This window comes from uncultured Alsobacter sp. (assembly GCF_945952055.1).
GTDB lineage: Bacteria > Pseudomonadota > Alphaproteobacteria > Rhizobiales > Beijerinckiaceae > Alsobacter.
Window position 1 is genome coordinate 1 of record NZ_CAMFHB010000030.1, and the last position, 56,129, is coordinate 56,129.

Genomic DNA, 56,129 nt, shown 5'->3' on the forward strand with positions numbered 1-56,129 from the left:
GGGCGGAACCGGCGGATCCTTCCGGCGTGCGGGGACGCGGGGTCGGGGCGGCCGTCGGTTCGGGCGCGGGACGCGCCGGCTCTGGCTGACGCTGGGCGGGAGCCGGGGGCGCCTGAGGCTCGGGCGCACGCGGCGCCGGGTCCGCCGGGCGGGGCGCGGGTTCACGCGCGGCCGGGGGAGGGGGCACGTTCACCCGCGGCAACGCGGGCTCGGAGCGCCGCTCCGGTCCGGCATTGGCGACGCGCGCCACCGGCTGCTCCATCTCCGCGCGGGACACGTCGAGGCCACCGTCCGACCGACGGACGAGCGAGGAGAGCTCGTTGAGTGCCTTGATCTGGTCGGCGACGACACGACGCATGGCCGCGGTCGACTCCTGCGTCTCCCGCGGGATGTCGAGGACGCCACGGCGCAGCTCGTTGCGGGTGGCGTCCAGTTCGGCCTGGACCTGCGCGGTCAGGGTGCGCATCTCGTCGGCCGTCTGCCGGAAGCGCTCGGTGGCGCTGCCCATCGCGCCGCCCATGTCGGCCATGAGCTGCTCGAAGGCGGCGCGCAGGGTGTAGGCGGTGCGTTCGCGCTCCTTGCCCGTCGAGGTCCGCATGGCCTCGAACTGCTCGGCGAGCGTGGCGACGCTCGCCCGGGTCGTCTCGGCGATCGCATCGCTGACGGTCCGTGCCCGGCCTTCGGCGGCCTGCAGCGAATCCTCGACGAGGGCGGTGAAGGACCGCGTGATCGTCTCGACGTCGTCCGTCCGCGACTGGATGTCGTTGAGCATCTCCTCCAGGCTGGTCCGACGCGCCGAGATCGCCGTGCTGACGCGCTCCTCGACGGTCTCGAGCGCCTGCGTGGCCTCGGCCATGACACGGGCGTGCTCCTGGCTCGATCCCGCCACCGAGCGCGCCTGCTCGTCGAGCCGGTGGAAGATGCTGGCCGCGTCGCGCAGCGCACCGTTCGACAGGGCCCTGAGCGTCTCGATCTGCTTGCCGGCCGTGGCCGCGGTGGTCCGGGTCTCCTCGACGATCGCGGCGAAGGCTTCCTGCATCGACAGGAGGCGATGGCCCAGGTCGGTTTCGAGCTGGCCCAGGTTGTTGCCGGCGCCCGCGATGGCCGTTTCCAGCTCGCGGTTGGTCTCGGCGATCCGCGCGAGGGTTCCGCCGAGCTCCTGGCGCAGGCGATCGCCCGTCGACAGGAGGCGTGCCACCGACAGCGCGGCGCCTTCGTCGACCGCGGCCCGCAGGTTCGACGCCGACTCCTCCACCGTGCTCGCCAGCGCATCGCTGCGCTCGCGCAGCATCGCCACGATCGAGCTCGACCGCTCGTCGAGGTTCTGCAGCGCCGCGTCGCCGGCCTGGGCGAGGGCGGAGGCGGTCTGCTGGCCGACGCTCTCGATGCGCTCGGCGGCGGTCCGTCCCTGGTCGGCGAGCGTCATCAGCAGGCGCTGGCCACGCTCCTCGAAGATCTTGCGCAGGGTCTCGGACTGCTGGCCGAAGGCCGACGCCACGACCTGGGTGCCGCTGGACAGGACCTCGCTGATCTCCGCCGTGCGGCGGGCAAGGGCGTCGCCGGCGACGGCCGCATGGCGCGACAGCGCGTCGGTGATCGCACCGCCATTGCGGGCGAGGAGCTCGGCCGCCTCGGCACCGCGCTGGGTGATCGTCTCGGCCACCGTCGTGCCCTGCTGGGCGATGCTGTCCGCGATCGCGGTGCCATGCTGAGCGATCGTGTCCGCGACCGCCGTGCTGCGGTCCTCGATGGTCTGCGCGATCCCCTCGGCCTGGCGGGCGATGCGGTCGACCGCGTCCGCGCTGCGGGACTCGATGGTGCCGGCGACCTCGTTGACGTGGCGGGCCAGCAGCTGGGCGGACGCCGCGCTGCTCTTCTCGATGGTCCCGGCCGCGTCGCTGACGTGGCGGGCGAGGAGCTGGGCGGACGCCGCGCTGCTCTTCTCGATGGTTCCGGCGGCGTCGCCGACGTGGCGGGCGAGCAGCTCGGCCGACGCCGTGCTGGTGCTCTCGATGGTGCCGGCCGCTTCCCGGGCCTGCTGGGCGAGGCGCTCGGCGGCCTCGGTGCTGCGGGCCTCGATCGTCTCGGCCAGCTCGCTGCTGTGGCGGGCGATGAGCTCGGCGGCCGTGGCCGTGCGGCTCTCGATCGTCGTCGCCAGCTCCGTGCCGTGCCGGGCCAGGAGTTCGGCTGCGGCGGCGGCACGCTCGTCGAAGGTCTGGGTGAGCTCGCTGCCACGGCGCGCGATGAGTTCGGCGGCGGCGCTGCTGCGCTCCTCGATGGCGCTGGTGATCTCGCCACCGCGGCGGACGATCTCGTCGACCATGCGCGGTCCGCGGTCGGCGATGAGCGCCTCCAGCATCTGGCCGTTCTGCTCGTAGACCGTGCGCAGGGTGATCGTTCCGGCTTCGAGCCGCTCGGCGGCGCCATTGCCGTGGTGCGCGATGTCCTGCACCAGGCGTTCGCCCTTCTCCTCGAACAGCGTGGCCAGGGCCCGCGTCTGGTCGGTGAAGGCGGCGCCGACGGCGCGCGTTCCGGCCTCCAGGGTCGTGGTGAGGCTCTTGGTCGAGGTGTTGAGCAGTTCGCCCAGTTCGGCGGTGCGGTCGCCGAGGGCGGCGGCCACGGAACCGGCGCCGCTCGACAGGGCATCGGCCAGCGCGCGGGCGCGCTCGTCGAGCGTGGCGCTGACGCTGTCGAGGCGGTTGACGACGCGTTCCTCGAACCGCGTGACGCGGCCGTCGAGGGTCTCGGCGATGGCCACGGCCTGGTTGCCCAGGGTGGCGTTGATCTCCTCGGCCTTGGTCGACAGCAGGCGGCCCAGCGCCTCGGTGCGATCGCCGATGCTGCGCTCGACCTCCGCGACCTTGGTCTCGAGGGCGGTGGAGAGCTGCTTGCCGCCGCTGCCCAGGAGCTGCGCGAGCTCGAGCGTGCGGGAGGCCAGGGTCTCGGTGAGCGTCCGCGCCCGGGCGTCGAGGCCCTGGTCGATGCGCACGAAGATGGCGTCGAGGGTGCGGGCGATCTGCTCGCTCTGCTTGAGGGAGCGGGTCTCGAACCCGGTGACGTGCTGCTCGATGGCTTGCGCGGCGGCCTGCGAGCGCTCGCCGATGCGGGTGGCGAGGGTCTCGCCGCCGTCGCCGATAAGGGTCTCGAGCTGGCCGAGACGGTTCTCGACCGTCTGCGTGAAGGTGTGGGTGCCCGACGTGATCCGCTCCACGAGGTCGCCGCCGCGGCCCAGGACCGCCTCCTCGAAGGCCTCGAGCCGGGAGGTGAGGGACGTCGTGATGTCCGCGCCGCGTCCCAGGACGCGGTTCTCGAACTCGGCCATGGCACCGTCGAACGACTCGCCGAGGCGGGTCGTGCCGCGGTCGACGCTCGTCTCGAACAGGCCGACGCGTTCGGCGATGACCTGCTCGAGCTTTCCGGTCCGCTCGTCGATGACGCCGGCGAGGGCGTCCGTGCGCGAGGCGATGGCGTCCTGGAAGCCGGAGACCTTGCCGTCGAGCGCGGCCGCGATGGAGCCCGTGCGGGTGGTGAGGACCTCGTCGAGGCGCACGGCGTGCCCCTCGATGACCTGCCCGAGGGAGGTCGACCGGTCGCTCATCAGCGTGTCGATGCGCTTCGCCTGCTCGGCGATGGCCTGCTCGAAGGCGGCCAGGCGCTCGGCGAGCGCCTGTTCCATGGCGCCGCCACGCTGCAGCACGATCTGCTCGAAGGCGTCCATGCGCCCGGCGATCGCCCGTTCGAGGTTGCCGCCGCGGGTGAGCACGGTGTCCTCGAAGCTCGACAGGGTGCCCGAGAGCAGGCTCCCGAGTTCGGTCCCGCGGGTCTGCACCGTGTCGGTGAGCTGCTCGACGTTGCTGCGCAGCGCCTCGTTGATCTGCAGGCTCTTCGAGGCGATCGACTCGAGGGCCTCGCGGACGACGGTCGACAGGCCCGACTGCACCGCGCCGGCATGGTCGGACAGGGCCTTGCGGCTCTCCTCGGTGCTTCCGGCGAGCGAAACGACCAGCGAGCGGCCCGCCTCGGCGAACGCGTCGCGGCTGGTGGTCGTGTGGGTCTCGAGCGCGGAGGCGAGCTGGCGGGCGCTCTCGTCGAAGGCGCGGGTGGTCTGCGCCGTCTGGCCGGCCAGGGCCTCGATGACCTCGCGGCTGACCGACGACATGGCGTCGCGGGCCTCGGAGGCGCGGGCGTCGAACACGTCGCCCACCGAGCGCAGGCTGGCGTCGAAGGTCTTGGTGGCGTCCTCGGTGCGGGCCGCCAGCAGGTCGGCGATGCCGCGCGAGGTGGCCTCGAAGGTCGCGGTGGCTTCCGCCGTGCGGGTGCCGAGCGCCTCGACGGCGGTGGCGGCGGCGGTCTCGATCAGGCCGCGCGTGCCTTCGACGCGCTCGCCGATGAGCGCGGCGATGCGCTCGCCGATGGTCGACAGGCCACTCTCGAGTTCGCGGCTCTGCGTGGACAGGGTGGACTGGAGCTTCTCCCCGGTCTCGCCGAGCCGTGAGGCGAGGTCGTCGCCGCGGGTACTGATGGTCTCGGCAATACGCTGGCCGGTCTCCTCGATCGAACGGGACACGAAGGACCCGCGCTCGCCGAGATCGGCGGCGAGAGCCTCGCCGGTGGCCTTCAGGGTGTCGTTGACCTCCATGGCGCGGCTGGCGATCGCCTCGGCGACGCCGGCGCCGGTCTCGGCGATCACGCGGGTGACGCGCTCGGAGCCTTCGTTGAGGTTGGTGGTGAGGATCTGGCTGGTGCGGTCGAGCGTCTCGCCCACCTGCCGGCCGCGGCTCGCGATCTCCTCGGCCAGCGACACGCCGGTGCGGGTGAGCAGGTCGCTGATCTCCTGGGCCTTGCCGCCGAGCGTCTGGGTGACGCCTTCGGTCGCCTCGCCCAGGCGCTTGCTGACGTCGTCGCTCGTCGTGGTCAGGCGCTCGATGAGCTGGCCGCCGCGGGCGTTGATGCCGTCGATCATCTGGTCGCCGGTGCGGGTGAGGGCACCGGTGATCTCCGACGACTTGTCGCCGAGCTGCTGGGTCACGCGCTCGCCGGCCTGGCCCACCGCCTCGGCGATGCGCACCGACGCGGCGTTCAGGTCCTCGCGCAGGCTCTCGTGGGAGCCGACGATGGAGCTGCGCACACGCTCGGCGTTGGCCAGGATGGCTTCGCGCTGGGTGACGAGCTCGTCGATGAGGGCCCTGATCCGGATCTCGTTCTCGCCATAGGCGCGTTCGAGCGTCGCGATCTCCGAGTGCACGAGCGTCTCGAGCTCGCCGGCGCGGGCCAGCGCGCGCTCGATGCCGTCGCCCATCGCCGCGACCTCGCGGCGGATGGCCTGCGACAGGCTGACGACACCGTCGGTGCCGGCCGTCTCCGGCTCCGCCAGGCGCAGCGCGACCTGGGTCATGGACCGCGCCACCATCCGCATTTCCTGGGCGCGCACGAACAGCGCCGCCAGGACGTACATGCCGACCACGGGCACCAGGATGGCGAACAGGATGAGCGCCGCGTCGGGGGTCAGGAGCTGCGCCACCGGGTCGGCGGGCGACAGGGACAGGCCACCACGGGTGACGGCATAGGCCGCACAGGCGCCGATCCACAGGATGGAGCCGAGCGTCGCATAGACGAAGGGGCGGCGCGACGGACGGGCGCTGAGCGCCTGCAGGATCTCGCCCACGGCCCTGCGATCGTCGTTGGCCGGACGGCCGGGGGAGGGACGGCGGGGTTCGGGGGCCGAATCGCGGCTCGAGGGACGGGCGCGCTCGCGGTCCCGGGGCTTCTCGACCTTCACTTCGCCGAAGATGGCCGCGTCGTCGACCTCGGGGAGGCGCGGGCCGCGCTCGTCCTGGGCCGCGCCGACATCCGCGCCGGCCGTCTCGGCCTTCTGCTTGTCGGGCGTGGATCCTTCGGGACGACTTCCGTCAGACCTGGCCTGGTCAGGCTTGGCTGTGTCGGACTTGCCCGTTGGCGAGACCTCGGTCAGGTTCAAGGCTTCCTGAATCGCCGACAGCGCCGCTTCCGTCGGGTCCGTGATCTTGCTTTGCGTCGCCATGAGGTCGCCTCGCCTTTACGCTTTACACGGTCCGCACCGCCAACCGCTCGACCTGGAAAGGCACGACACGGCGGGGGCCTCGGGCGGACTCTTCAGATCGTAGTCCGAACTGATTAACCAAGCTGCAGTGTAGACGGGGGTCCCTGCGATGAAAACCCGCGCCCGGGGACCGTTATGAAACGTCGTTAACGGCTCATATACCATTGACAAAGATCGCTACCCCCAAAGCTGCGATTGCACCCTCGCGTGGGGGCATGTCCTAATGATTGTGGGACAAAAGCGTCACGATCATGTTCATGAGGGCAAGGTCGTACGTCGGATGACGGCCTATCGCCGCCGATCTGGCCTTTTCCCTGGCCCATCTCTTGCATCAAGGGTTGGCCAGGCGCAGTGTTGGTCCGGATGTCGTGCCGGACCGGGAGCGACATGTTCATGCTTGGCACATATGAGGGCAACGACCTGACGGGCATCGGCACCAGCAACGATCGCCCCGATGTCCTCGACATCGATCACCTGATGGCCCAGGCCCTCCACGACGCGGACCTCGCGCGGGAGGTGCTCGCGATGTTCCTGGAGCAGTCGGGCGACATGTTGCGCATCGTCCGCGAGGCCGGGGGTGCCATGGATCGGCGCAATGCCGCGCACCGCCTCAAGGGCTCGGCCCGGGCGGTCGGCGCGTTCCGGGTCGCGGCCGCCTCCGAGTCGCTGGAATTCCTGCCGGAGGACGCCGACGAACCGAGCCTGCTCGACCGCATCGCGGCCCTGCATGCCAGCGTCGCCGAGGCGCGCTCGGCCATCGCCGCGCGGCTCGCCGGCGCGGACGCGCGCGGCCTTTGAACCGTCGAGGCGCCGCGAGGCTCGACCAGCGCCGCGCCCTGCCTTAAGGAATGTCGGCCGCGAAAGGGGCGGCGACATCGTTCGGATCCGTTCATGACCAAGATCACCTACGTCGACGTTCAGGGCACAGCGCGCACGGTGGAAGCCTCTGACGGCTCCACGGTCATGGAGAACGCGGTCAAGAACGGTATCCCCGGCATCGAGGCGGAGTGCGGCGGGGCCTGCGCCTGCGCCACCTGCCACGTCTATGTGGACGAGGCGTGGAAGGACAAGGTCGGCGAGCCGGCCTCCATGGAAGAGGACATGCTCGACTTCGCCTTCGACGTGCGCCCGACGTCCCGCCTGTCGTGCCAGATCAAGGTGAAGCCGGAACTCGACGGCCTCGTCGTCCACACGCCGGCCAAGCAGGCCTGAGACCTCCCCCTCGAAATCGCCGGATCTCCCCCGCAAGAGCGTCATGCATTCGCGTTGACTTCGCGCAACGCGGAGCCGCGGGTTTGCGCTAAGGTGGAGATCCTCACAGCAGGAGATCTCCCATGTTCAAGCAGATTCTCGTCCCCGTCGACCTCGCCGAGGTCGAAGTGGCCCGCCCCGCCATCGACAAGGCGGTCGCGCTCGCCGGCATTACGGGCGCGAAGCTTCAGCTCGTCTATGTGCGCTCGATCCTGCCGGTCACCTTCATGGAATACGTGCCCCCGTCCTTCGACGAGGAGCAGCAGGGGCAGTGCGAGAAGGAACTGCGGGACGTCGCGGCGACCGTGCAGATGCCGGCCGAAAAGGTGGGCACGGCGGTGCGCATGGGCTCCGTCTACAACGAGGTCCTCGCCGAGGCGACCCGCGTTGGCGCCGACCTGATCGTGGTCGGTTCGCACCATCCGAGCATGTCGACCTATCTGCTCGGCTCCAATGCCTCCACCATCGTGCGGCACGCGGAGTGCTCGGTCCTGGTCGTGCGCCAGTAGACCTTTCAGCCCGACGGCGGCAGAACCGCTTCGGGAAGCCGGTCGGGCGCGAAGGCGCCCGGCCGGTTTTTCGTTATCATCGCATGGGCTTGCCAAACGAAGGGCAGAAGGAACATCAACGCGATGGCCGCCAGCGGCCAGGACCCCCGCCACAGGGCCCAGACGGCCGCGCCGGCGAAGATCGCGAGCATGGCGATCCCGCCGACCGCGCTCGCCGCCCAGACCGGCGCGGGCTGGCCCGTCCGGCAGATCAGGCCCGGGTTGGCACGGCCGCAGCGCGTGACGAGTTCCGCGAGCAGCAACCGGTAGGCGGCGTCCTGCCGCTCGACCTCGACATAGGTCTTCCAGGACAGGTTCGACACGGCGACCGTCCGGCCGTCGGACAGGACGAGGACGGCCCGGTAACCCTGCGACGTGACGTTTGCCGGACGGTAGGTCAGGCGGATCGTGGCGACCTTGCCGTAGGCGATCCGCAGCGCCTTGCGACCGTTTTCGACGACGAAGGCGTCCGGTTCGAGGCGCCAGGTCACCTCGTGGCTGAACGGTCGCGGCCGCTGTGCATAGCGGACCACGTGGTCGTCGGCATCCGCCGTCAGGGTGAGGTCGTCGGTCATGCCCGCTGTATGGGGCCGCTCCGGCGCGCGGACAAGGGCTCAGGGGTTGCGCGGATCGCCGGGCGTGACGCGCAACCTCATGAGACGCGCGATCTCGACCATCGACAGGACGCCGGCCAGTCCGATAGCCGCCAGGACGAGAAGCGACGCGCGGGCGCCGACCGTTTCCAGCATCCAGGCGAACACGAAGGGGGCGAGGGCCCCCAGCACGAGGCGGGCCGAGGAGAGCCGACCCAGTCTCGCGCCGTAGCCGTGCCGCCCGAACAGGGCGAGCGGCAGCGTGCCCTGCACGATGCTGCGCAGGCCCGACCCGAAGCCCAGCGCCATGGCGAAGACGATCGCCCAGCCCACCATGCCACCCGAGAAGGCGAGCACGATCACCGCCACCGGCAGCAGGGCGGTCGCGATGAAGGTGGGGACCATGGGGCCGTGGCCGCGGGCGACGAACACCGTCATGAGCCGGATGAGGACCTGGCTCGGGCCGAAGAGCGTCGAGACGAGGACGGCGCTCTCGCCGAGGCCGACCTGGTGAAGCAGCGGCACCAGCTGGGCCAGCGTGGCGGAGAGCACGAAGCCCGCCAGGGAGAAGTTCGCGGCCAGCAGGAGCATGCCGCGCGTCTGCAGGCCGGGCGGCAGCACCGGGTCCTCCGGCCGTTCCACGACCGGCGCCGCGGTACCGCCTTGCGGGGCGGCCGGCGCCTTCGGGGCGCGGTCGGGGAGGGCGCGGACCAGCAGGGCATGCAGTGGGCCGCAGACGAGGACGTTCAGCGCGGCGTAGACCATCCACGTGCCGCGCCAGCCCAGGGCATCGCCCAGCCCCGTGGTGATGGGCCAGAACAGGCTGGACGCGAAGCCGGCGATGAGCGTGAGCTGCGTGATGCGCCGGCTGCTGTCGGACCGCGCGACCTGCACCAGGCAGGCGAAGCCTGCGTCATACTGGGACATGGTCCCGGCGACCTGTCCCAGCACGAGACCGGCGACGAAGATGATGGGGCCGCCGGACGCGGCGACCGCGTGAGCGATGCCCACCAGGATCGAGCCCGCCGCCAGAACCATCGGCGCGCCGAAGCGGTCGACGAGGCGCCCCGCCCAGGGAGCGGCCGCGCCGCCCGCCAGAAGGGCCGCCGAGAACGCCGCGAAGGTCCACGTGACCGGCCAGCCGAAATCGCTCGCCATCCGCGAGGCCAGCACGCCGAAGCTGTAGTAGTTGGTGCCGTAGCTGATGGAGAGCGTGACGCCCAGGACGAGCACGACCGCGAGCGGCGACAGGCGGGGTGAGGGCGGCTGGAGCGGCGTCACGGCGGGCTTTTCGGAACGACGGCAGGAGGGCGTGCGACTCGGCGCGATCCGGCGCCCGGTTCCCTATCGTCCCAGTTCCTTCATGGCGCCGTCCAGCCCTTCCAGGGTCAGGCCGAACATGCGCGGGCCGATGATCTTCTGGATCATCTGCGTCGACTGGCTGTAGGTCCACTGGTTGCGCGGCACCGGGTTGATCCAGGCCATGCGCGGGAAGTGGCCGACGAGGCGCTCCAGCCAGACCTGGCCGGCCTCCTCGTTCCAGTGTTCGACGGAGCCGCCCGGGGCGACGATCTCGTAGGGGCTCATGGCCGCGTCCCCCACGAAGACGACACGGTAGTCCGACGCATAGGTGCGCAGGATGTCCCAGGTGGGGGTGCGCTGCTCGTGCCGGCGCCGGTTGTGCGTCCAGACGCTCTCGTAGACGCAGTTGTGGAAGTAGTAGAAGTGCAGGTGCTTGAACTCGGCCTTGGCGGCCGAGAACAGCTCCTCGACCTGGGTCACGTGCCAGTCCATCGACCCGCCGATGTCGAGGAACAGCAGGACCTTCACGGCATTGCGCCGTTCGGGCCGCAACTGCACGTCGAGATAGCCGTGGTTGGCCGTCTCGCGGATCGTGCCGTCGAGGTCCAGCTCCTCAGCCGCGCCGGTGCGGGCGAAACGCCGCAGGCGCCTCAGGGCGACCTTGATCGTGCGGGTGTTGAGCTCGACCGTGTCGTCCAGGTCCTTGAACTGGCGCTGGTCCCACACCTTCACGGCGCGGAAGTTCCGGTTCTTCTCCTGCCCGATCCGGATGCCTTCCGGATTGTAGCCGTTGTTGCCGAAGGGGGAGGTGCCGCCGGTGCCGATCCACTTGTTGCCGCCCTGGTGCCGGCCCTGCTGCTCGGCGAGCCGCTGGCGCAGCGTCTCCCACAGCTTGTCCCAGCCCAGCGCCTCGATCTGCTTGCGCTCTTCCTCGCTGAGCAGCTTCTCGCTCAGCGCCCGCAACCACTCCTCCGGGATCTCGCCCTCGGCGACGCCCTGTCCGCCTGCCGTGTCGAGCACGCCCTTGAAGGTGGCCGCGAACACCCGGTCGAACTTGTCGAGATTGCGCTCGTCCTTGACGAGGCAGACGCGCGACAGGTGGTAGAAGCCGTCCACCGACAGCTCCGCGACGTCGGCCTGGACGCCCTGTAGCAGCGTGAGGTACTCGCGCAGCGTGACGGGGACCTTGGCCTGTCGAAGGTTTGTGAAGAAGGTCAGGAACATGGTGCGGGCACTCTATAGGCGTGCCCACCGGCCGTCGACCGCGTCAGCGCCGTCCGTCGCCGTCGATGACCTTGTACTCGGCATCGATCACGCCGGGGCTCGCCGGGCCGCCTGGGGGAACGCGACCCGCGTTCAGGTCGATGCCGGCCTCGCGCAGGGCCTTCTTCAGCCGCCAGCGCGCGAAGAACACGGCGCCGACCACGATGGGCGCCAGGATGAGGGCCAGCCCCGCTCCGATCGTGAGGACCACCAGCCCGAGGCCCAACGCCGCAACGCCCGCCAGACCCATGGCCCAGCCGGGCAGGGTGGTGGTGCTTCTGCGGCCGTTCGAGACGGTCTCGATCCTGAGCATGGTCTTACCTCCACCCTTTCAGGTGGGCCCTGGAGGGCGCGGCGTCAAGGTCAGGCCGCGCCGTGGGCGCGGGCCGCCAGCGAGCGGGCCGACGCTGGGGAGTTTCCGTCCGCTCCCGAATGGGCTACGTCGGCGCCATGAACACCGCCCTGCCGCACGTGGCGATCATCGGTGGCGGACCCGCCGGGCTCGCCGCCGCCGAAGTCGTCGCCGGCGCCGGTACGGCCCGGGTGACGGTCTACGACGCGATGCCGAGCGTCGGGCGCAAGCTGCTCATGGCGGGCCGCGGGGGACTGAACCTCACCCATTCGGAGCCGCTGGAGCGCTTTCTCGGGCGCTACGGGGCCGCGAGGCCACGGCTCGAGGGTCCGATCCGGACCTTCGCGCCGTCCGACCTGCGGGACTGGGCGACGGGGCTCGGCCAGGACACCTTCGTGGGGTCCAGCGGGCGCGTGTTTCCGACCTCCTTCAAGGCGTCGCCGCTGCTGCGCGCCTGGCTCGCCCGCCTCGACGGGCTCGGCGTCTCCTTCGCGCCGCGCCACCGCTGGACGGGATGGACCGACGACGGCGAGCTCGCCTTCGCGACGCCGGCGGGCGCCCTTGCCGTTCGGGCCGACGCAACGATCTTGGCCCTGGGCGGCGCGAGCTGGCCGCGGCTGGGCTCGGACGGGGCCTGGGTCGACATTCTGCGCCGGCGCGGGGTTCGCGTCGGTGCGCTGGTGCCGGCCAACAGCGGCTTCGACGTCGCCTGGTCGGCGACCATGCGGGAGCGGTTCGCGGGTGAGCCGCTGAAGGGCCTCGCCGTCAGCTTCGGCGAGGTCACGGTGCGCGGCGAGGCCGTGGTGACCGCCACCGGCATCGAGGGCGGAGCGATCTACGCGCTTTCGGGTCGTCTGCGCGAAGCTTTGGCCGGGGGTGAGGCGGCCGTCCTGCAGATCGACCTCAAGCCCGATCTCTCGGCCGAAACCCTGGCCGAACGGCTCGCCCGGGCGCGGCCGGGGGAAAGCCTGTCCAATCGCCTGCGCAAGGCGGCGGGCCTCACGCCCGTCGCGATCGGGCTCCTGCGCGAATGCGCCGGGCCGGACATCCCGCGCGATCCCTTCGCCCTGGCGGGCCGGATCAAGGCCGTGCCGCTGCCGCTCACCGGCGTGCGGCCGCTGGAGCGCGCCATCTCCTCGGCCGGCGGCCTCGCCTTCGACGACCTCGACGCCCGCTTCATGATCGAGCGGCTGCCGGGCGTGTTCGCTGCGGGCGAGATGCTCGACTGGGAAGCGCCCACCGGCGGCTACCTGCTGCAGGGCTGCTGGGCCACCGGCATCGCCGCGGGACGGGGCGCACTGGCCTGGCTGGAGACCTCCGGCCGACTTGCCGGACCTGGCACCGGCCCCTAGTTTGGCCGCCACTCCTCATCGATCGGAACACGGCATGCGCTTCACCGGTACGGACAACTATGTCGCCACGGACGACCTCAAGGTCGCCGTCAATGCCGCCATCATCCTGGAGCGGCCCCTGTTGGTGAAAGGCGAGCCCGGCACCGGCAAGACCGTGCTGGCCGAGGAGATCGCCAAGGCGCTGGGCGCCCCCCTGATCACCTGGCACGTCAAGTCGACAACAAAGGCGCACCAGGGGCTCTACGAGTACGACGCCGTGTCCCGCCTGCGCGACAGCCAGCTCGGCGACCCCCGCGTCTCCGACATCCGCAACTACATCCGCAAGGGCAAGCTCTGGGAATCCTTCGAGAGCGACGTCCGGCCGGTGCTGCTGATCGACGAGATCGACAAGGCCGACATCGAGTTTCCCAACGACCTGCTGCTCGAACTCGACCGCATGGAGTTCCACGTCTACGAGACGGGCGAGACCATCAAGGCGGCCAAGCGGCCGGTCGTGATCATCACCTCGAACAACGAGAAGGAACTGCCGGACGCCTTCCTGCGCCGGTGCTTCTTCCACTACATCCGCTTCCCCGAGCCCGACACGATGGAGAAGATCGTCGAGGTGCACTATCCGGGTATCAAGAAGCGGCTGGTCGCGGAAGCCCTGCGCCTGTTCTTCGACGTGCGCGAGGTGCCGGGCCTGCGCAAGAAGCCCTCGACCTCCGAACTGCTCGACTGGCTGAAGCTGCTCATGGCCGAGGACGTGGGCCCCGAAGTGCTGCGCGAGCGCGATCCCAAGAAGCTCATCCCGCCCCTGCACGGCGCCCTCCTGAAGAACGAGCAGGACGTGCACCTGTTCGAGCGCATCGCGTTCATGACGCGGCGCGAGCAGCGATAGGCTCGAACAGCTTTACCCCGGCCTGCCGGGGGGCTTCGCTCCCGGGGCGGCGCGGCACGCTCGGGCGCGTCCGTTTGGTCGCACGCTTTTTGCGGAAAGCAGGTTTCCACCTGTCCGCGGCTTGCTCTAACCTCGGGGCATGAAACGCCTCATCGTCTTTCGCCACGCCAAGGCCGTGCCGCACGGTTCGGCGCCCGATTTCGACCGTGCGCTCGCGCCGCGTGGCCTGGGTGACGCGGCAGCGACGGGGCAGTATCTCGCCGACGAGCAGCTTTTCCCCGACCTGGCGCTGGTCTCGCCGGCCCTGCGCACGCGGCAGACCTGGGAGCAGGCGGCCCGGGCGCTGGGCGCGGTCGCGGTGAAGCTGGAGCCGGCGATCTACGAGGCCGCCACGGCCACCCTGCTCAAGCTCGTTCAGGGCGTCGATGCGCAGGTCCGCACGCTCGTGCTGGTGGGGCACAATCCCGGCATGGGCCAGCTCGCACGCGATTTCGTCGGACATGGCGACCGCTATGCCTTCGCGCGGCTGCGCAGCCGGTTTCCCACGAGCGCGGTCGCCGTGCTCGACTTCGCGGTGGACGGCTGGGGCGAGGTGGCGCAGGGCGGCGGCCGGCTGGACCGGTTCGTGACGCCCGGCGGCGAGGACGACTGAGGCCGACGGTCGACAAAGGCCATCGGCATCCCCACATTCGGCGGCAGTGGAATGCGAGTCCCGCCGTTGCCGTCCTTTTCCGATCTCACCTTCGACCTGACCGTTGCGGCGCGCTCGCTGGCGGATCGGGTCGCGGACGTCGCCAATCCCACCCTGCGGCTCGGCGTGACGGGCCTCTCGCGGTCCGGAAAGACGGTGTTCATCACCGCGCTCGTGCACGCCCTGCGGCGGCAGGCCCGCCTGCCGGTGTTCCGCGCGGCGGCGCAGGGGCGCATCACCCGCGCCAGCCTGGCCCCGCAGCCCGACGACGCGGTGCCCCGCTTCGCCTTCGAGGACCATCTCGCGGCGTTGACCGGCGACGACCGTCACTGGCCCGCCTCCACCAGCCGCATCGCCGAGCTGAGGCTGGAGATCGCGTTCGAGAGCGCCGCCGGCTGGCGGTCCGGCTCGCGCATGCTGACCCTCGACATCGTCGACTATCCCGGCGAGTGGCTGCTCGACCTCGCTTTGCTCGACAAGCCCTTCGCCGACTGGTGCCGCGAAACGCTGACGGCGTGCCGCTCGCCCCACCGGGCCGGCGTGTCGGCGGCCTTTCTCGAGGCGCTGGCCGGGATCGACCCGAAGGGACCCGCGGACGAGACCGCCGCGCGCGTCCTCGCCGACCGCTTCCGCGAGTCGCTCGTGGCGGCGCGCCAGGAGCCGCTGTCCTTCTCGGCCCTGCCGCCGGGACGTTTCCTCATGCCGGGCGATCTTCAGGGTTCGCCGGCCCTCACCTTCGCGCCGGTGGATCTCGACGGGTCGGCGATCCCGTCGGGCAGCTTCGCGGCGATGATGGAGCGGCGCTACGAATCCTACCGCGAGCACGTGGTGCGACCGTTCTTCCGCGATCACTTCGCGCGGCTCGATCGGCAGATCGTGCTGGTCGACGCGCTGGCCGCCCTGAATGCGGGCCCGGCCGCGGTGGCCGACCTGCAGGCGGCGCTGGAGGCGGTACTCTCGGCCTTCCGCACGGGCCGCAACTCGATCCTGTCGAGCCTGTTCCGGCCGCGCATCGACCGGGTGCTGTTCGCCGCGACCAAAGCGGATCACCTCCATCACACCAGCCACGACCGGCTCGAGGCGGTGCTGGAGCTGCTCGTGGAACGGGCGCGGGCGCGGGCCGCCGGGCTCGGTGCGCGCGTCGACACGGTGGCGCTCGCCTCCGTGCGGGCCACGCGCGAGGTTCGCCTCAACGAGGGCCGCCAGGCGCTGGATGCCATCGTCGGCACGCCGCTGGCCGGTGAGGTCATCGCCGGCGAGACCTTCGACGGACGGGCCGAGGCGGCCGTCTTCCCCGGCGAGCTTCCCGACGATCCGGCGGCCGCGCTCAACGGCACCGCGGCCGGGGTCCGCTTCGTGCGGTTCCGGCCACCCAAGGTCGCGTTGGCCAGCGACGGACTGCCCGGACCCCTGCCGCACATCCGGCTCGACCGGGCCCTGGAATTCCTGGCCGGAGATCGTCTGGCATGAGCAAGGCGCCGCGTGCTTTCCGTCTCGACGACCCCAATGTCAGCTGGTCCGACGCGGGCACCCCGCCGCCCGGCACGGGCGTGCTGGTGACCGACACGGACGACGAGAGCGTGTTCGAGGACGCCGAGCGCCGCGCCGAGCGGGCCGAGGTCCACAAGGCCGAGCTGGGGCTGGGCCGGCGGATGCTGGGCTGGGGCGGGGTGCTGGCGGGCGCCCTGTTCGGGCTCGTGGTGCTGTGGCTCACGACGGCGCTGGAAGCCTTCATCGTCGAGCAGATCCAGCGCAACGTCGTGCTGGGCGTGCTGGCGGCGGCGCTCGCCGCGCTGGCCGCCGTGGCGCTCATCGTGCTCGTCTGGCGGGAGGTTCGCGCCGTCGTGCGGGCCAAGGGCATCGCCGCGTTGAAGGCGAGGGCCGAAGCCATCCTCGTCAGCGACGACCGCAAGGAGGGCAGGGCGGTGCTCGCCGAGCTCGTCGCGCTCTATGCCGGGAGGGCGGAGACGGCTCGGGCGCGGGCCCGCCTCGCCGAGACCGCGGGGGACGTGATCGACGGGGCCGACCTGATCCGGGTGGCGGAGCGCGAGCTCATGGCCGGCCTCGACCGGGAGGCCCGGCTCGCCGTGGCGGGCGCGGCGCGGCGGGTGTCGGTGGTGACGGCGATTTCGCCGCGGGCCATCGTGGACCTGCTGTTCGTCGCGGCGCAGGCGCTCCGTCTCGTCCGGCGCATCTCGGAGATCTACGGCGGCCGCCCGGGCGCCATCGGGTTCTTCCGCCTGCTGCGCGCCGTCGGGGGCCATCTCGCCGTCACCGGCGGCATGGCGGTGGGGGACAGCCTCGTGCAGCAGGTGCTGGGGCACGGGCTGGCGGCCAAGCTCTCGGCCCGGTTGGGCGAGGGGGTGCTGAACGGCCTGCTCACCGCGCGCGTCGGCCTGTCGGCCATCGCGGTGTGCCGTCCCTTGCCCTTCGCCGCCGAGAAGGAGCCGACGGTCACGGACGTCGCCGGTTTCCTGTTCACGCGCGGCGACCCGGCAAATCCTTCCGGGCGCTAGTTTCCGCAACCGGCTTTTGTTTCCGCAACCGGGGGTGTTTGCCCTCTGAAAGGGCACGCCTTTTTCCTGGCACCGGCCTTGCGCCGGTCCCGTCGTCATGTCCGGCCCGCCGGACCGCGTCCAGAAACGACGGGACTCAGAATGAGTATCTTCAGCGCCCTCACCACGGCCGTGATCGGCCTTCAGTCGCAGTCCTTCGCCCTCGAGGCGATCTCCGGCAACATCGCCAACTCCCAGACGGTCGGCTTCAAGCGGGTCGACACCGCGTTCGAGGACATGGTCACCCAGTCCGTGCCGCGCACCCAGCAGGCGGGATCGGTGTCGGCCTTCTCCCGCGGAACGACGACGATCGCCGGGAGCACCACGGCCACGGGCGTGTCGACCAACTTCGCCCTCGACGGCAGCGGCTTCGCGGCCGTGCGCCAGCGGATGGACAGTGGCGGGCCCACGCCGAGCTTCTCCGACCAGATGTTCTACACCCGGCGCGGCGACTTCCAGGTCGACCGCAGCGGCTATCTCGTCAACGGTACCGGCATGTACCTGTCGGGCTATCCGATCGATGCCCCCAGCGGCACGCCGAAGGGCTCCACGCCCGACGTCATCAAGGTCGACGTGGGGCTGTCGCCGGCCAAGGCCACCAGCACCCTGTCCTACAGCGCCAACCTTCCCGCATCCGCCAGGACGGTGGCGGTGGCCAACGGATCGGCGGGAAGCGACGTCTGGGCCGCGGCGCGCGGCACGACCCCGGCGTCGATCACGCCGATCACCACCGCATCGTCCGCGAGCTTCGCCGACAACTCGATCTCCGGCCAGTCGGCCCGTCTCTATGACGCCAAGGGAACGCCGGTGGACCTGGAGTTTCGCTGGACCAAGGTCGAGGCCCGCGCGACGGGCGGCACCACCTGGGGCCTCTACTACAACGCAACACCGGGGCACGCCGCGCAGGATGCGGATTGGACGCTCGCCACGGCCTGTTCCTTTGCTTCCAACGGCACCCTCATCGATCCCATCGCCCCCGTGTCGGTCAACCTGTCGTCCGTGGGCCTCGGCACGGTGGCCCTCGATCTCACCGATGGCCGGCTGACGCAGTTCGCGGATGCCACGGGCGAGGCCAAGGTGTCCCGGCTGAGCCAGGACGGCTACGCGTCCGGTGTCCTGCAGGGCGTCTCGATCGGCGACAGCGGGCGCGTCGTCGCGAGCTTCAGCAACGGCCAGACCCAGGAACTCGCCCAGATCGCCGTGGCGCGGTTCAACGCGCCGGACAAGCTGGCGCGCGGCAGCGGCGGCGCCTTCGCGCAGACGCCCGAGTCCGGCGACCCGTTGTTCAACGGCCAGGGCGTGTCGTTCACGAGCGGTGCGCTGGAGGGCTCCAACACCGACGTCGCCGAGGAGTTCTCGAAGATGATCGTCACGCAGCAGGCCTACTCGGCCAACACCCGCGTGGTGTCGACGGCGCAGCAGATGATGCAGGAGGTCATGAACATCATGCGCTGACGGCGCGCGGCCACCGGGACCCGGCAAAATCTGCCGCCGATTCCCGGTTGTGCTGGCTGAATCTTCCCGACGAGGATGCTGAATCCTTCATTAATCCTCTGATTCTCCAAGCAAATTTCCATGGCACACGTCTTGCGGGTTGTCCTCAGGTTTTTTTCCAGCGCCGCGCGATCCACGCGGCGGAGGCAACGACGAGAGGGTGGCATGAGTATCTTTGGGGCCATGATCACGGCCGTGTCCGGATTGAGGGCACAGTCGTTCGCGATGGAGAACATCTCCGACAACATCGCGAACTCGCAGACGACCGGCTACAAGCGCGTCGATTCCAGTTTCGAAGACCTCGTCCCCGACTATCCGCTGCGCGTGCAGCAGGGCGGGTCGGTCGTCGCCTTCTCGCGGGGGACGAACACGCTCGCCGGCAACATCACCACGACCGGGGTGGGCACCAACGTCGCGCTGGGCGGGGAGGGCTTCTTCGTCGTCCGCGAGCGCACCAGCTTCGCCGGTGCGACGCCCACCTTCTCCGCCGGCAATCTCTACACGCGGCGCGGCGACTTCGAGCTCGACAAGAACGGCTACCTCGTCAACGGGGCCGGCAACTATCTCGTCGGCTACACCGTCGATCCCGTGACCGACGCGGTGACCGGCGGCGCGCCCGACGTGATGCGCTTCACCAAGGACCTGATCCCGGCGAACGCCACCACGAGCATCGAGTACCGGGCCAACATCCCGGCGTCTCCGATCACTGCCGCCACGACGACCACCGCGGGCAGCGAACTCATCGGCGCGTCCGGCGGTGCAACGGTGTCGGCCACCAACGAGCAATCCTTCCTGGACCACACCATCTCCGGCGGCAGCGTCACGCTCTACGATTCGCTCGGCAACCCAGTCACCGCGCAGTTGCGCTGGGGCAAGGTCAGCAACGCGGCCGCCGGGCCGCCGGCGACCAACGACACGTGGAACCTCTACTACATGAGCAATTCCGCGGCGACCGGTGCCACGACGAAGTGGACCAATGCCGGCTCGACCTTCACGTTCGACAGCGCCGGCCAGCTCACGACCGCGATCCCCGTCTCGATCAACTTCACGATCGACGGCACGGCGCTGGGCGCCATCGGCTTCAATCCCGGGACCGGCGGCCTGACGCAGTTCGCGGATGTGAGCGGCCAGTACAACCCCACCAGCATCCGGCAGGACGGCTATTCGGCCGGCGTGCTGCAGGACCTGAAGATCTCGGACTCCGGCCGCATCCAGGCGGTCTACTCCAACGGCCAGACCCAGCCGGTGGCGCAGATCGCGGTGGCCCAGTTCAACGCCGCCAACATGCTCAAGCGCGGCGACGGCTCGACCTTCACGGAGACGCTGGAGTCGGGCTCTCCGCTGATCTCGCCCTCGGGCGGGGCCTTCCTGAGCGCCTCGGTGGAGGGGTCCAACACCGACATCGCCGAGGAATTCTCGAAGATGATCATCACGCAGCAGGCCTACTCGGCCAACACCCGCGTGGTGACCACGGCGCAGCAGATGTTGCAGGACGCGATCAACATCATCCGGTGACGGATTGAGGGGCCCCGAAGGGCCATGGTGACGTCATGAGTCTCTCCACCGCCCTGTCCAGCGCCCTGAGCGGCCTGCGCACGACGCAGACCCAGATGCAGGTCGTCTCGGGCAACGTCGCGAACGTCGACACGCCCGGCTACAGCCGGCGGTCGGCGCAGCTCGTCGAGACGACCGGCAACGGCAACGTCAACGGCGTACGGGTCGCGGGCGTCCAGAGGGCTCTCGACGGCATCCTGCAGCGCGAGCTGCGCACCGAAACGTCGGGCTCCGGCTACACCGGGGTCCGCGCCACCTATACCGACCGCCTGCAGTCGCTGTTCGGGCAGCCCGGCGACGCCAGCTCGCTGCCGGGCGTGATGAGCGCGTTCACGACGGCGCTGCAGGATCTCGCGAACGACCCGGCCTCGAGCACCGCGCGGACCGCGGTGCTGAGCCGGGCCGCCACCTTCGCCAGCACGCTCAACAGCGTGTCCAACGGCATCCAGCAGCTGCGTGCCGACACCGAGACCGCCATCTCCGCCGACGTGGCGCGGGCCAACGAGCTCCTCAAGACCATCTCCTCCCTCGACCAGAAGGTGGGGCTTTCGCAGGGGCAGGATCCCTCGCTCCTGGATCAGCGCGACGCCCAGATCAACGAGCTCGCCAAGCTCATGGATCTCAACGTCACCACCAATGCCAACGGCACGGTCAACCTGTCGACCCAGGGCGGACTGCGGCTCTTCGACCCCACCGGCCCGGTGACGCTGGCCTTCGACGGGCGCGGGACCATGTCGGCCGGGTCGCTCTACAGCAGCGGGGCGAGCCGCGGCGTCGGCACCATCACCGCGACGACCCCCGGTGGCACCACGGTCGACGCGCTGGCGCAGGGCCTCATCCGGTCCGGCGAGATCGCCGGCCTGCTCGAGCTGCGCGACAAGACGCTCGTCGATGCCCAGTCCCAGGTGGACGAGCTCGCGGCGGGCCTGGCCTCGGCCATGGGCAACAAGATCAATGCCGGCGCGGCGGCCACCGCCGGCGCGGCGACCGGCTTCGACGTCGACACCACCGGCATCCAGCCGGGCAACGTGATGACCGTGAACGTCACGGTCGGCGGCGTGCCGAAGACCTACTCGTTCATCAACCTGGCCACCGGCGGCACGCTGCCGGCCAACGCGACGTCCAACCCCAACGACATCGAGGTCGCGGTCGATTTCTCCAACCCGGCGACCGCCGCGGCCGCCATCGGCACCGCGCTCGGCTCCGCCTTCACCGTCTCAAACACCGGCAGCACGATCCGCATCCTGGACGACGGCGCGGCGGGGACCTCCGACGTCTCGGCGGCGTCGGCCAGCATCACGCTCACGGGCTCGCTGCAGAGCGGATCCCCGGAGTTCGCCCTCTTCGTCGACGGGGCGAACGGGCAGCCCTTCACGGGCTCCTTCGCCAACGGGTCGCAGAAGACCGGGCTCGCCGCGCGGCTCATCGTGAACCCCGCGGTCAAGCTCGATCCGAACCTCCTGGTGAAGTACGCGGCCACGACCCCGTCGGGCGACACCACGCGCCCCGCCTTGATGTTGGACCGGTTGACCAGCACGAAGTTCACGCTGGGCCTGTCGAACGGGTCGGGCGGCACCACCGCCTACACCGGCACGATGCTCGACTTTTCCAGCCGCGTGGTGGCCGCCCAGGGCGAGATCGCCGCAGGGGCCGCGCGCCTCGACGAGGGCCAGAAGGTGGTCCAGTCCTCGATCGAGAGCCGCTTCTCGGCCGCCAGCGGCGTCAGCATCGACCAGGAGCTGACCAACCTGGTGCAGATCCAGAACGCCTATTCCGCCAATGCCCGCATCATGAGCGCCGTCAAGGAGATGATGGATCTCCTGATGCGCATCTGACGAGAGTGTGAGCCATGACCGTGTCACCGATCTTCCTCGGCAGCTACTCGGTGGAGTCGTTGCGGGCCCGCACCAATGCGACGCAGTTCACCGACCTCAAGAGCACGATGACCGACCTGCAGCGCCAGCTCGCGACCGGCAAGCTGGCCGACGACTGGGCCGGCATGGGCACCGAGCGCGTCACGTCGCTCGACATGAACGCGCGGGTCTCGATCCTGGATGGCTACGCGTCCAACATCACCGACGCGCAGACGCGCCTGAAGCTGATGGACACCAGCCTGGCGCAGCTCGACAAGAACCGCTCGGCCGCGATCGGCGAGCTTTCGCTCGACAGCTACCAGCTGCGTTCGGGAGGCACGACCCAGGGCCAGATCCTCCTCACGGGTCGCTTCAACGAGATGATCGACCTGCTCAACCAGGACGTCGCTGGCCGTTACGTGTTCTCCGGGCGGGCGACCGACACGAAGCCGGTGGCCTCGGCCGACGTGATCCTGAACGGCTCCGGCTCGCAGATCGGCCTGAAGACGGCCATGGCCAACCAGCGCACGACGGATCTGGGCAGCGGGCTCGGCGGCCTCGCCGTGGGCGTGAGCGGCAACGTCGTCTCCATCACCAAGCCCGGCGCCGGCGGCATGACCGTGTCCGGCACGTCGAGCTTCGACTTCACCACCCAGCCGACCGAGGGACAGACCTTCACCGTCAAGGTCACCCTTCCCGACGGCACCTCGCAGGACGTGACCCTGGCGGCGTCGTCCAACCCCGGCGCGGGAACGAGCACGGGCGCGGCCTTCCAGATCGGCGCCACCTCCGCCCAGACCGCGACAAATTTCGGAGCGGCCATCACCACGGCGCTGACCAATGTCGCCAACACGTCGCTGTGGGCGGCCTCCGGCGTGAAGGCCGCGCAGGACTTCTTCAACGGCAACATCGCCAATTCCGTGCAGTGGTATCTGGGCGACAACTCCGCGACGCCGCGCCAGACCGCCCTGGTGCGCGCGTCGGACGGCGCACCGATCGCCAGCGGCGCGCAGGCCAACGAAGCGCCTTTCCGCAACCTCCTGGCCAGCTACGCGGTCATGGCGGCCGACAGCTTCCCGTCGTCCAACGCCAATTCGCCGGCCCGCTACGACGCGGTGAAATCGCGGCTGCAGACGAACCTCGCGGAGACGCCCGGGGCGAGGGTCGCCGACGTCCAGACCGAACTCGCCCTGGCCTCCGTCGACATCAACACGGCCAAGGAGCGCAACGCCGCCACCAAGAGCGTGCTGCAGGACCACATCAGCGCCATCGAGGACGCGAGCCCCGAGCAGATCGCCGCCCAGCTCCTGAGCCTGCAGACGAGCCTGCAGGCGAGCTACCAGACGGCATCCATGGTGTCGAAGCTGTCGCTGGTGAACTACCTGAGCTGACGCGCAGCCGTACTCTTCGGCACGGCGTGCGAGATGGCTGCCGTCGGCGGGAGCGGGCAGCCAGGACTTTCATCGCGCGAAGGCAACACAGTGGTCCTGGCCGAATCCGGCACAGTGAAGGATGCCCGGGCGGTGCCTTCTTGGCATAGACGCAGAGCAGACTCGATCGTTGAGCGCGTTCTCCCTCCCCTGCAGGGGAGGGTGGCTCGCGCGAAGCGCGAGACGGGTGGGGGCGGCGGATACGGATTTGGCACGACATCAGGGCCGGCCCCGGCTCTCTCGCCTCGTTCTTCGCCGCGGCCCCCACCCGTCAGCCGCTTCGCGGCTGCCACCCTCCCCTGCAGGGGAGGGAGAGCGCTCATCATTTAGGCTCGAGCGAGATGTGTAAATCGAGAAGGGCCGTGCCCGGGCTAGACGCGCGTTTCGGGAGGCGCCGGGTGCCGCTGGTCCTGGGGCGCTCAATCGGCGCAACGCCGTCTCTGTCGCGACGACGTCCCGACGGGCAGGCGGCGGAGCCTGTCTTCGCTCAGGCCGCTTCGGCGCGGGCGCGCAGGCCGGCGGCGATCTCGCGGTTGATCGAGATGAGGATCGACGAGCGGCCCGGGACCGGGTCCTGCATCAGCTCGTGCGTCCGCTTGAAGATGAAGATCGCGAGGTTGGCGATGTTCTGCTTGATCGGGCGGGGCAGAGGGTTGCTCTCCTCGACCACGGCCGACACCAGGATCGTCCAGATCTTGCGGTTCTGAAGGAGTGCCGTCTCGAACTCGTGCTTGCGGGCGTCCCAGTTCTCGTTGATCGCCTGCAGCTGCGCGGCGGACTTCATGAGGACGTGGGCTTCGAGTTCGCGCGGGGGCAGGCTCGCCTGGGAGACGGCGCCGTAGGCTTTAGCCGCGCTGTGCATGAGACATCAACTCCGTTTCGTACTCGATGAGCTTACGCGCCACCTTGAGGGCTTTGTACATCTGGCCCGTTAAAATGTGGTTGTTGATCTCGGCCACGATCGGAAGCGAGCTCGGCGCGGCTTGCGTAAACTTCGTGATCAAGTCGATGTAGCTTTGCTGATACTTTGCCATATCGTCGGCGATATACATCAATTGTATGGTAAAGTAGATCTTCTTGCCGATGGTGTCGGCAGCCTCTTCGGTGACGATGTCCTTTTCCCGGAGGATCGGGGCGCTGCCCTCGATGAAGAAACGCGTGCGGGTCTCGCCATTGCGCAGCACGACGTTCCCGATCAGGATCCGTTCGTTCGGCTTGAGCTCGACCTTGAGCGCCATTTCTACCACTCCGTGTTCAGACGCCGGAGTGTGCGCAGAAATCCTTAATGGCTCAATAAGCCTGGCTTCAGGCGGAAAAAGGGGGCCGAGCCTTCTGGCCCAGCCCCCTGTTGTATCCGCTGAAACGGGCTCGTCGTCAGAAGAGACGAAGAACGGCCTGCTCGCGCTGCGAGGCGAGCGAGAGGGCGGTCTGGGCCAGCTGGGCGCGCGTGTTCAGCGAGACCAGGTTGGCGCCTTCCTCGTTGACGTCGGCGAGCGTGAGCTGGTCGGCGCCGGTCTTCAGCGTATTGATCATCGACGACGTGAAGTCCTGGCGGGTCTTCACGATGGCGCCGTTGGCACCCAGGGCGCTCGCCTCGCTGCGCAGGGTCGAGATGGCCTTGCTGACGTTGGTGAGCTGCGTCTGGATGGCGACGTCGCCGGTCGTGTCGGTGCCCGCGCCGTTCGTCCACGCACCGGCCGCACCCGTCGCGACACCCAGCGCGGTCGCCGTGAGGGCGCCGGTAGCCAGGTTCTGGATCGACAGCGTGGCAGTGGTGGTGCTGGAGTCGAACTTCACATTGAGCTTGTCGCCGTTGAGAAGGTTCGTGCCGTTATAGCCCGAGTTCTTCATCAACTCGTCGACCTGTCCCAGGATCGTGTTGTACTGCTTCATCAGCGACGCGCGCGTGGACGAGTCGGTGGTGGCAGCCGCGGTGCTCGCGAGACCCTGGGCGGTCTGCAGGAGCTTGGTCATGCCGTCGACGCCGGCCGAGGCCGCGTCGATCGTCTTCACCGCGCTGCCCATCGCGTCCTGAAGGCCGGAAAGGTCGTTCGCGCGATCGTTGAGGCTCGCCGCCGTGAAGAAGTTCAGCGGGTTGTCGATCGCGGTGTTGACCTTCTTGCCGGTCGCAAGACGGGTCTGAGCAGTCTGAGCGGCGCTGGTGGCCTGCTGGATCGACTGGAGTGCGTCGCGAATGCCAGACGAAAGAGTGATGGCCATGATCTTGGTCCTTCTGGGCTTAAACTGAGCGTTCTTGCTCGCAACCAGAAGTGTATCTTGCCGCCTTAATCAATTATGAATAGCAGAAACGGGTCGTTAACTTGGTCTATACTTGTAAAATACTTTCGTTCGATTCTTTGCGATTGGCTTCAGGCTTCGCTAACCACGATCGTGGGCGGACACGGCAAAACGCCCGCTGAGGAGCGGGCGTAAGTGTCTCTCGGATTTGCGGTTTTCCAGGTGGCCGGTCGCCGGCCCGGCGTCAGAGCGGCGCTTCGAAGCGGCGCATCATGGCCGCGAGGTCGAGCGCCATGTCCCCCTCGCGCAGCGGGCGAAGGGGGACGTCATTGAACGTCACGTAGCCCCTGACGCCGCCGGTTGTGTGCTTCTCGAAGTCGGAATCCGTCTCGCACAGGAGCTTGATGCCGGCGGGCACGTTGATCACCTCCCGCATCATGGCGAAGACCTTTTCGCAGGCGACAATCTCCGCCACGTGGGCGCGCTCGTACTCCAGGACGATCGCCTCCATCGCGGCCAGCCCCGACAGCTCCGCCTGGATGTCGCGCCCGATGGCCTGGACATTGTAGGCCAGCAGGCGTCGGTTGAGGTGCCAGGCCACGAGCCAGTTGCGAGCTCCCGTGTGCAGCCGCAGCGCCACCGACATGCGGGTGTTCGTGAAGCCCTGGATGCGCTGCAGCAGGGAGGGCAGGTCCGGGTAGGTCGGCTGGCCATCGGTCCGGCAGAAGGACGCCAGGTACTCGACGCCGCCGCGGTACTCGTCCCAGCCGTAGAGCGTCTCGGCGTTGCCGACGTGGCTGTCGCGCGAGATCGCGGTGACGATCATGAAGGGCTCGTGCGAGAACACGACCGTCGTGCGGGCCAGGAGGTGCGCCAGCAGCGTGAAGTAGTGGTAGCTGACCGAGCAGTAGGTGGAGAACGTCTCGGGCACCAGGTCGGCGCGGACGATGAAGATCTCCGGGAAGGCGTGGTGCTTGAGGAGGAAGTCCAGGCAGGCCGCGTGGTCGCCCGGCTCGAAGCGCTCTTCCTTGTCGGCCGTCCAGGCCGCCCCCATGATCTTGCTGCTCTTGGTCTCGTCGAGCAGGAACCAGGGCGCGTAGATGGCGCCGATGGAGGGATCGGCCTCCAGGCGGTCCACGTACTTGTCGATCATCTCCGGGATCAGCAGGTCGTCGTCGGCCAGATAGACGAGGTACTTGCCGCGGCCGCCGCGGAAGGCGCTCAGGAAGTTCGGCCGGAAGCCCCGGTTCTCCTTGTGGCGAACGTGGCGGATGCGCGGGTCCGTGGACATCCAGTCGGCCACCACCTCGGCCGTCCCGTCGGGCGAGGCGTTGTCGAACACCACGAATTCCATCGGGTGCTTGGCCTCGGCGAAGGCCTTGAGGTGGAAGCGGAAGGAGCGTTCCAACCGCATCGCCCGCTTGTAGCTGGGGATGACCACGGACAGGAGCGGCGCCGGGCCTTCGCTCACGGGGACGGCGCTTGCGACCGACGGCTGCGCTGTGAGCATGGTGTTCGTCCCCGTGGGTGCGGCGTCGCCGTCAGGCCGCCTTCGAGAGTTCGTTGTGCTGGTTCACCAGCCAGGCGAGGTGGGCCAGTTCCGAAACGAGCGCGTTCTTGTCCCAGTTGCGGAAGTCGGCTTCGAGATCGGCGACGGACTTCTCCGGCGGCATGCCGTTGTTCTGGATCGTCTTCACCGCCACCAGGAGCTGGGCCATCTCGACCGCGAGCGCCTCGACCGTCCAGGTGCGCAGCACGATGCGCAGCAGCCGCTCGTTCTCGGGCATCAGGTTGGGCCGCTCGGCGCCCTCGTCGTCCAGCGGCGGCACCCTGAAGGTGGTCAGGTCGTCGATGCCCTCGATGCAGCGCAGCCGCATGGCGTGTTCGCTGGCCCGCTTGCGGCGGAAGTCGATGCCGGCATAGTCCTCGTACTCGTCGATGCTGCGTGCGGTTCCCAGGCCGAAGAGGGCGAGGTCCCGGAGCACGTCGGGATCGGAGCTGAGGGCGTAGTTGCTCAGGTGGTTGAAGCGGCGGTAGCCGACGATCGCCTTGAGCTCGCGGTCATGCTTGAAGTCGGCGCCTTCGATCTCGCGGCGCTTGATGGTGTTGTTGCGCTGGAACTGGTGCCACACGATCCGGTGGCGCGGGGTGTAGACGTCCCAGCCGTGCGTGTAGAGGCGGATCGCGTAGCTGACTTCCTCGGTGCCGAAGTGGGCGTAGGGGTCGTAGGGGACCTCCTGGATCATCGTCGACCGGGCCGCCAGCGAGCCGGCCATGATGAACGGCATGCGATGGTGCTCGGGCATGGGCTCGCCCATCCACACGCCGGTGAAGCGGATGTGCCCGTCGCCCATGAAGCCGTAGGTCGTCACCAGCCCCGGATAGACCTCGGTGATCAGGTCGCCGGGCGACAGATAGGGCGGCGCGCAGGACGCCAGGACGGACTTCTCGCCGGGGCAGGACTCGATGTCCTCGATGAGCAAGGTGTCCCAGCCCTTCTCGAAGCGCATGTGCGAGTCGGTCTGGAAGAAGTACTCCTCGCCGCGCCACATGGCCTGGGCGAGGAAACGGGCCCAGCAGACGCCGCGGCTGGCGCGCCAGTCGAAGTCGAGCTGGCGGATCTGTCCGGGGTGGGTGGGCTTCACCTCGAAGAAGTCGAGGTCGGCCTGCGGGTCGAACTGCCACACGAGCCCGAGATGGATGCGCTCGGGATGGTCGGCCTTCTCGAACATGTCGCGGACGGTGAGCTGCGTCTCCGGATCGCGGAAGGATGCGATGGAGACGAAGATCCGCCCCTTGCCCCAGGCCTCGCCCGTGACGTCCGGGTCGGCGGCGGCCCGAATGGCCAGCGCACGCTCGTAGTCGGCGCGCAGCTCCGGCTCGCTCAGCGTCACGTCCTGGAGTAGGGCCATGGGAACCTCTGGTCTGACCTTGGCGCCGAGCCTGCGACCGGCGGGTGAACGGGACGGCGCGCTTTCGCCTCGAATCGCACGGAACGGCGCGCGGCGGCGCAACGCGCCCCGATCAGCTGAAGAGACGCAGGACCTGCTGCTCGCGCTGCGACGCGAGGGAGAGGGAGGTCTGGGCGAGCTGGCCGCGGGTGTTGAGCGAGATCAGCTTGGCGCCTTCCTCGTTCACGTCGGCGAGCGTCAGGTTGTCGGCGCCGGTCTTCAGGTGGTTGATGATCGCGGCGGTGAATTCCTGGCGGGTCTTGACGATGGCGTTGTTGGCGCCGAGGCCGCTGGCTTCCGCGCGCAGGGTGCTGATGGCCTTGGCCAGCGCGGTGAGGGCGGTCTGGATGTTGGCGTCGCCGGTGGTGTCGGTTCCCGCGCCGTTCGTCCAGGCGCCGGCTGCGATCGTCGCCAGGCCGATGTTCGTGGCGGTGAGCGCTCCCGTGCCGGAGGAGGCGGTGTTCGTCAGCACGCCGAGCGTCGCGGTGGTGGACGAGCTGTCGAACTTCACCGTGAGCTTGTCGCCGTTCAGCAGGTTGATCCCGTTGAAGCCGGCGTTCTTCATCAGCTCGTCGGCCTGGGCGAGCAGCGTGTTGTACTGCGTGCGCAGGTTGGTGCGGGTCGTCACGTCCGTGGTGGCGGCGGCGGCCGATGCCAGGCCCTGGGCGGTCTGGAAGAGCTTAGTCATGCCGTCGATGCCGGACGATGCGGCATCGATGGTCTTGGTCGCGTTGCTCATCGCGTCCTGGAGAAGGGCCAGGTCGTTGGCGCGATCGTTGAGGCCCGCCGCCGTGAAGTAGTTCAGCGGGTTGTCGATCGCCGTGTTGACCTTCTTGCCGGTCGCGAGCCGCGTCTGCGCTTCCTGCGCCTGCTGCGTCGTCTTCTGAATCGTCATCAGTGCGTCGCGGATTCCCGACGACAGGGTGACTTCGGCCATGCTCGGCTCCACTCGCGATCGTTTTCACGCTTTCCGGCATGGTTAACGGGAAAGGTTAAAGATACCTTTCGCGCATAGGTCGTTTTTTGAGATATATGCTCGATTAGATTGTATTTTGTGCCGCGCGGGGCTGTTGAGCGGCGGTTTCGCCGCCTCTCCCTGCCACCGCCGGGGCCTCCTCCAGCGTTTACGCTCCTGAAACGCGAGCCTTGGCATGGTGAACGCGCCGGGACTTGGCGGATCGTTCGCCGGCGGCAGGAGGCCAGCCATGAAGCTCGTCATCGACACCGAGGCGCGGACGCTCGATCGCGTCGAGGGGGACGTGCGGACGTCGCTTCCGCTCTACAGCGACGATGCTTTCGAGGCCATCGCCGACCTCTACGTGAAGGTCGGCTGGAACCAGAAATACCTTTACACCTTCAGCTGGATGGGCCGCCCCATCATCCAGATGCCGGACGACGTCATGCGCGTCCAGGAGGCCATCCACGCCATCAAGCCGGATCTCGTCATCGAGACCGGCGTCGCCCATGGCGGGTCGCTGATCCTCTATGCCTCGCTCCTGGAAGCGATGGGCGAGGGGCACGTGATCGGCGTCGACATCGAGATCCGGCCGCACAACCGCACCGCGATCGAGGCGCATCCGCTGTTCAAGCGGATCACGCTGGTCGAGGGGAGTTCCACGGCGCCCGACATCGTGGCCCAGGTCCGCGACAAGGCCGCCGGCTACAAGCGGGTGATGGTGCTGCTCGATTCCAACCATACCCGCGAGCACGTGGCCGCCGAACTGGAGGCCTACGCCCCCCTGGTCACCCCGGGCTCCTACATCGTGGCCACCGACGGCATCATGGCGATGGTCGCCGACACGCCCCGCGGCAAGCCGGAGTGGACCGAGGACAATCCGTCCCGGGCCGCGGAGGACTTCGCGGCGCGCCATCCTGAGTTCACCCTGCTGCCGGAGCCCCCGACGCCGTTCAACGAGAGCACGCTCACCCGCCAGCTCGTGACCCATTGGCCGCAGGCCTGGCTGCGCAGAAACGGCTGAGTTGTCAGGCCGTTGCGCGGCGGTCCGCGTGGACTGATTCAGCTTTCGCGTGTTCCCGTCCGTCATTGCGCGCCGGGGATGAGGATCTCGCCCTAAGCCGCTCGGCGAGAGTCCTTTTCCTCGTTTCGGTGGGTGTCGATGCCCGTCGCAACGCCTGCGCGTAGCGCGCCGTGATCCGCACCAACCGGGTCAGCGTCTCCTCGGAGGGGGACTCGACCGCCGCGTGAAGCGCGTCGAACACCGTACCGGCAATCCGGGCCGCCGCGTCCTGGCCCTCCTGCGGCATCTCCTCGTCGTCGAGGACGTCGCCCAGCACCAGGCTCCAGACGCGGGTGGCATGGTCCAGCACCGCGTCGAGCTCCTCCCGGGGTGCGGGCCAGCCGTTCAGCAGGTCGTGGATCCGTCTCGCCGACGCGAACAGGACTTCGGCCTGGAGCTCGGTGCCCGTCAGGGCGAGCTTCGCCGTGGCGGCGTAGGCCGCGGATGCGAACTGGTACATTCTGTACTCCGTGAAACCCGCTTCTGCGGATCATGGCGCTCCTGCTCCCGGCCGACGTGCCGGGACCAGGCCTTGCTGCCGGCGTGAGCCCCAGGGCTCGCCGCCGCACTCTCAAAGCAGCTTCAGCAGGCTCTGGGAGGTTTCCATGCGCACGGCGATCATCTTGATGGCGGCCTGGCGATTGGCCTGCAGGGAGGCCAGGCGCACCGTCTCCATGTCCAGGTCGGCCGAGGTGAGGTCGCTCGACGCGGCGTTGAGCACGTCGGCGAGGCCCTTGTTGAAGGTGACGCGGTTGTCGACCATCTGCTGGTTCGAACTCGTCGTCGCCGACCGGGTCTCGACGGTGGCCAGGGCGTTGCGGACGCTGTCGAGGGCCCCCTCGAGATCCGCGTCCTTGGCGAACCGCGACACGTAGGAGGATGCCAGCCCCAGGCCCTGTGCGTCGCTGGCGGTCGAGAATCCCATCTCGAACCCGCTCGCGTCGCCGTCGCTGAGCGGGACCTTCAGCTTCGCGCCACCGCCGTTCCCGTCGCCCAGGAGCATGTTGTCGACCTGCGAGACGCCCGAGTCGCGGGCGAGCAGGTCGATCTGCCGCATGGTGCTCAGATAGGAGCGATAGGTCTCCTCGCGCTGCTTCATGGCCGCGGTGGAGACGGTGGTGGGATCGAAGGTGACCGAACTCGTCGACGTGCCGAGGGTGGAGGCGGACAGGCCCGAGAACATCTTGCCCAGGTCGTTGACGGCCGTCCCGGCGCCGTTGGCCTCCAGCGTGATCGTCATCGTCGCGTCGGTGGTCAGGGCGAGCTGGCCGCCGTCCAGGCTCGCCGACACGGCGTGGGTGGTGGCACCGTCTGCGAAGGAGAGCTTGCCGAGCTGATCGATGAAGTCCTGGACCTTGCCCACCGCGATGGGGTTGGCGGCCGATCCCGCGGCGGGAGCGGTCGACCCGGTCAGCTGGGCTCCGCCGCCGGCGGGGGCCGTCGTCGTCATCTTGAAATAGACCTTCGTGCCGGCCGGGCCGACCGCGATGGAGATGACGTCCCCTTCGTTGAAGCGGGTGGCGCCCGTGCCGACCAGGCTCGCCGCGCTGCCGGCAAAGCCCATCGTCGAGACGGCGCGGGTCGCCAGCGCGTCCACCTTCGTCTCCAGCGAGTCGCTCAAGGTCTGCGACAGCGACTCCAGCTGCTGCTTCATGGTGTCCAGAGCGCTCTTCGCCGACTTCAGGGCCCGCGACGTCACCGACGTGTCGGCGTTGAGACGCAGGAGATCCTCGGCGCGGCCCTTGTAGCTTTCGGCCCGGAAGAAGGCCTCCGGGTCATCCTGGGCGCTGTTCACCCGCTTGCCCGTCGACAGGCGCTTGCTGACCATGTCGATCTCGTCGGCGTTGCCGCGCATCATCGACAACATGGACACGAGGGAAGAATCGAGACCCGACAACGACGCCATAAATCACCTTTGAAAATACAGACAGGTTCAATGTGTCGCTTTGTGCACGAATTCGACTTAAATCGACGTAAGAAAACCTCGTGAGCGTCCCGCAAATCGGTCCGCTCGCATTTGCTTCAAATTGTATGGAATGGGTCCGCCAAGGGGCGCGGGGGAGAACCGCTCACGCGGACTTGGCGACGTGCTCCACGTCGGCAGGCGTGTCGGGCTTCGTCTTGGCCTGGGCAGCGGCGATATAGGCGCGCAGCCGCAGGATCGCCTCGTCGGGGATCTGCTGCACGACTTCGCCGGTGCGCGTGTCCGTCTTGCGGAACACCAGGGCGTTGGTGTCCTGGTCCTTGGTCGTCTGCTTGCGGACTTCCTCGGTGGAACTGTCCTGCAGAGCGCGGGCGGCGCGCGAAATCTCGACGCTGGCGGCCTCGGTCGGCGCCGTCGCCGTCACCGTCTTGGCGGGGGACAATTCCGTGGTCACGGCCTCCCGCACGGGCTGCGGGTCCGGTCGGGCGACCACGGGGGCCGGCTGTTGCGTCGGCCGGTTCAGGGGGCCGATGTCCATGTCGAAATCCTCTCGACGGTACGACCTGCTTCTGGTCGTCCCCTATCGGTTACCTGAGGAGTCCGAAATCGCTGTTACCCGAGATTGTAAAATTCTTTGTATGCACGTTTTTGACGGCGGCGCGCCCTTGGCGCAGCTCACAGGCTCTTCGAGATCATCAACGGACCCGGCGACTGGCGGGACGCCGGGCGCTGCCGGCCCTGGCCGTAGGTGTTGAGCGTGCGCGGCGCGTCGACCTCCGCGGCCAGGCTGCGCACGATCCCTTCCGAGACCGAGCGGGCCGTGGCCAGCACGGCCATGTTGACGCTGAGCGCCTCCGCCAGCGACGCCTGCGCCTGCTTGAGGCGCGCGACGGAGGCGGGGGCCCAGCGGGCGAGCGCGATGGCGTTCGACTTGAGGGCGTCCAGGCCCTGGACATAGGCCTTGGCGGCGTCGGACTTGGCGTCGGCGAGGGTCGCGGCCTCGCGCAGACGCGAGGCGCGCAGCAGCTCCGTCTCGTCCAGCACGACCCGGTTCAGGGATCCCATGAGGCCGATGAGGGCTTCCACCATGGCTTCGGCGTCGCGCGGAGACGTGACGGCGGCCTTGGGAGCGGGCTCAGCGGGACGCATGGGCACCTCCCTGGATCTTGAGGAGTTCATTGTAGATGTTGGAGGCGATGCCGACGCCGCCGGCCTTGCTGATGCCGGAGGCGTATTCCTTGGTCAGCATGTCGCGCCAGATCTGGCCGCCCGTGCCTTCCGCCGCCAGGGGCCCTTCGCCGCCGAGGCCCGACGTCATGTGGCCGAACATGTTCTCCAGAAACAGCGTCTCGAACTCGCTCGCCGTCTTCCAGAGCTTGGCGTCCCGCTGGCTGGGGGAGGGGATCCTGGCGGTCCCGGGGATCGTCGGCGTCGTCGAAAGGGCGGTTGCCATCACATCACCTCGATTTCGGCCTGCAGGGCGCCGGAGGCCTTGATGGCCTGCAGGATGCTGATCATGTCGCGCGGGCCGATGCCCAGCGCGTTGAGGCCGTCGACGAGCTCCTTGAGCGTCACGCCCTCGCGCACGACTGCGAGCTTCTTGCCGCTGCCGTCGTCGACGGTGACGCCGCTGCGCGGCACCACCGTGGTCTGACCGTTGGAGAGAGCGTTTGGCTGGCTCACCACCGGCTGCTCGGTGATGGTGACCGTGAGGTTGCCCTGGGCCACCGCCACGGTCGAGACGCGGACGTCCTTGCCCATGACGATGATGCCGGAGCGCTCGTCGATCACGACGCGGGCGAGCTGGTCGGGGTCCACCCGCAGCTGCTCGATGTCGGTGAGCAGCTGGACCATGTTGCCCTGGTAGCGGGGCGGGATCTGGATGCTGACGGTCGAGGGGTCCGTGGGCTCGGCGGTGTCGCCGCCCATGAAGTCGTTGATGGCCGAGGCGATGCGCTTGGCGGTCGTCAGGTCCGGGTTGCGCAGCGACAGGCGCAGGGTCTTCAGCGTCCGGAACTGGAACTCGATCTCGCGTTCCACCAGGGCCCCGTTGGCGATCCGGCCCACCGTCGGCACGCCGCGGGTGACGCTGGCGGCGTCGGCCTGGGCGGCGAAGCCCGAGATGGACACGGCACCCTGGCCGACAGCGTAGACCTCGCCATCGGCGCCGAGCAGGGGCGTGACGAGCAGCGTGCCGCCCTGCAGGCTCTTGGCATCGCCCAGCGCCGACACCGTGACGTCGAGGCGGGTGCCCTGGGTTCCGAAGGCGGGCAGGTTCGCCGTCACCATCACCGCCGCGACGTTGGCCGTGCGCAGGTTGGCGCCGCGGGTGTTCACGCCGAGCCGCTCCAGCATCGCGGTGAGGCTCTGCTTGGTGAAGGGCGAGTTGGCGAGGCTGTCGCCGGTGCCGTTGAGACCGACCACGAGCCCGTAGCCGATGAGCTGGTTCTGCCGGATGCCCTCGATCGAGGCGAGGTCCTTGATCCGCGAGCTGGCGGCCGAGGCGGGCATGGCCTGGGCGATCCCCCCGGCGAGAACCAGGGCGGCGACGATGCGGGAAAGGCGACGGACCAGTGTCATGGCGGCTTCCTGTGGCGCTGACCCGGTGCGAGCCGCGTGCCACCCGGCAAGTGGCTGTTTTTTCTGTCCGATTTGACTCGATGCCCGTTATGGACGGGAAACCTTGCCGTGCTGTTTCGCGGCGCTCCGGCAAAACCTGCCCAGCCGTTAACCGGTGCTTAACCATGGGCGGCAAAGCTCGGGCGTGAACCCCGAGGGCCTGCCGCCATGCGCATCGACCCCAAAATGCCCTTGTCCACCGCCGCGGCGAGCCCACGGCGGTCGACCTCGCGCGGGTTCACCCTGGATTCCCCGGCCGAGGAGGCGAGGGGAGGCGCCGCGGCGGCCTCGTCCTCGACGAGCCTCGCCGGCATCGACGCGCTGCTGGTGCTGCAAGCGGAAGAGGATCCCACCCAGCGCCGCCGGCGCATCGCCAAGCGCGGCAGCGACATCCTCGACGTGCTCGACACGATCAAGGCGGCGCTGATCGCCGGCCGCGTGCAGGTGTCCGAGCTCGCCCGCCTCCAGACCATGCTGCAGCAGCGGCGCGAGACCTCCGACGATCCCCGCCTGGACGAGGTGATCGCGCATATCGAGCTTCGCGCCGCCGTGGAACTCGCCAAGCTGGGGCGGTGAGCGGCGCCGACGGCCGACCGGTCCAGCTGGCAGTTCCCTCTCCGCGTCCTGGCCGGGCCTGACCCGGCCATCCACGACTTGAGAATGGCCCCGGCAAAGTCGTGGATGCGTGGGGTATGCCCGGGCAAGACGGCGGATCGGCAATTGCGCAGGCGGCCGCGGGGCCCGGCCGCGGAATGGTTCGCGCAAACATCTCCCGAATGGAAACGGCCCGGCGCGCGTCCGTTCAAAGCCTTGCCGGATTCGGCGCAGGTTGTGTTAAGGCATCGGCCCGCGCACGACGGGATTCCGATGCTCTTCAACTCCTATGTCTTCCTGATCGGGTTCCTGCCGATCGCGCTGGCGCTGTATGCGGCCGTGTCGCGGTATGCCCCGGCGCTGCGGCTGCCGGTGCTGCTGGTGCTCTCCTGCGTGTTCTACGCCTGGTGGGACTGGCGCTTCCTGCCCTTGCTGCTCGTCTCCGTGTGCATCAACTGGGTCGCCGCGCAGGCCTTTCAGGACCGTGGCCTGAAGGCCGCCGTGCCCGCCGCCATCGTGCTGAACCTGGCGGTTCTCGCCGTCTTCAAATATGCGGGCTTCTTCGCGTCCATCGCCAACCAGATGGGCCTGCCGGTCACCAGGCCCGACCTCGCCTTGCCGCTCGGCATCAGCTTCTTCACCTTCCACCACGTCATGTACCTGGTGGACCTGAGAGCCGGGCGCGCGCCGCGGCTCGATCTGGTGCGCTACGGCCTCTACATCGCCTTCTTCCCGCAGGTTCTCGCCGGCCCCCTGGTGCGCTGGAGCGAGATCATCAAGCAGTTCGACCTCGATCCGCTGCGGCAGGGGTGGGAGGAGCGCGCCGGGCGAGGGATCGTCCTCCTGGTGCTGGGCCTCGCCAAGAAGACCCTCATCGGCGATCCGCTGGCCGAGTATGCCGAGCCCGTGTTCAAGGCGGCGGCCTCGGGCGCGCCGCTCACCGTGCTGGAAGCCTGGCAGGGCGTCCTGGCCTTCACCTTCCAGATCTATTTCGACTTTTCCGGCTACACCGACATGGCGCTGGGCCTCGCGCTCATGCTCGGCATCGTACTGCCGCAGAACTTCGACGTGCCCTACCGCGCCCTGTCGCTCCAGGATTTCTGGCGCCGCTGGCACATGACGCTGTCGCGCTTCCTGCGGGACTATCTCTACATCCCGCTCGGCGGCAACCGCCACGGCGTACCGCGCCAGATGCTGGCGCTCACCGCCACCATGGGCCTGGGCGGCCTCTGGCACGGGGCCGGCTTCACCTTCATCGCCTGGGGGCTCGCCCACGGCGTGGGCCTCGCCGCGGGCCTCGCCTGGCGCAGGGCGGGCCTCGCCATGCCGAAGGTGCTCGGCTGGGCGCTGACCTTCCTCTTCGTCGCGCTCACCTGGGTGCTGTTCCGGGCCGAGACGTTCGAGGCGGCGGCCCGCCTCTACAAGGCCATGGCGGGCTTTGCCCCGCTCGGCTCCGGCTTCAAGTGGCGGATGCTGGTGGTGGCCGCCCTCGTCGCCATGCTCGGCCCCACCGCCTGGACGATCTCCCAGCGCTTCGCGCCGCGGGCGTGGGTCGCCGTGCTGCTGGCGGTGGCCTTCACCGTGGTGCTGCTGAAGATCGGCGACGACGCGAACTACGAGTTCATCTACTTCCAGTTCTGAGGAACCTCAGCGAGGCTCTGTGTGTCGGATCGGCGCGCCATCCGTGGTCATGCCCGTTCCAACGCCCGTCGCGCCCGGCCCTCCGCGCCGAAGTTTTCGTCGTCGAGCCACGCCTCCAGCGCCGCCCTGCGCGCCGGCCATTCTTCGGACAGCAGCGAGAACCAGGCCACGTCGCGCTGGACCCCCTTGACGACCGCGGCGGCGCGCCAGACGCCCTCGGGCCTGAACCCGTAGCGCGCGGCCGCCCGCGCCGAGGCCGCGTTGACCGTCTGGCAGCGCCAGACGAGCCGCCGGTACCCGAGCTCGTCGAAGGCGTGGCGCATGAGGAGGACCACGGCCTCCGTCGCCGCGCGCGTGCGTTGCAGCCGCGGCGAGAACCAGATGCTGCCGATCTCGATGGCCGCGTCCGACGGGTAGATGTCGCAGAGCGACAGCCAGCCCTCGGCCCTGCCGCTCGATGCCGGCCGCACGGCCCAGAACGGCTGGTCCTGACGCTGAGCCAGCGATTCCACGTGACGGGCAAAGCTCCCGGCGTCCGGAAACGGCCCGTAGCGCAGATAGGCCCACGAGGCCTCCGCGTCCCGCGCCGCCTCCCAGAGGTCTGGCGCGTGCGCCACGTCCAGCGGTTCGAGCGTGACCGCACGGCCTCGATGCACGATGTGTTGGGGGAACGGCCTGGGATGCGGATCGACTGGAACACCTGGAGACAACGAGGGACCTCGAAAGGGCGCTGGCGACGCGTCTTCGTGAAAATGGATAAAGCAGGCGTGTGCCGCATGGTGCACGAGGGGATCGATCTTGCTCGGGACGCCGGGAGAAGTCGAGCGAACCCGCGGCGCGACCGGTGCGGTGGCGGGCTCGCAAAGGGTCAGAGAGGATCCGTCCATGCCCAGGGGCAGAGGTGTGGTCGCGGAGGGCCGTCGGATTGGTCGCTTGCGAGCGACTTTTCCCCAGAATCGCCCCTCTTTACCCCCGAATATCGCGGTCCCGTGACGATCATCAGCGTTGCCGCGGGGTAGGTGCGTCGCTATAGTCCGCGCCGCCCGAAAGGGCCGACGGTTTGTCGCAAAGGCTGCAACGTCTGCACCACCTGTAAAGGCACCGATGGCAAGCACGACTCTCGAGGCCGCGTACCGGCCAAGTGACGACGAGCCCTTCATGAACGAGCGCCAGAAGGAGTACTTCAGGCGCAAGCTCATGACGTGGAAGGAAGAGATCCTGAAGGAGAGCCGCGAGACCCTCGCAGCCCTCCAGAACGAGAGCGAAAACCACCCGGACCTGGCCGACCGGGCCTCCTCGGAGACCGATCGGGCCATCGAACTGCGGGCCCGCGACCGCCAGCGCAAGCTCATCGCCAAGATCGACGCCGCCATGGCGCGGATTGAGGACGGCAGCTACGGCTACTGCGAGGAGACGGGCGAGCCCATCTCCCTGAAGCGCCTCGAGGCGCGTCCGATCGCGACGCTGTCCATCGAGGCCCAGGAACGCCACGAGCGCAACGAGCGCGTCTACCGCGACGACTGAGCGGGCCAGGCGAGGGGACAAGGTTTGCGCGGGCGGCGCCTCGGGAGGGGCGCCGCCCGTCGCTTTTTCGGGGTCCCGATGTGGGGAGCGGGGACCCCGGTGTGGAACGGCAGCCGTGTGGGGAGCGTGCGGCCGTTCCGGGAGCTGTGTGGAGGGGGCTGCGGCGCCTCAGAACGGCAGCAGGATGTCCATCACCTGCTGGCCGTAGCGTGGCTGCTGGACGTCGGTGATCTGGCCGCGGCCGCCATAGGCGATTCGGGCCTGGGCGATCTTGGTCGAGTCGATGGTGTTGTCGCCCTCGATGTCCTCGGGCCGGATGACGCCGGCGACGATCAGTTCGCGGATCTCGAAATTGACCCGGATCTCCTGCTTGCCCTCGATCACGAGGTTGCCGTTGGGCAGCGCCTGGGTGACCACCGCGGCCACGTTCGTGACGAGTTCCTCGGACCGTCGGACCGAGCCGGCACCGGCGGTGGATGACGTGCCGGAGGTGTCCACCATCGAGCTCGGGTCGACGCCGTCGGGCAGCACCTTGCCGTAGTTCTTCTCGAATCCCAGCAGGTTGGGCGCGGTCATGGTGTCGGCGCTGCTGCGCGAGCGCTTGGTGGTGTTGTCGATGTTGGCCTTGTCGGTGACCTTGACCCGCACGGTCACGAGATCGCCGATCTGGCGGGCGCGCTGGTCCTTGAAGAAGGCGCGCGAGCCCTGGCGCCACAGCGAGTTCGACGCGTAGCTCACCGGCTCGGGCGTGGGCATGGGCATCTGCACCGGCTTGTAGCCGGCCTGCGCCGTGGGATCCTCGATGGCCGACAGCGCCGGCGCCTTGCCGACATTGGCCAGCCGGTCGACGCTGCCGCAGCCGGCCAGCGCGCCGCACAGGGCCGTCGCCGCCAGCAGCATCGCGGCCTTGCGGAAGAGGGGGGTGGAGCGCGTGTGACGCTTGATCATGGGACGGCTCCTCACTCGAGCGTGGACTGGACGGCGGCGACGGGACCCGGCACGCCGAAGTTCACCGACACCTTGCCCGGGCCGATGACGGTGCCCTGCACCGCACGCTTGGACTGGACGTTCTGGATCAGGATGGCGTCGCCCATGGCGCCCGCCTCCATGGCCTTGCCACGCATGCTCAGCGAGAGGCCGGGCCCCTCGTAGACCACCGTGACCATGCTGTTCTTCTCGACGATGTCCTGCTTCACGAGGTCGCCTTCGCGCAGGAGCGATCCCGCCACGAGGGCATTGCGCGTGACCTTGCCGGTGAGGCTGCCGGCGTCGGTGAGGGCGCCTGCCGGCAGTTCGGCCCGCGCCCGACGTTCCGTCCGCAGGTCGACGGCCCGGATCGCCTCGCCGCGGGCGACCGCGCGCACCAGGACGGGGACCTCCACCATGTCGACGACCGAGCCGCTGACGCGAAGCGGACGGGCCGTGAGGCTGCGGCTCGCGGGGATGGTCAGCACCGCCTCGACGCGGCGGGCCTTGGGATCGTGGAAGATGTCGACGATCTTGAGGTCGCCGGTCGCCTCGGGCTCGACGAAGATCGCGTTCTCGCCGTTGTCGAGGGTGATCGACACCTCGGCCTGGTCCATCCCGAAGCGGGACCCCAGCCCGCGGCGCACCATCTCCTCGACCTCGGTCTTGGAGATGCGGCGGGCCTGGCGAGTGACGGTCACCTGGGCGGCGGCCGCCCGGTTGATGGGCTCGAGGCCCATCGCCCGCGCCGCCTCGACGACGCGGCTCACCTGGATGGTGCCGCTGCGGCCCAGGGCGGGAGCCCGGAACACGGGGGTGTCGGCGATGGCGCCGGAGACCTCCAGGAGGTCTCCGAGCGTGACGGTCTCGCGGTTCACCGCGACGTCGGCGCGCAGCGCCACCCGGGCGGGGGGCTGCTGGGCGGCCAGCGGCAGGACCGAGCTGATGATGACGGTGAGCGCGAAGCCCGTGCGGAGGAGAAGGTGCATGATCATGGATCAGCCCCTGAACATCTGCGAGGTGGTGGAGAGCATCTGGTCGGTCGCGGTGACGACCTTGGCGTTCATCTCGTAGGCGCGCTGGGCGGCGATGAGGGAGGAGATCTCCGTCACCGCGTTCACGTTGGCTTCCTCGAGATAGGACTGCTGCAGCGAGCCGAAGCCTTCCGCCTGCGGATTGCCGGTGATCGGCTGGCCCGAGGCGGCGGTCTCGACGAACAGGTTGTCGCCGATGGACTCCAGGCCGCCGCGGTTGATGAAGCGGGCGAGCTGCAGGGTGCCCAGCGTGGTGGGCGTCGTCGAGGTCGGCACCGTGGCCTGCACGATGCCGCTGGCGCTGATGCTGATCGAGCTCGCGTTCTGCGGCACCGTGATCTGCGGGTTGATGAGGTAGCCGTCATGGGTGACGAGCTGGCCCGTGCCGTCGAGCTCGAAGGAGCCGTCGCGGGTGTAGGCGGTACGGCCGTCGGGCAGGGTCACCTGGAAGAAGCCGTCGCCGCGGATCGCCACGTCGTATTGCTGCTCGGTGGGCGTCAGCGTGCCCTGCGACATGACGCGGGCGGTCGAGGCGGTCTTCACGCCCGAGCCGAGCTGGATGCCGGAGGGCACCTGCGTGTTCTGCTCGGAGGTCGCCGTGCCGGCGCGGCGCAGCGTGTCGTAGAGCAGGTCCTGGAACTGGGCCCGCTGGCGCTTGTAACCGGTGGTGCGCAGGTTGGCGATGTTGTTGGAGATGACCTGGACGTTCAGCTCCTGGGCCTGCATGCCGGTCGAGGCGGCGTAAAGGGCGCGCATGGGTCAGGCTCCTCAGGTCGGAACGGCTGCAAGGCGCTCGACCGCGGTGCGGCTGAGCTCGTCGTTGCGCTGGAGCAGCGCGGCGATGGTGCTGTAGGTGCGGTTGACCTCGATGAGGCGGCTCATCTCGATCACCGGTTTCACGTTGGAGTGCTCGACGGCGCCCGACTCGACCTGCACCTCCCGCGCAGTGGCGGCAGTGAGCGGCGTCGCGGCGGTGTAGAGGTTCAAGCCGGCGTTCTCGAGCTGGCCCGGGTTCTTCACCGCCATCAGCTTGAGCTTGCCCTTGGTGCCCTGGCTCGAGGAGACCGTGCCGTCCTTGCCGATGCCGATGCCGGTCTCGGCGGCGTCGAAGGTGATCGGGCCGCCGTCGCCGAGCACGCGATAGCCGTCGCTGGTGACGAGCTCGCCGCGCTCGTTGATCTGCAGGGCTCCGTTACGCGTGTAGCGCTCCCCCTGCGGCGTGTTGACCGCAAGCACGCCGTCGCCCTTGATGGCGATGTCGAGCGGGTTGCCGGTGCGCTCGATGGCGCCGCCCGACAGGTCGAGGCCGCTGCCCTTGTCCACCACGTAGGACAGAGGCTTGTCCGGCGTCATGAACGCGTCCGCGCTGGCGGTCGGCATCAGGTACTCCTCGAAGCGCAGGCTGCGCGCCTTGAAGCCCGTCGTGTTCATGTTCGCCACGTTGTTGGCGATCACCTCGAGCTCGCGCGCCAGTCCCACCTGGCGCGAAAGACCGATCAGGAGAGCATTCTCCATCGTCGTCAGCTCCCATGGGCGGCACGAAGGCCGACCGTCTCCCGCTCAGGCCTCGACGCTCCCCAGCGCGGCCCGTGCCAGACCATCACCGCAATCGGCGTGCCACGGCCGGAGACGGGATCAATGTCTATGTTTTTCAAGAGGTTGGCGAGCCGGGTGGGGGCACCGGACCCCGGCATCCTTGGCCGCCTCTGCAGAAAGAACCCGGCAAGTCTTGCCGGTCGAACGCTGAATTTAAACCTTCGTTAACCGTGGGTTCCCCAAGGTAGGGCAGAGGCGAAGGTGGCGAAGTGCCACCGCGGTCAGACGGTTGCTGGAATGGCGAAGAAGCCGAAGAAGGAAGCTGCCCCGGAAGCGTCCGCCCCTGCCGAGAGCAAGGCGGAAGCGATGCCGGCCGGCTCCAAGAAGAAGCTGATCATCATCGCCGCGGCGGCCCTGCTCGTCCTGGGCGGCGGTGGCGGCGGCGGCTATTTCTGGTGGTCGAAGAAGAAGGCTGCCGAGGCGGCCGCCGAGCAGACGGCCGGCGCGCCGGGTGGCGACGGGCACGGCGCCGCGCCCGCGGTCAACAAGAAGACCGCCTTCCTCGACATGAAGGAGATGATGGTCAACCTCTCCGGCCAGAACCTCCAGCAGGTCGAGCGGCCTCGCTATCTCAAGATGAAGATCAGCCTCGAGCTGTCGGATCCCAAGCTGGTGGCGGAGGTCACGCCCCTGCTGCCGCGCATCGAGGACACTTTCCAGGTGTTCACGCGAGAGCTGCGGCCGGCCGACCTCGAGGGTTCCGCCGGTGTCTACCGCCTGAAGGAAGAGCTCCTGCGCCGCGTCAACGTGGCGATCTACCCCTCCAAGGTCGAGGCGGTGCTCTTCAAGGAAATCCTGATCCAGTAGGAGAGGGCCCGTGGCCGACGAGAACGATCCGAAGCCGGGAGGAGAATCGGACTCGATCGCCGCCGAATGGACGGCGATGATCGAGGCCGCCGCGACGGCCAACGTGCCGGACGCGGGGGTCGATCGTCTCCTGAACCAGGACGAGATCGACAACCTCCTGGGCTTTGCCGGGGAAGGCGCGGCCCTCAACAACCGCACGGGCCTGCGCGCCATCGTCGATTCGGCGATGGTGTCGTACGAGCGCCTGCCGATGCTCGAAATCGTCTTCGACCGCCTCGTGCGGCTGCTGACGACGAGCCTGCGCAACTTCTTCTCCGACAACGTCGAAGTCTCGCTCGCCGACATCACCTCGGTGCGCTTCGGCGACTACATCAACTCGATCCCGCTGCCGACGATCCTGGCCGTGTTCCGGGCCGAGGAGTGGGACAATTTCGGCCTGATCACGGTCGACTCGACGCTCGCCTACTCCGTCATCGACGTGCTGCTCGGCGGCCGGCGCTCCACCGCCTTCGTGCGCATGGACGGCCGGCCCTACTCGACCATCGAGACCAGCCTCGTGCGGCGCATGCTCGATCTCGTGCTCGACGACACCGAGCTCGCCTTCAAGCCGCTCTCGGCCGTCCACCTGAACATCGACCGGCTGGAGACCAACCCCCGCTTCGCCTCGATCTCGCGGCCGGCCAACGCCGCCATCCTGATCCAGCTGCGCATCGACATGGAAGGCCGCGGCGGGTCGATCGAGATCCTGCTGCCCTACGCCACGATCGAGCCCATCCGCGAGCTCCTGCTGCAGAGCTTCATGGGCGAGAAGTTCGGCCGCGATCCGATCTGGGAAGACCACCTGGCGACCGAGATCTGGCAGGCGCGGGCCGACGTGCAGGCGATCCTGCACGAGACGCAGCTGCCGCTGCGCCAGATGATGTCGCTCAAGGTCGGCGACACGCTGATGTTCGACATGGAGCCCGACTCTCCGGTACGGCTCAAATGCGGCGACGTGCTCCTGTCGGAGGGGCGCATGGGCCGCATGGGCGACCACATCGCCATCCGCGTCAACAAGCCCCTGCGCCGGTCGAAGATGACCTTCGCGGCCTACGAGGCCACCGCCTCCAAGAAGGACCAGAAATGATCGGTGCCCTCATCGAGATGCTGGTCTGCGTGCTGCTGACGACCACGATCGTCTGGTGCGTCACGCTCGATCGCCGGCTGCGCAAGCTGAAGGCCGACGAGACGACGCTGCGCCAGACGATCGTCGACCTGGTCACCGCGACGGAGAAGGCCGAACGGGCCGTCGCGGGCCTGCGCGCCATCGTCACCGACTGCGACGAGACCATCGCCGCCCACCTGCGCGACGCCGAGCGGCAGGCCGCCGACCTCGCCGGCCACATCCGCTCCGGCGACGACGTGATCGCCCGCATCGCCCGCATCGTCGAGAGCGCCGGCGGCCGGCAGCCGGCGCCGCGCGCGCCCGAACCCGCCCCGCCTGCGCCCCCCGCGCCTCCCGAGCCCCAGGCCCGTCTCGCCGCCACGGTCGCCGCGGCGCAGGCCTTCGCCGATCGTGCTCACAGGCGGGTCAACGGTCGCGCGGCATGAGGATGGCGGTGCGCCTCTTCCCCGCCATGGCGGGTGCGGCAACGGCGCTCCTGGTGCTGAAGGCGGTGGCGTTCCTGAACGGCCCCGTCTACGACCCGCTGTCGGCATCGAACCTTGCGAACCTGGCATCGGCCAGCGCCCGGCTCTTCTCGTTCGGGCCCAACGCCGACTACGATCCCGAGACGACCGGCTCCACGCCCGAGCCGAAGAAGGACGACAAGAAGGACGAGAAGAAGGACGAGAAGAAGGACCCCAAGAAGGCCGCTCCGCCGCCTGTCGGCACGCCGGTCAATCTCGATGCGCCGGCGGTTTCGCCGGCGGAGAAGGCGCTGCTCGAGAAGCTCGGCCAGCGTCGCGAGCAGCTCGACGAGCGCCAGCGCGAGATCGAGACGCGCGAGAACCTCCTCAAGGCGGCCGACAAGAAGCTCGAGGGCCGCATCAACGAGCTCAAGGAACTCGAGGCCCGCACCGGCACCGTGGTTCCGGGCGGCCCGGACGGTGCGGCCGGGGGAGCGGCGGCGCCGGGGTCCCCCGCCGGCGGCGGGCCCGTCTCGCCGGCCATCCGCAACCTCGTCACCATGTACGAGACGATGAAGCCCAAAGAGGCGGCCAGGGTGTTCGACAAGCTCGACCTGCCCGTCCTGGTGCCGGTCGTCAACGCCATGAACCCCAAGAAGATGGCCGAAATCCTGGCCGCCATGAGCCCCGAGGCGGCCGGAAAGCTGACCGTCGAGCTCGCCAGCAAGGGGCTGCGCGCGGGCGGGGGAGGGCGCAGCGAGGGTGCCCTGCCGGCCGGCGAACTGCCGGCCATCGATCCCCGGAAGCCGTAGGTCGCCGATCCGTTTACAGCCGAGTCTTCGGTTTAATCGGCCATTAGCCCTTTTCCCTTACCTTTCCACGGTGGAGCCCCTGTGCGGGGAACCGCGTGGCAGGAGCGTAATCGGTGCGTTTGAGGGTCAAGGGCGGTCGGGAAGGCATGCGCGGGTCCGCGCGCGCGCTCGTTCTCGCGTTGGCGATCCTGACGGCCGCGCCGCAGGCGCAGGCGCAGAACGCCACCGCTGTCCTGCGCGGCACCGAAATGAACGGCTACGCCCGCGCCGTCTTCACCTTCGACACGCTGCCCAAGGCCACCGTGCGGGTCAGCAACGGCATCCTGATCGTCGCCTTCGACAAGCCGGTCTCCGTCTCGATCAGCAAGCTCCAGGCCGAGCTGCCGAGCTACGTGTCGGCCGTGCGGCTCGATCCGGACGGCAGGGGCGTGCGCATGGCGCTGGCCCGCCCGGTGCGTCCCAACATGATGGAGGCGGGCGAGCAGCTCTTTCTCGACCTGCTGCCCGAGACCTGGAAGCAGGCGCCTCCCGCCTTGCCGCAGGAGGTCGTGGACGACCTGAGCCGGCGTGCCCGGGAAGCCGAGGAGATCGCGCGCCGGCTGATGCGCAAGAAGGCGTCCGAGGAGCCGCGCGATCTCGCCTTCCGCATCGGCACGACGCCTACCTTCACGCGCGTCATCTTCGAGGTTCCGGCGGTGGCCCCGGTCAGCTTCAAGCGCGATGGTGAAGCGGTCGAGCTCCTGTTCGACAGCAACCTCAAGATCGATGCCGGACGCCTGAAGTCCGTGCTGCCGGCGAGCGTCAAGGCGGTCGAGGCGGTGTCCGCGTCGAGCGCGCTGCGCCTCACGCTGACCGTGCCGACCGATGTCGACGTGCGGGGCTTCCGCGAGGACGAGACCTACGTGGTCGACATCCCGACGGCCAAGCCCGCGCCAAAGCCGGAGGCGAACGCCGCGGCGGGCGCCGCCAAGCCCGATCCCAAGGCGGCGGGCAAGCCGGCCGGGGACCACGGTCCTGAAACGGCGGCCCGGCCTCCGGTCGAGGGGCGCGAGCCCGCCAAGGGCGAGGCGGCGGCCGTGCCGCCCGCGCCGACGACGGTCACCCGCACGGCGGCGGCGCCGGCCGGCGCCAAGGCCGAGGACCCCTTCGCCGCCGCCGACGAGAAGACCGAGATCAAGGTCGGCGTCGCCGCCGAGCGCGGGTCGGTGCGCCTGACCATGCCGATCCCGGTGCGCACGCCGGTGGCCGTCTTCGAGCGCGCCGGCACCGTGTGGGTGGCGGTGGAGACGAAGGCCACGTTCGATCCCTCGCAGATCGGCCTCGTGGCGCCCGGCGTCGTCGGCAAGCCCGAACTGCGGCGCGCGGGGCGGCTGTCGATCATGCGGCTGCCCCTGTCCCGGCCGGTCCTCGTGCGGGCCGCTGCCACCGACGCCGGCTGGACCGTGACGCTGGGCGACGACATCGCGGGCTCTTCCGAGCCGCTCACCTTCACCCGCGACGCGGATGCCGACGGACGCACCGTGGTGCGTTCTGTGTTCAAGGACGTGTCGGGCGTGCACTGGGTGGATGATCCGGACGTCGGCGACAAGATCGCCATCGTGACGGGCCGCGACGCCGTGCACAGCGTCATCAAGCCGGCGACGTTCGTGGACTTCAAGGCTCTGCCCACGGCCCAGGGCATGGCCATCACCCCCTTCGCGGACGACCTCGTCGTGAAGTCGGGCATCGACGAGGTGCTCGTCACGAAGGACGGCGGCCTCTCCGTTTCGCTTCTCGTCGACCGGCCCGAGGCCGCGACCGGCACGCCGCTGCCCAAGCTCACCTTCGACCGGGCCCAGTGGTCCAAGGACCGCTCGGGCAACGTGCGCGAGCGTGGCCGCGAGCTCATGCGCATCGCGGCCGACGCGCCAAAGCGCCAGCGCTCGGACGCCCGTGTGGCGCTCGCCCGCTACGAGATCGCCAACGGCCTCGCGCCGGAAGCCATGGGCACCATCGGTGTCGCCATGGCGGACGACACCGAACTCGCCCGCGAGAAGCAGCCCCAGATCGTGGCGGCGGTCGCCGCGATCATGGCCAACCGGGTCCCGGAGGCGGCCAAGCTCCTGGCCGTCGATACCCTGAAGGACGACCAGGAAGGCCAGCTCTGGCGCGCCTACACCGACGCCCTGCAGCGCCGCTGGCCACAGTCGCTGGCCAACTTCCGCCGCAGCGGATCGCTGCTCACGGCGTATCCCGAAGACCTGCAGGGCCTCATCGGACCGGCCTATGCCGAGGCGGCCATCGAGGGCCGCGACTTCGGACTGGCCCAGCGCGTCCTGGAGACGCTCGACGGGCTCGATCCCGAGAACGTGGACCGCGAACGCCTGCGGCTGCTGGCCGCGCGGATCGCGGAAGGGCAGGGGCGCGTCGAGGAAGCGGCGCAGGCCTATGACGACCTGTCCAAGAAGGCGAACCGCCCGGTCGAGGCCCGCGCCCGGCTCTACAAGATCCTGCTGGCGCTGCGCGACCGAAGCATCGAACGCAAGGCCGCCATCGCGGCGCTGGAGTCGCTGTCGGTGTCGTGGCGCGGCGACGAGGTGGAGGCCAAGGCGCTGGGCCAGCTCGGCCGGCTCTATGCCGACGAGGGCCGCTGGCGCGACGCCTTCACCATGGCGCGGCGGGCGAACGAGCTGTTCCCCGACAACGACGAGGCGCGCACGCTCTACGAGGAAGCCGGCAGCCGCTTCGAGGCGCTGTTCCTGGACAACAAGGCGGACCAGATCCCGCGGCTGGACGCCCTCGCGCTGTATTTCGACTTCAAGGAGTTCACGCCGCCGGGCCGGCGGGGCGACGAGATGATCCGGCGCCTGGCCGAGCGTCTCATCAGCCTGGACCTCCTGGGCGAGGCGTCGGACCTCCTCCAGTACCAGGTCGACAACCGCCTCTCAGGAGCCGGAAAGGCGACCGTCGCGTCGCGGCTCGCGGTCATCTACCTCATGAACCGCCAGCCGGCGAAGGCCTACCAGGCGCTGCGCGACAGCCGCATCGCCGAGCTGCCGGCCGAGATCAAGCGCAGCCGCGCGCTGCTGGAGGCGCGGGCCCTGTCCGACCTGTCGCGCAGCGACCTCGCGCTGGAACTCGTCGCCGGCGAAGAGGGTCCCGAGGTCGAGCGCCTGCGTGCCGACATCCAGTGGCAGGGCCGGCGCTGGCGCGAGGCGGGCGAGCAGTTCGAGCGGATCGTCGGGGACGCCTGGCAGGGCGCCGCGCCGCTGGACGAGAGCCAGCGCGCCGACGTGCTGCGCGCCGCGATCGCCTACGGCATTGCCGACGACACCCTCTCGCTCGAGCGCCTGCGCGCCAAGTTCGCGCCGAAGATGGCCGACAGCTTCGACAACCGTGCCTTTGCGGTCGTCACGGCCCCGAGCGGCGCCCGCGCCGCCGAGTACCGCGAACTGGCCCGCTCGATCGCCAGCGCCGACACGCTGTCGGAGTTCCTGACCGAATACCGCAAGCGCTATCCCGACCCGCCGGCCGGCCCGCGCCGCCAGCCGGGGCCGCCCGCCGGCGCGCCCCCCGCTCCCGGGGCTCCCCCGGCCGCTTCCGGCGCGGCGACACCGGCTGCCCCGGCCGCCGAGGGTGCGGCCACCGCGCCCGAGGCCGGCAAGCAGGACAAGACGGGCTGAGGCGCTCGCCGGGTTCTACGGGCCGTAGCTCTGCACCAGGCTGCCGGCGACGAGATTCCAGCCGTCGACGAGCACGAAGAAGATCAGCTTGAAGGGCAGGGCCACCGTGACCGGTGGCAGCATCATCATGCCCATCGACATCAGGATCGAGGCCACGACGAGGTCGATGATCAGGAACGGGATGTAGAGCAGGAAGCCGATCTCGAAGGCCCTGCGCAGCTCCGAGATCATGAAGGCGGGCACGAGCGTGGTGAGCGGCGTGGCTTCAGGAGTGGCCGGCCGCGGTTCGCGTGACAGGTCAAGGAACAGCGCCAAGTCCTTCTCGCGCACGTTCTTCAGCATGAACTGCCGGATCGGTTGCACACCGCGCTCGAAGGCCTGCTGCGGCTGGATCTGGCCCGCCAGCAGGGGGGCCACGCCGAGGTCGTAGGTGCTGCGCAGGGTCGGCGCCATGACGAAGGCGGTCAGGAAGAGCGCCAGGCTCACGATCACCGTGTTCGGGGGCGCGGTGGGAGCGCCGAGCGCCGAACGCAGCAGCGACAGCACCACGACGATGCGCGTGAAGGACGTCACCATCACCAGCGCGGCCGGGGCCAGCGACAGGACGGTGATGAGGGTGACGAGCTGCAGGGCCCGCTCGGTGACGCCGGTTCCGCCCTGGCCGAGATCGAGGGTGAAGGTCTGGGCCGAGGCGCCCGACCAGACGCCCAGCACGGCGCCACCCACCAGGGCCCAGGCGAGAACCTGAATCAGCCGGCGGCGGACGGGCGCGTCGCGAATCCCCTTGATCATGCCCAGACGGTACCGGAGCGCGCGGCTCCGGGTCACGCCTGCGCGCCCGCTCGGCCCGTCAATGGGCTGTGGAGAAGTGGCTGCGGATTGCCAGTGGCGCTCCGCCCCTCAGGTCTTCCCGCCGAGATCGCGCCCGAGCAGCCGCGACATCTCCGCTTCCAGGCTGTCGAAATCCAGCGTGTCCGAGGTCGGCTTGGGAACCGGACGGGGCGCCGGAGCTTCGGCGGCGGGCTTCGGTGCCGCGGGCTCGGGTTGCGGCACGGGAGCGGCCGGAGGGGCCTCGCGCGGCGGCGGCGGCGGCGGTTCGGCCGGGCGCACCTCGACCCTCGCCTCCTGTCGCAGCAGGGGCGCTGCCGACGGAGGCGGCGCCGTGACCGAGGGAGGCGCAACCGGCGGCGGCGGCATCACCGGGGCGGGCGGCGCCACGGGTGGCGGCGGCGGGGGCACGACGGACGGCGGCGCCATCGACGGCGACACGACCGGCGGAGCGGGCGGCGGTGTCGGCGGAGCGGGCGGCGTCCTGGGAGCTCCCGGAGACACGGCCGCGAACGGCCGCTTCAGGGCTTCTTCGAGGCGTCGCGCCATGTCGGACAGCTCGGGCGTGGGCGGCGTCGGCGCCACCTGCGCGGGAACGGTCGGGGGCTCGACGGGGGGCCGCGGGGCCGGCGCCGGCTCACTGACCGCCGGCTCGACGGGAGGAGCGGAGCTCGCCGGCTCCGCCTCCGGCAGCGGCGGCCTCGCCGGCATCGGGGGATGCTCGACGGCGCGTTCCGCCCGTGCTTCCGGTTCGACCATGGGAGGAACGCGACCGGGCCGCCCGGCGCCGTCGGCGACCGGAGGGCGCATCGGCTCGCCCGTGGCCGGCGAGGGGGCGGGTCCCTTGCCGGTGAGCACGGACAGGATCCTGGCCGCGGCGTCGTCGTCGTTCTCCGCGCCGGGCGCCGGCGGAACCGGGGCCGGGCGCTGCGGCGGCGTGACGGGCGGCGGGGCGACGGGCGGCGGGGCGACGGGGGGAGGGCCCTGCGGGTTCACGGGGAGGGGAGGCGGCGGAGCCATCCTGGGCTGCGGCACGGCCATCCGCGCGATCTCGGCGGGCGTGGGCGACCGCTCGGGCCGCGGCGGGGGAGGCGGCGGGGGCGGCATGGTGGCCCGCGAGACCGGCCGGAGGTCGCCGGCCCGGTCCGGCGTCGGACGCATGGGAGGCGGCGGAGGCGGAGGGGGGACCATTCCCATCGGGGGCTCGGGACGCAGGCCCGGCGGGAGCGGCGGCAGGCCCGCCGTCTCCATCGACTGGGACGCGGGGGCGATCGGCTGGGGCGCCATGGGCGGGGCAGGCGGGGGGACGGGCGCCACGTGCGCGGCCGGAATCACCGGCGGCGGCGCCACGGGCATGCCGGGCTCCATCCGCGGCTCGATCCGCGCCTCGCCGAGGTCGCGGCCCGCGGAGGCGGCGCCTCTCACGATGTTGGTCTCGATGACGATGTCGTTGGGGCCGCCGATCATCACGAGATGCTCAACATGGTCGCGGCGCACGATGACGAGCTGCCGCTGCCGGTCGAGATCGAAGGCGTCGACGAGGCCCAACCGGGGCTGTCGCCCGCGCCCGCCGGCCCCGAGGGCGTTGAGCCTGGTGCCGCTCAGCTTGCGCAGCAACATGGCGAAGATGGCCAGCAGCGCGAAGATGACGGCGAAGGCGATGGCCAGGACGACGGGGGTTGGAAGCTGAATTCCGAACAGCGACTGCAAGATCGTGGCACTCCCGAAGGCAGGCGGCTAACTCGAACGTCTTAACACGAACTTGCCCGCGCGACTGCGTCAATACGCGAAGGCGCGGTGGACAACAGCCCAGGCGCGCACGCCCGTTTACCGCCCATTAACCATGCGCCCGGCATTTTTTGCCCAGCAGATGTGGAGGCAATCGTGGCCGGAATCGGGCTCCCCCTGATGGAGCAGCTGAAGGGGCGCATGCAGTGGCTGCAGTCTCGCCAGAAACTGTTGGCGCAGAACGTGGCCAATGCCGACACGCCCGGCTTCAAGCCGCGCGACCTGAAGGCGCAGTCCAGCGGCTCGCTGGGCGTCACGGTCGCCACGACGTCGGCGGCCCACATCGGCGCGACGGCCGGAGGCGGGGTGCCCGGGGCCAAGGGGGCAGCCAAGTTCGAGACGGAACCCTCAGGCAATGCCGTGACCCTCGAAGACGAGATGCTCAAGGTCGCCCAGACCCAGATGGATTTCCAGACAGCGGCAACGCTCTACAGCAAGAGCCTCGGGCTGCTGTTGATCGCCGTCGGCAAGAAGGCTTGAGAAACCGCCATGGACTTCCTACGTTCCATCGCCATCGCGGCTTCGGGCCTCAAGGCCCAGGCCGGCCGCATCCGGGTCATCTCGGAAAACCTCGCCAACGCCGATTCGACGGCCGCCAAGCCGGGAGGTGATCCCTACCGGCGCAAGATCGCCACGTTCCAGCACAAGCTCGACCGAGAGCTCGAGGCCGACACGGTGGCGCTGGGGCGGGTGGCCAAGGACAAGACCCCGTTCAAGTCACGCTACGAGCCGGGCAACCCGGGCGCCGACGCGACCGGCAACGTGAAGCTTCCCAACGTCGATCCGCTGGTCGAGCAGATGGACATGCGCCAGGCCCAGCGCAGCTACGAGGCCAACCTGAACGTCATCGGCGCCACCCGCCGCATGCTCAGCCGTACGATCGAGATCCTGCGCGCCTGACCCTTTTCTGACGATCGCGACCAGAAGGACGTGAGACCATGCCGAACCCCACCTCTGCCGCAGGCGCCTATGCTGCCATGCAGCGTCTGGCAACGCCGAACGGGGGCTCGGGCGGCCTTCCGGGCTTGTCGGGCCCCAATGCCGGCGGTCCGAGCTTCGCCCAGGCCCTGAGCCAGGTGCTCGATTCCGTGGCCCAGTCGGGCCGGCAGGCCGACGCGCAGGCGGTGGCCGCAACGCAGGGCAAGGCGGACATGGTCGACGTGGTCACCGCGGTGGCCGAATCGGAAGCCGCCCTGCAGACGCTCGTGGCCGTGCGCGACAAGGTGATCGCGGCCTACGAGGACATCATGCGCATGCCGATCTGAGGAGCCGCCACCATGACAGGCCCCGAGCTCCTCGACGTCGCCCGCGACGGCATCATGACCTTCCTCAAGGTCGCCAGTCCCCTCATGCTCATCGCGCTGGTCATCGGCGTGGTCATCTCGCTGGTGCAGGCCCTGACCCAGATCCAGGAGCAGACGGTCGTGTACGTGCCCAAGATCATCGCCGTCGGGCTGGCGATGATCCTGCTGTTGCCCTTCATGGGCGACGCTCTCGCCGCCTACATGACGCGGATCGCGGCGCGAATCGCGACGGGCGGCTAGAATGGCGGCCGCCGTCGCCGCCTGGACCGGGCCGGTCCTCGCCCCGCCTGTCCGCGGGCGCACCGCCAGGCGCAGCGACCGTGCGGCGGGAGACACGATGAGCTTCACGCTCGGCGTACCGGTTGCGGCCCTGTTCATGCTCGTCTTCGCGCGCGTCGGCGTGCTCATGATGCTGCTGCCCGCCGTGGGCGAGAGCCTCCTGCCGGCGCGCACCCGGCTCGCCCTCGCCGTGTTCATGACGCTCGCCCTGATGCCCGTCGTCCAGCCTCTCCTGCCGCAGCAGGGGCTGCGGCCCGACACCGTCTTCGGGCTGATGCTGGTGGAACTCGCCATCGGCCTGATGATCGGGATCACCGGCCGGCTGGTGGTGGCGAGCCTGCAGACCGCCGGCAATTTCGTGTCGCAATCGCTCGGGCTGGCCTTCGCCGAGACGGTGGATCCGACCCAGGGTGGCCAGGCGGCGGCGCTCGGCAACTTCCTCACCTTGCTCGGCGTGGCGCTGCTGTTCGCCACCGACGCGCACCACGTGGTCATCGCGGCGATCCGCGGATCCTACGGCGTGCTGCCGCCCGGCCTTTCGCCCGACACCGGCGATGCGGCGCGCCTGGCGCTGAGCACGATGGCCAAGGGCTTCTCGATCGCGGTGCAGATCGCCGCGCCCTTCATCGTGTTCGGCATCCTGTTCAACCTGGGCCTGGGGGTGCTGTCGCGCCTCATGCCCTCGTTGCAGGTGTTCTTCCTGGGCATGCCGGCGACGATCCTGATCGGGTTCCTGATCCTGGGAAGCGTCATCGGCCTGATGATGACGGGCTTCCTCAGGGAGGTCGCCGACCTCCTGGCCCCCTTCGTGGCACGGTGAACGGCCATGGCCGAGACCGACGACCGCGAGGACCAGACAGAAGACCCTACGTTACGACGGCTCGAACAGGCCATCGAGCGCGGCGACACGGCCCGCTCGATCGAGGTCAGCACCTGGTTCGTGCTGGCCGGCGGCACGCTGGCGCTCATGACGATGAGCGGCGATTCCGCGTCCACCCTTACCTCGGGCCTGCGCGGCATGCTGGGCAACCTGCACCGCTATCCGACCGATGCCGCCGGGCTGCAGGCGTTCGGCACCCACGCCATCCTGGTCGCGCTGGCGGCCATGGCCTTCCCCTTCGTCGTGCTGCTGCTGAGCGGGCTCGTCGGCAGCATGATCCAGCACCGGCCGATCTTCACGGTCGAGCCGCTGACGCCCCAGCTCGCCCGCATCTCGCCGCTGTCGGGGTTCAAGCGGATCTTCGGCAAGGAAGCCGTCGTCCAGCTGATCAAGGGCCTGGTGAAGCTCGGCGCGGTGGGCACCGCGATGGCCTATGTGCTGTGGCCCGAGCGGGGACGTCTCGAATCCCTGGTGATTCTCGACGTGACCCATCTGCTACCCGCCACGCGCTACGAGGCGCTGAAGCTGATGGGGGCCGTCCTGGCCATCTACGCCTTCCTGGCCGGCGGCGACTACATCTATCAGCGCATCACCTGGTACAATCGCCAGAAGATGACCAAGCGGGACATCAAGGAAGAGTACAAGGAGACGGAAGGCAATCCCGAGATCAAGGCCAAGCTCCGGCAGCTGCGCGCCCAGGCATCGCGGCGCCGCATGATGGCCAAGGTTCCGAAAGCCACCGTCGTCGTGATGAACCCGACCCACTATGCGGTGGCTCTACAATATGATCGCGGCATGGCCGCGCCCATCTGCGTGGCCAAGGGCCTCGATGCGGTGGCGCTCCGGATCCGTGCCGTCGCGGAGGGAAACGGGGTTCCCGTGGTTGAAAATCCGCCCCTGGCGCGTGCGCTTTACAAGGCCGTCGATCTGGATCAGGACATTCCGGTCGAGCACTACAAGGCCGTGGCCGAAGTGATCGGCTACGTCATGCGCCTGCGCAGGAGGGTGTCGTGACGGTGGCGGACGGGTCGAGCATGGTGAAGAACGCGTCCCTTGAGGCGACAACGAGCACCCAGTCGCCGAGCTCAAGGGCTGCGCCGACGGGGGCCGGGCGCATGCCGCGAGCGGGCCATGCGGGCCTGCTGCTGGCGCTCGCCGGCGCGCTCGTGGGTGCCGGCATCGCCGTCTCCCTGCTCGCCAGCGAGAAGGCGCAGCCGCTCATCATCGGGCTCCTCGCGCTCCTGGCGGTGATGGGCGTCTTCGCCCTGTTCGCCGGTGCCGTCGGAATCATCGAGTTCGCCGGGCGCACCACGCGCAACGACACCACCAAGGCCGTCGTCGACACGGCGTCCGAAGGCGTGATCATCGTCGATACGGACGGGCGCGTCGTCTACGCCAACGAGGCCTACCAGCGCCTCGCCGGAACCACCGGAACGGAAAACCTCCTGACGGTGGAGCGCCTCTTCACCGGCGCCTCGGACGTGTCGGAGGCGATCTACAGGCTGGCCCAGGCGGCGCGCGACATGCGCCCCGCCTCGGAGGAGGTGCGGCTGTCGCCGCCGCTCGGCGGGTTCGACGGGGCGGCCTGGTACCGCATCCGGGTGCGGCCGCTGGAACAGCCGGACGGCGTCCGGGCCGCGGTGTGGACGGTCGCCGACGTCACCCGCGACCGCAAGCGCCAGGAGAACGTCTTCCAGGAGTTGCAGCACGCGATCGACTATCTCGACCAGGCGCCGGCGGGGTTCCTCTCCGTCGATGCCGGCGGCGAAATCATCTATATGAACGCGACGCTGGCGGGCTGGCTCGACTACGACCTCGCCCAGTTCGGGCCGGGCGGCCTCAAGCTGCGCGATCTCGTC

The 56,129-nt window shown here is 69.5% G+C and carries 52 protein-coding genes (1 of these 52 running past the window's edge); 28 read left to right on the forward strand and 24 right to left on the reverse strand.

Annotated elements, in window-relative coordinates:
• Positions 1-6,040, reverse strand: a 6,040-nt coding sequence (locus tag Q0Q47_RS20045) for a hypothetical protein (protein WP_293863671.1), incomplete at its 3' end; no start/stop codon positions are given.
• Positions 6,041-6,472: 432 nt separating this feature from the next.
• On the opposite strand from Q0Q47_RS20045, the gene Q0Q47_RS20050 reads away from it, so the two are divergent.
• From Q0Q47_RS20050 to Q0Q47_RS20060, 3 genes are all read left to right on the forward strand, one after another.
• On the forward strand, positions 6,473-6,877 hold the full coding sequence (locus Q0Q47_RS20050; protein WP_293863674.1) for an Hpt domain-containing protein: 405 nt from the start codon (positions 6,473-6,475) through the stop codon (positions 6,875-6,877).
• Positions 6,878-6,970: 93 nt separating this feature from the next.
• Positions 6,971-7,291, forward strand: coding sequence for a 2Fe-2S iron-sulfur cluster-binding protein (locus Q0Q47_RS20055; protein WP_293863677.1), 321 nt, complete (start codon positions 6,971-6,973; stop codon positions 7,289-7,291).
• Positions 7,292-7,413: 122 nt separating this feature from the next.
• Positions 7,414-7,839, forward strand: coding sequence for a universal stress protein (locus Q0Q47_RS20060; protein WP_293863680.1), 426 nt, complete (start codon positions 7,414-7,416; stop codon positions 7,837-7,839).
• A gap of 5 nt (positions 7,840-7,844) precedes the next feature.
• Here Q0Q47_RS20060 and Q0Q47_RS20065 read toward each other — a convergent pair whose 3' ends face one another.
• The 4 genes from Q0Q47_RS20065 to Q0Q47_RS20080 form a co-directional block, all read right to left on the reverse strand.
• A complete protein-coding gene (locus tag Q0Q47_RS20065) occupies positions 7,845-8,453 on the reverse strand; it encodes a hypothetical protein (RefSeq protein ID WP_293863683.1) in 609 nt (202 codons plus the stop codon).
• Between the two features lie 39 nt (positions 8,454-8,492).
• Entirely contained in the window at positions 8,493-9,752 is a 1,260-nt protein-coding gene (locus Q0Q47_RS20070; protein ID WP_293863686.1) for an MFS transporter, read from the reverse strand.
• A gap of 63 nt (positions 9,753-9,815) precedes the next feature.
• Positions 9,816-10,997: a VWA domain-containing protein gene (locus tag Q0Q47_RS20075; RefSeq protein WP_293863689.1), complete on the reverse strand. Its 1,182-nt coding sequence runs from the start codon at positions 10,995-10,997 to the stop codon at positions 9,816-9,818.
• 43 nt (positions 10,998-11,040) lie between these two features.
• Positions 11,041-11,349, reverse strand: coding sequence for a hypothetical protein (locus tag Q0Q47_RS20080; RefSeq protein WP_293863692.1), 309 nt, complete (start codon positions 11,347-11,349; stop codon positions 11,041-11,043).
• 137 nt (positions 11,350-11,486) lie between these two features.
• On the opposite strand from Q0Q47_RS20080, the gene Q0Q47_RS20085 reads away from it, so the two are divergent.
• The 9 genes from Q0Q47_RS20085 (at position 11,487) to Q0Q47_RS20125 (ending at position 23,158) form a co-directional block, all read left to right on the forward strand.
• Complete coding sequence (locus Q0Q47_RS20085; RefSeq protein WP_293863695.1) at positions 11,487-12,740, forward strand: TIGR03862 family flavoprotein; 1,254 nt, start codon at positions 11,487-11,489, stop codon at positions 12,738-12,740.
• Between the two features lie 34 nt (positions 12,741-12,774).
• On the forward strand, positions 12,775-13,620 hold the full coding sequence (locus Q0Q47_RS20090; RefSeq protein ID WP_293863698.1) for a MoxR family ATPase: 846 nt from the start codon (positions 12,775-12,777) through the stop codon (positions 13,618-13,620).
• Positions 13,621-13,759: 139 nt separating this feature from the next.
• Positions 13,760-14,272 carry a histidine phosphatase family protein gene (locus Q0Q47_RS20095; RefSeq protein WP_293863701.1) on the forward strand — a complete coding sequence of 171 codons (513 nt, stop codon included), beginning with the start codon at positions 13,760-13,762 and terminating at the stop codon, positions 14,270-14,272.
• A 66-nt stretch (positions 14,273-14,338) separates the two neighbouring features.
• Complete coding sequence (locus Q0Q47_RS20100) at positions 14,339-15,781, forward strand: YcjX family protein (RefSeq protein WP_293863704.1); 1,443 nt, start codon at positions 14,339-14,341, stop codon at positions 15,779-15,781.
• Complete coding sequence (locus tag Q0Q47_RS20105; protein ID WP_293863707.1) at positions 15,778-16,827, forward strand: YcjF family protein; 1,050 nt, start codon at positions 15,778-15,780, stop codon at positions 16,825-16,827. Before Q0Q47_RS20100 ends, Q0Q47_RS20105 begins: the two co-directional genes overlap by 4 nt.
• A 141-nt stretch (positions 16,828-16,968) precedes the next feature.
• A complete protein-coding gene (locus Q0Q47_RS20110) occupies positions 16,969-18,321 on the forward strand; it encodes a flagellar hook protein FlgE (RefSeq protein ID WP_293863710.1) in 1,353 nt (450 codons plus the stop codon).
• 204 nt (positions 18,322-18,525) lie between these two features.
• Positions 18,526-19,875: a flagellar hook protein FlgE gene (locus Q0Q47_RS20115; protein ID WP_293863713.1), complete on the forward strand. Its 1,350-nt coding sequence runs from the start codon at positions 18,526-18,528 to the stop codon at positions 19,873-19,875.
• 35 nt (positions 19,876-19,910) lie between these two features.
• Positions 19,911-21,749, forward strand: coding sequence for a flagellar hook-associated protein FlgK (gene flgK, locus Q0Q47_RS20120; protein ID WP_293863716.1), 1,839 nt, complete (start codon positions 19,911-19,913; stop codon positions 21,747-21,749).
• A gap of 14 nt (positions 21,750-21,763) precedes the next feature.
• Positions 21,764-23,158, forward strand: a complete 1,395-nt coding sequence (locus tag Q0Q47_RS20125) for a hypothetical protein (protein ID WP_293863719.1) — start codon at positions 21,764-21,766, stop codon at positions 23,156-23,158.
• Positions 23,159-23,684: 526 nt separating this feature from the next.
• On the opposite strand, the gene flaF is transcribed toward Q0Q47_RS20125, so the two are convergent.
• The 6 genes from flaF to Q0Q47_RS20155 form a co-directional block, all read right to left on the reverse strand.
• Entirely contained in the window at positions 23,685-24,059 is a 375-nt protein-coding gene (gene flaF, locus Q0Q47_RS20130; protein WP_293863722.1) for a flagellar biosynthesis regulator FlaF, read from the reverse strand.
• Positions 24,043-24,435: a flagellar biosynthesis repressor FlbT gene (gene flbT / locus Q0Q47_RS20135; RefSeq protein WP_293863725.1), complete on the reverse strand. Its 393-nt coding sequence runs from the start codon at positions 24,433-24,435 to the stop codon at positions 24,043-24,045. The genes flaF and flbT overlap by 17 nt, the downstream gene beginning before the upstream one ends.
• 136 nt (positions 24,436-24,571) lie before the next feature.
• Positions 24,572-25,417 (reverse strand): flagellin, encoded by an 846-nt coding sequence (locus Q0Q47_RS20140; RefSeq protein WP_293863728.1) that lies wholly within the window; start codon positions 25,415-25,417, stop codon positions 24,572-24,574.
• 262 nt (positions 25,418-25,679) lie between these two features.
• Positions 25,680-26,945: a glycosyltransferase family A protein gene (locus Q0Q47_RS20145; protein WP_293863731.1), complete on the reverse strand. Its 1,266-nt coding sequence runs from the start codon at positions 26,943-26,945 to the stop codon at positions 25,680-25,682.
• A gap of 31 nt (positions 26,946-26,976) precedes the next feature.
• Positions 26,977-28,347, reverse strand: a complete 1,371-nt coding sequence (locus tag Q0Q47_RS20150; protein ID WP_293863734.1) for a GlcNAc-transferase family protein — start codon at positions 28,345-28,347, stop codon at positions 26,977-26,979.
• A gap of 112 nt (positions 28,348-28,459) precedes the next feature.
• Positions 28,460-29,323 (reverse strand): flagellin, encoded by an 864-nt coding sequence (locus Q0Q47_RS20155; RefSeq protein ID WP_293863737.1) that lies wholly within the window; start codon positions 29,321-29,323, stop codon positions 28,460-28,462.
• A gap of 268 nt (positions 29,324-29,591) precedes the next feature.
• Between Q0Q47_RS20155 and Q0Q47_RS20160 the strand changes: the two genes are divergently transcribed.
• Entirely contained in the window at positions 29,592-30,365 is a 774-nt protein-coding gene (locus tag Q0Q47_RS20160) for a cephalosporin hydroxylase family protein (protein WP_293863740.1), read from the forward strand.
• A gap of 4 nt (positions 30,366-30,369) precedes the next feature.
• Here the strand turns inward: Q0Q47_RS20160 and Q0Q47_RS20165 are convergent, their stop codons facing one another.
• The 6 genes from Q0Q47_RS20165 to Q0Q47_RS20190 form a co-directional block, all read right to left on the reverse strand.
• Positions 30,370-30,864 carry a flagellar biosynthesis regulator FlaF gene (locus Q0Q47_RS20165; protein WP_293863743.1) on the reverse strand — a complete coding sequence of 165 codons (495 nt, stop codon included), beginning with the start codon at positions 30,862-30,864 and terminating at the stop codon, positions 30,370-30,372.
• A 111-nt stretch (positions 30,865-30,975) separates the two neighbouring features.
• The gene (locus Q0Q47_RS20170) at positions 30,976-32,271 is read right to left on the reverse strand and encodes a hypothetical protein (RefSeq protein WP_293863870.1); all 1,296 of its coding nucleotides are present in this window, start codon (positions 32,269-32,271) and stop codon (positions 30,976-30,978) included.
• Between the two features lie 202 nt (positions 32,272-32,473).
• Positions 32,474-32,866: a flagellar protein FlaG gene (locus Q0Q47_RS20175; RefSeq protein ID WP_293863746.1), complete on the reverse strand. Its 393-nt coding sequence runs from the start codon at positions 32,864-32,866 to the stop codon at positions 32,474-32,476.
• A gap of 137 nt (positions 32,867-33,003) precedes the next feature.
• The gene (locus tag Q0Q47_RS20180) at positions 33,004-33,477 is read right to left on the reverse strand and encodes a hypothetical protein (protein WP_293863750.1); all 474 of its coding nucleotides are present in this window, start codon (positions 33,475-33,477) and stop codon (positions 33,004-33,006) included.
• On the reverse strand, positions 33,464-33,781 hold the full coding sequence (locus Q0Q47_RS20185; protein ID WP_293863753.1) for a rod-binding protein: 318 nt from the start codon (positions 33,779-33,781) through the stop codon (positions 33,464-33,466). Before Q0Q47_RS20185 ends, Q0Q47_RS20180 begins: the two co-directional genes overlap by 14 nt.
• Positions 33,781-34,908 carry a flagellar basal body P-ring protein FlgI gene (locus Q0Q47_RS20190; RefSeq protein ID WP_293863756.1) on the reverse strand — a complete coding sequence of 376 codons (1,128 nt, stop codon included), beginning with the start codon at positions 34,906-34,908 and terminating at the stop codon, positions 33,781-33,783. The genes Q0Q47_RS20185 and Q0Q47_RS20190 overlap by 1 nt, the downstream gene beginning before the upstream one ends.
• A 225-nt stretch (positions 34,909-35,133) precedes the next feature.
• Here Q0Q47_RS20190 and Q0Q47_RS20195 point away from each other — a divergent pair, with 225 nt between their 5' ends.
• Complete coding sequence (locus Q0Q47_RS20195) at positions 35,134-35,523, forward strand: flagellar assembly protein FliX (RefSeq protein ID WP_293863759.1); 390 nt, start codon at positions 35,134-35,136, stop codon at positions 35,521-35,523.
• A 291-nt stretch (positions 35,524-35,814) separates the two neighbouring features.
• The gene (locus Q0Q47_RS20200) at positions 35,815-37,182 is read left to right on the forward strand and encodes an MBOAT family protein (protein ID WP_293863762.1); all 1,368 of its coding nucleotides are present in this window, start codon (positions 35,815-35,817) and stop codon (positions 37,180-37,182) included.
• 47 nt (positions 37,183-37,229) lie between these two features.
• On the opposite strand, the gene Q0Q47_RS20205 is transcribed toward Q0Q47_RS20200, so the two are convergent.
• Entirely contained in the window at positions 37,230-37,838 is a 609-nt protein-coding gene (locus Q0Q47_RS20205) for a GNAT family protein (protein WP_293863765.1), read from the reverse strand.
• 448 nt (positions 37,839-38,286) lie between these two features.
• On the opposite strand from Q0Q47_RS20205, the gene dksA reads away from it, so the two are divergent.
• On the forward strand, positions 38,287-38,706 hold the full coding sequence (dksA, locus tag Q0Q47_RS20210) for an RNA polymerase-binding protein DksA (protein ID WP_293863768.1): 420 nt from the start codon (positions 38,287-38,289) through the stop codon (positions 38,704-38,706).
• Between the two features lie 168 nt (positions 38,707-38,874).
• On the opposite strand, the gene flgH is transcribed toward dksA, so the two are convergent.
• The 4 genes from flgH to flgF are packed head-to-tail and all read right to left on the reverse strand — an operon-like array spanning position 38,875 to position 42,221.
• A complete protein-coding gene (gene flgH, locus Q0Q47_RS20215; RefSeq protein WP_293863873.1) occupies positions 38,875-39,606 on the reverse strand; it encodes a flagellar basal body L-ring protein FlgH in 732 nt (243 codons plus the stop codon).
• Positions 39,607-39,665: 59 nt separating this feature from the next.
• Complete coding sequence (flgA, locus tag Q0Q47_RS20220; protein ID WP_293863771.1) at positions 39,666-40,661, reverse strand: flagellar basal body P-ring formation chaperone FlgA; 996 nt, start codon at positions 40,659-40,661, stop codon at positions 39,666-39,668.
• Positions 40,662-40,670: 9 nt separating this feature from the next.
• On the reverse strand, positions 40,671-41,462 hold the full coding sequence (gene flgG, locus Q0Q47_RS20225; RefSeq protein ID WP_293863774.1) for a flagellar basal-body rod protein FlgG: 792 nt from the start codon (positions 41,460-41,462) through the stop codon (positions 40,671-40,673).
• 12 nt (positions 41,463-41,474) lie between these two features.
• On the reverse strand, positions 41,475-42,221 hold the full coding sequence (gene flgF / locus Q0Q47_RS20230; protein ID WP_293863777.1) for a flagellar basal-body rod protein FlgF: 747 nt from the start codon (positions 42,219-42,221) through the stop codon (positions 41,475-41,477).
• Between the two features lie 318 nt (positions 42,222-42,539).
• Between flgF and Q0Q47_RS20235 the strand changes: the two genes are divergently transcribed.
• The 5 genes from Q0Q47_RS20235 to Q0Q47_RS20255 all read left to right on the forward strand — a co-directional run bounded on the left by Q0Q47_RS20235 (position 42,540) and on the right by Q0Q47_RS20255 (position 49,191).
• Positions 42,540-43,109: a flagellar basal body-associated FliL family protein gene (locus Q0Q47_RS20235; protein ID WP_293863780.1), complete on the forward strand. Its 570-nt coding sequence runs from the start codon at positions 42,540-42,542 to the stop codon at positions 43,107-43,109.
• A gap of 10 nt (positions 43,110-43,119) precedes the next feature.
• Complete coding sequence (gene fliM / locus Q0Q47_RS20240) at positions 43,120-44,235, forward strand: flagellar motor switch protein FliM (RefSeq protein ID WP_293863783.1); 1,116 nt, start codon at positions 43,120-43,122, stop codon at positions 44,233-44,235.
• Positions 44,232-44,699 carry a DUF6468 domain-containing protein gene (locus tag Q0Q47_RS20245; RefSeq protein ID WP_293863786.1) on the forward strand — a complete coding sequence of 156 codons (468 nt, stop codon included), beginning with the start codon at positions 44,232-44,234 and terminating at the stop codon, positions 44,697-44,699. The genes fliM and Q0Q47_RS20245 overlap by 4 nt, the downstream gene beginning before the upstream one ends.
• 8 nt (positions 44,700-44,707) lie before the next feature.
• On the forward strand, positions 44,708-45,529 hold the full coding sequence (locus Q0Q47_RS20250; protein ID WP_293863789.1) for a hypothetical protein: 822 nt from the start codon (positions 44,708-44,710) through the stop codon (positions 45,527-45,529).
• A gap of 113 nt (positions 45,530-45,642) precedes the next feature.
• The gene (locus Q0Q47_RS20255; protein WP_293863792.1) at positions 45,643-49,191 is read left to right on the forward strand and encodes a tetratricopeptide repeat protein; all 3,549 of its coding nucleotides are present in this window, start codon (positions 45,643-45,645) and stop codon (positions 49,189-49,191) included.
• A gap of 15 nt (positions 49,192-49,206) precedes the next feature.
• On the opposite strand, the gene fliP is transcribed toward Q0Q47_RS20255, so the two are convergent.
• Together fliP and Q0Q47_RS20265 are read right to left on the reverse strand one after the other, a co-directional pair.
• Entirely contained in the window at positions 49,207-49,983 is a 777-nt protein-coding gene (gene fliP / locus Q0Q47_RS20260) for a flagellar type III secretion system pore protein FliP (protein WP_293863795.1), read from the reverse strand.
• Positions 49,984-50,091: 108 nt separating this feature from the next.
• Positions 50,092-51,729 carry a hypothetical protein gene (locus Q0Q47_RS20265; RefSeq protein WP_293863798.1) on the reverse strand — a complete coding sequence of 546 codons (1,638 nt, stop codon included), beginning with the start codon at positions 51,727-51,729 and terminating at the stop codon, positions 50,092-50,094.
• 174 nt (positions 51,730-51,903) lie between these two features.
• Here Q0Q47_RS20265 and Q0Q47_RS20270 point away from each other — a divergent pair, with 174 nt between their 5' ends.
• The 7 genes from Q0Q47_RS20270 to cckA all read left to right on the forward strand — a co-directional run.
• The gene (locus Q0Q47_RS20270; protein WP_293863801.1) at positions 51,904-52,287 is read left to right on the forward strand and encodes a flagellar basal body protein; all 384 of its coding nucleotides are present in this window, start codon (positions 51,904-51,906) and stop codon (positions 52,285-52,287) included.
• Between the two features lie 9 nt (positions 52,288-52,296).
• Positions 52,297-52,707 (forward strand): flagellar basal body rod protein FlgC, encoded by a 411-nt coding sequence (gene flgC, locus Q0Q47_RS20275; RefSeq protein WP_293863804.1) that lies wholly within the window; start codon positions 52,297-52,299, stop codon positions 52,705-52,707.
• A gap of 38 nt (positions 52,708-52,745) precedes the next feature.
• On the forward strand, positions 52,746-53,072 hold the full coding sequence (gene fliE, locus Q0Q47_RS20280) for a flagellar hook-basal body complex protein FliE (protein ID WP_293863807.1): 327 nt from the start codon (positions 52,746-52,748) through the stop codon (positions 53,070-53,072).
• Positions 53,073-53,084: 12 nt separating this feature from the next.
• Complete coding sequence (gene fliQ, locus Q0Q47_RS20285) at positions 53,085-53,351, forward strand: flagellar biosynthesis protein FliQ (protein ID WP_293863810.1); 267 nt, start codon at positions 53,085-53,087, stop codon at positions 53,349-53,351.
• 97 nt (positions 53,352-53,448) lie between these two features.
• The gene (fliR, locus tag Q0Q47_RS20290) at positions 53,449-54,210 is read left to right on the forward strand and encodes a flagellar biosynthetic protein FliR (protein ID WP_293863876.1); all 762 of its coding nucleotides are present in this window, start codon (positions 53,449-53,451) and stop codon (positions 54,208-54,210) included.
• A 6-nt stretch (positions 54,211-54,216) separates the two neighbouring features.
• Positions 54,217-55,284: a flagellar biosynthesis protein FlhB gene (flhB, locus tag Q0Q47_RS20295; protein WP_293863813.1), complete on the forward strand. Its 1,068-nt coding sequence runs from the start codon at positions 54,217-54,219 to the stop codon at positions 55,282-55,284.
• 101 nt (positions 55,285-55,385) lie between these two features.
• A protein-coding gene (gene cckA / locus Q0Q47_RS20300) for a cell cycle histidine kinase CckA (RefSeq protein WP_293863816.1) crosses the window boundary here: on the forward strand, positions 55,386-56,129 show its start. Its footprint extends 1,806 nt past the window's final position; 744 of the gene's 2,550 nt are visible here — the first part of the coding sequence; its start codon is at positions 55,386-55,388; its stop codon lies off the right edge, out of view.

Excerpts from the sequence above, each read along its gene's own strand:
- Q0Q47_RS20050 (WP_293863674.1), top strand. The coding sequence starts at position 6,473 with ATGCTTGGCACATATGAGGGCAACGACCTGACGGGCATCGGCACCAGC.
- Q0Q47_RS20055 (WP_293863677.1), top strand. The coding sequence starts at position 6,971 with ATGACCAAGATCACCTACGTCGACGTTCAGGGCACAGCGCGCACGGTG.
- Q0Q47_RS20060 (WP_293863680.1), top strand. The coding sequence starts at position 7,414 with ATGTTCAAGCAGATTCTCGTCCCCGTCGACCTCGCCGAGGTCGAAGTG.
- Q0Q47_RS20065 (WP_293863683.1), bottom strand. The coding sequence starts at position 8,453 with ATGACCGACGACCTCACCCTGACGGCGGATGCCGACGACCACGTGGTC.
- Q0Q47_RS20075 (WP_293863689.1), bottom strand. The coding sequence starts at position 10,997 with ATGTTCCTGACCTTCTTCACAAACCTTCGACAGGCCAAGGTCCCCGTC.
- Q0Q47_RS20080 (WP_293863692.1), bottom strand. The coding sequence starts at position 11,349 with ATGCTCAGGATCGAGACCGTCTCGAACGGCCGCAGAAGCACCACCACC.
- Q0Q47_RS20085 (WP_293863695.1), top strand. The coding sequence starts at position 11,487 with ATGAACACCGCCCTGCCGCACGTGGCGATCATCGGTGGCGGACCCGCC.
- Q0Q47_RS20090 (WP_293863698.1), top strand. The coding sequence starts at position 12,775 with ATGCGCTTCACCGGTACGGACAACTATGTCGCCACGGACGACCTCAAG.
- Q0Q47_RS20095 (WP_293863701.1), top strand. The coding sequence starts at position 13,760 with ATGAAACGCCTCATCGTCTTTCGCCACGCCAAGGCCGTGCCGCACGGT.
- Q0Q47_RS20105 (WP_293863707.1), top strand. The coding sequence starts at position 15,778 with ATGAGCAAGGCGCCGCGTGCTTTCCGTCTCGACGACCCCAATGTCAGC.
- Q0Q47_RS20110 (WP_293863710.1), top strand. The coding sequence starts at position 16,969 with ATGAGTATCTTCAGCGCCCTCACCACGGCCGTGATCGGCCTTCAGTCG.
- Q0Q47_RS20115 (WP_293863713.1), top strand. The coding sequence starts at position 18,526 with ATGAGTATCTTTGGGGCCATGATCACGGCCGTGTCCGGATTGAGGGCA.
- flgK (WP_293863716.1), top strand. The coding sequence starts at position 19,911 with ATGAGTCTCTCCACCGCCCTGTCCAGCGCCCTGAGCGGCCTGCGCACG.
- Q0Q47_RS20125 (WP_293863719.1), top strand. The coding sequence starts at position 21,764 with ATGACCGTGTCACCGATCTTCCTCGGCAGCTACTCGGTGGAGTCGTTG.
- flaF (WP_293863722.1), bottom strand. The coding sequence starts at position 24,059 with ATGCACAGCGCGGCTAAAGCCTACGGCGCCGTCTCCCAGGCGAGCCTG.
- flbT (WP_293863725.1), bottom strand. The coding sequence starts at position 24,435 with ATGGCGCTCAAGGTCGAGCTCAAGCCGAACGAACGGATCCTGATCGGG.
- Q0Q47_RS20140 (WP_293863728.1), bottom strand. The coding sequence starts at position 25,417 with ATGGCCATCACTCTTTCGTCTGGCATTCGCGACGCACTCCAGTCGATC.
- Q0Q47_RS20145 (WP_293863731.1), bottom strand. The coding sequence starts at position 26,945 with ATGCTCACAGCGCAGCCGTCGGTCGCAAGCGCCGTCCCCGTGAGCGAA.
- Q0Q47_RS20150 (WP_293863734.1), bottom strand. The coding sequence starts at position 28,347 with ATGGCCCTACTCCAGGACGTGACGCTGAGCGAGCCGGAGCTGCGCGCC.
- Q0Q47_RS20155 (WP_293863737.1), bottom strand. The coding sequence starts at position 29,323 with ATGGCCGAAGTCACCCTGTCGTCGGGAATCCGCGACGCACTGATGACG.
- Q0Q47_RS20160 (WP_293863740.1), top strand. The coding sequence starts at position 29,592 with ATGAAGCTCGTCATCGACACCGAGGCGCGGACGCTCGATCGCGTCGAG.
- Q0Q47_RS20165 (WP_293863743.1), bottom strand. The coding sequence starts at position 30,864 with ATGTACCAGTTCGCATCCGCGGCCTACGCCGCCACGGCGAAGCTCGCC.
- Q0Q47_RS20170 (WP_293863870.1), bottom strand. The coding sequence starts at position 32,271 with ATGTTGTCGATGATGCGCGGCAACGCCGACGAGATCGACATGGTCAGC.
- Q0Q47_RS20175 (WP_293863746.1), bottom strand. The coding sequence starts at position 32,866 with ATGGACATCGGCCCCCTGAACCGGCCGACGCAACAGCCGGCCCCCGTG.
- Q0Q47_RS20180 (WP_293863750.1), bottom strand. The coding sequence starts at position 33,477 with ATGCGTCCCGCTGAGCCCGCTCCCAAGGCCGCCGTCACGTCTCCGCGC.
- Q0Q47_RS20185 (WP_293863753.1), bottom strand. The coding sequence starts at position 33,781 with ATGGCAACCGCCCTTTCGACGACGCCGACGATCCCCGGGACCGCCAGG.
- Q0Q47_RS20190 (WP_293863756.1), bottom strand. The coding sequence starts at position 34,908 with ATGACACTGGTCCGTCGCCTTTCCCGCATCGTCGCCGCCCTGGTTCTC.
- Q0Q47_RS20195 (WP_293863759.1), top strand. The coding sequence starts at position 35,134 with ATGCCCTTGTCCACCGCCGCGGCGAGCCCACGGCGGTCGACCTCGCGC.
- Q0Q47_RS20200 (WP_293863762.1), top strand. The coding sequence starts at position 35,815 with ATGCTCTTCAACTCCTATGTCTTCCTGATCGGGTTCCTGCCGATCGCG.
- dksA (WP_293863768.1), top strand. The coding sequence starts at position 38,287 with ATGGCAAGCACGACTCTCGAGGCCGCGTACCGGCCAAGTGACGACGAG.
- flgH (WP_293863873.1), bottom strand. The coding sequence starts at position 39,606 with ATGCTGCTGGCGGCGACGGCCCTGTGCGGCGCGCTGGCCGGCTGCGGC.
- flgA (WP_293863771.1), bottom strand. The coding sequence starts at position 40,661 with ATGCACCTTCTCCTCCGCACGGGCTTCGCGCTCACCGTCATCATCAGC.
- flgG (WP_293863774.1), bottom strand. The coding sequence starts at position 41,462 with ATGCGCGCCCTTTACGCCGCCTCGACCGGCATGCAGGCCCAGGAGCTG.
- flgF (WP_293863777.1), bottom strand. The coding sequence starts at position 42,221 with ATGGAGAATGCTCTCCTGATCGGTCTTTCGCGCCAGGTGGGACTGGCG.
- Q0Q47_RS20235 (WP_293863780.1), top strand. The coding sequence starts at position 42,540 with ATGGCGAAGAAGCCGAAGAAGGAAGCTGCCCCGGAAGCGTCCGCCCCT.
- Q0Q47_RS20245 (WP_293863786.1), top strand. The coding sequence starts at position 44,232 with ATGATCGGTGCCCTCATCGAGATGCTGGTCTGCGTGCTGCTGACGACC.
- fliP (WP_293863795.1), bottom strand. The coding sequence starts at position 49,983 with ATGATCAAGGGGATTCGCGACGCGCCCGTCCGCCGCCGGCTGATTCAG.
- flgC (WP_293863804.1), top strand. The coding sequence starts at position 52,297 with ATGGACTTCCTACGTTCCATCGCCATCGCGGCTTCGGGCCTCAAGGCC.
- fliE (WP_293863807.1), top strand. The coding sequence starts at position 52,746 with ATGCCGAACCCCACCTCTGCCGCAGGCGCCTATGCTGCCATGCAGCGT.
- fliQ (WP_293863810.1), top strand. The coding sequence starts at position 53,085 with ATGACAGGCCCCGAGCTCCTCGACGTCGCCCGCGACGGCATCATGACC.
- fliR (WP_293863876.1), top strand. The coding sequence starts at position 53,449 with ATGAGCTTCACGCTCGGCGTACCGGTTGCGGCCCTGTTCATGCTCGTC.
- flhB (WP_293863813.1), top strand. The coding sequence starts at position 54,217 with ATGGCCGAGACCGACGACCGCGAGGACCAGACAGAAGACCCTACGTTA.